The organism is Hyphomicrobium sp. 2TAF46, from assembly GCF_052114865.1.
GTDB lineage: Bacteria > Pseudomonadota > Alphaproteobacteria > Rhizobiales > Hyphomicrobiaceae > Hyphomicrobium_B.
The window spans coordinates 1-43,465 of record NZ_JBFRFO010000014.1 but is presented as its reverse complement, the minus strand read 5'-3'; the positions used below and the strand labels follow the sequence as shown (position 1 = coordinate 43,465).

The window sequence follows — 43,465 nt, the reverse complement described above, 5'->3', positions numbered from 1 at the left end:
CGCAGCACGTTCTGCGCCGCCCGCGCCGCCCGCGCCGCCTCCTGCTGACCGGACTGCGCCGCCGCAATCGCCGCCGCCGACGGCGTCGGCAGGTTGTTCCCGCTCGCCAGCGGATTGGCGGCAGCCCCCGGCGACGCCAGCGCCAGAGCCATCACGCTGACGGTCGCAAGCAAGACGGACCGCTGAATGAACCGCCTTGAGACGTGCGCACTAGCGGTGACGTTCGGGATGAGCATCGGGGTTTCCCTGCCAAGTAATCACAGATCCCATCGACCAGCGATGGCGACTTCGAATCTGTGACACCGGCCGGCGACCCAACCCTCAACGAAATTTTCTGACCGCGCTGTTGGGGCCCACGCCTCGTGGCGATAAAGCCTCACTCGGGTTTGCTTAACTCAGGAGAACCAAACCGCCGGGCAGGACACGGCTTTTGATGTCAAAGGCTTGCTCAAGTTGCAGAAGCGCTTCATCAGGCTTGTCTATCCGGAACTGTCCGTTGACGGGAGCACGCGCCTTCTCGCCGTTGAGCAATATGATGTGGCCGCTGCGGTAGCGGTTCAGCTCCTCGACAACCTCCGCCAGTGGCGTCATCTTGAAAATCATCATGCCCTTGCGCCAGGCAGTTGCAACGTCGGGGTCGACCGCGATGGCGGCGCTCAATCCATCCTCGCCATAATTGACGCGTTCTCCGGCCCGAAACGTTTTCTTCTGCCCTTGGTAAGCGACACTTACTTCGTTTTCCAAACAGGTGACGCAAGCACCCGACTGGAAACGGCGAAGGTCAAATCTCCCGTTCGTTGTCGCCACCCGTCCACCGGCAGCCACGACCTCGAGTGCGCCAGCGGAGCGATCCGACTTCCTGGAAAAGGATGCTTCCCCGGCAACCAACTCGATCACATCGTTAGCAAGAGATATGCTGGTGCGGCTGTTCATCTGAACCGAGACACCGTCGCCGAGCGCGACCTCGCGCTGCTCGCCAGCACCCGTTCGGTAGTCCGCACTCAACTCGGAAAAGGACGGCCACAAGCTAAAAGGCGGCCGGGCGATCATAATCCCAGCCGCGGAGGCAGCAAGAGCGCCACCAAGAACTGCCCGCCGACCCACGAGAATTCGCGACCTGCGGGCGCCGGTCACGCTCGCTACGCGGTCGTCATTGATAAGAGATTGCCCCGCCGGTCCCATCGCCTGCCAGAACTGACTCGCGGCAGCAAATGCGGCCGCATGCTCCGGACTGAGAGCGCACCAGCGTTTCAACGCCTCGGCATCTGCCGCAGTAGCCTCCCCCGACGCCAGCAAGCGGATCCAGGCGTGTGCCTTCTCATCGAGCGGCCCGAGTTTGTCATCGTCCCCTCCGCTCATTTTAGGTCTTATCCCCATAGCCAGCCGCCCTGCTGCCTTCCGCAACTCTGGTGCGCAGCGCCTCTATCCCAAGAAGAGAGACACCGCGCAGGCGGCTCGGCTGCGTCAGAATTATTTGTTTTTGACCGTTTTTCATGAGCGACGCCGGAAGCGGGCAACACATTTGATTTGCGCCGCCCGCAGCTCCTTTTCGATCATGCTAACGGAAATCCCGAAGCGTTCGGCTAATTCCTTTCTCGATAGCCCGTCGAGACGCGCCGCAAGCAGAATAGCTCGCTGGCGCGGCGGCAATTCGGCCATCACCTGCTTTAGCTTCGCCAAGTCGGCGCGGCTCTCAATGATCTTCAACGCGTCGGGTGCATCGTCGGCGATGTGGAGCAGGGCTTCGATCTCGGATGTCGTAAGGCGTCGCGCTTCGGCACGGCGCTGGTTTATGGCGATATTCAATGCCGCCTGGAACAGGTAAGCGACAGGGTTTCCCGGTTGCCCGTTTGGCTTTGCCGCTTGGAGACGAACGTAGGTGTCCTGCAGCGCATCCTCCGCGGAGTCGAGCGACCCGAGTCGGCGTGCAAGACGCGTCCTGAGATCGGCATACCGGGCAACGAGGACGACCCGCAGCTTTTCTGCCTCCGTCTGCTCCCTCAAGGTCACCGGGTCTGAGACCTGCGCCTCGAGAAGAGCAGGCGCTCTTACCCTCTTATTCACGTGCCCTCTTATTCACTTCTTTGACCGTCGTCGCTTGAGCGGCAGTCAACCGTGCCGCCTGAGGATTGCGGCAACACGACTGCGGTTAACGGCTGCGGCAAGCCCGCCGGCGGCGGCGCTCCGATCCGCGCGCGGCGCAAAGCGTCTGCCGCGGCCGCATCGCGCCTGTCATCACCAGTCGTGTCGAGCAGCTTCACATGCCTCAGTTCTCCCGCCTGACCGATCGAGAAGCTCACGGCAAGCCGGTAGCTGCCTGGCCGGGTCCATGCGCTGCCACAGAGAGCCTCGTTGAGGCTTTTCTGAATCAAGCCCGAATAGCGTTGGATAGGGCCCGGCTGCGCAGCGAGAAACGCCTGTGCGATGTATGCCGGGGCGACCGCCGCAGCAGGGCTCGTATCCGGAACGACTACAAAAGCGCCGTCGGTCGTGAACTGGGCCGTAAGCCCGCTGCCACTGAGCAATTGACGCAAGGCGCTTTGCGGGCTCAACCGCCCTCTAGCTCCGCCCGAGGTACGACCAACGGCAAGATTGCCGTTATAAGCTGCAACGATACCTGTCTTCGCGCTGTAGGCGTCCAATGCTGACGCCACTGGCTGAGCCGGAATGTCAAACGACATCTCTGCATTTGGCGGAGCGCTCGTCGGCGTCTGAGCCGACACCTCTCGCGGGGCCACTGCAGCCATTGCGAACGTCAGGAGGTGGCCGACGACCAGCATCCACGGACGCCCGATTAGGGACATGTTCCGATGTTCAAGCGGCACGCAGCCCGATGTCCCCCGGAGCAATCCAGAGCGGCGGAGTTCACCACTTAACTGTCTGGACCGCAAAAATTGCCCTCAGCCGACGCTTACTCGCCTTGCACGAAGAATTCATGACTTGCCAGCGACCCATGGCAGATGGCCGGACGTCCGGCAAGCAACCGCATCTGCGAACCGGCGAGTCGACTTCTCGGTACCTGGACACTGCTGCAAACGGCGCATACTCATCCCCATGAATGATATGTCCGCTCTTGAAGACATGACCGACACGCATAGGGACTGGTCCCCGCCCGATTACGCAGGTGTCTGCTTTCCCGGAAATGCGAACAAGGCCAATTGCGACTTCATAAGCTTCGAAATGTCTGCTTGGGGCCAGAACCGGACGCTCTTCAATTTCGCGGAACGACGCTCGCTCACAAACCGCAGTGGCTAAACCGCATCGCCTTCGTGTCGACAGTCATCTCAAATCAGTCAAATCGCCCAAACCATCGCGGGCAAATCGCCGTTGTTGCGGTGATGTCTGTACGCGACAATCCTGCTGGTGCGTTCTGCCGCTCATCAATTCGAGACCGCGCCAAATCGGAAATTACGGATTGATCTGGAGGAATTTCATGTCGAAATTCAACGACAGCAATATCGCATGGCGCACGCTGGACTGGCTGCCTAACGTTAGTTTTTTCGTATACGACGTGGATGAGAAGGCTGGCGTCGTCGATGTTATCTTCAAGTTCGCCGCCAACAAGCAAGTGATGCTGCATATCCATCATGCTCCCTACATCACCTTGGTGGTCCAAGGCGAATTACGATTCCAGAACCCCGACGGCTCTCCGAAGGAGATCCGACCATGCGGGAGCTATGTGAAGGGCGTGGTCAATGGCGTGGCGCACACAGAAGGAGGCGCTGGCGATGAGGATGCAATAGTCTTCTTCAGCAATCGCGCCGTCACCGGGAATCTCTACGAATTCATCGACGAGAACGGCAAGCAATTCAAGATGCTCGGCATCGCGGATTTCCGAGAGCAGCTTGAAGCGGAAATCGCCGCCGGGGAACTTAAGAGAGTCTCCGCGCGCGCCGCCTGAACTCCCACCAAACCGGGCCTCGCGCAAGTGGGGCTCTTGACCGCCTCTGCTCGAACATCTCGATCGTTCTGATTTAATCGATGTCCATTTTTTGACTGACGAGTGGGCACCGGCCATTCTCCATCCTTCGGATGCAGGGTGCGGGGCATTTGGGCCAGGAGCTTCTGGAGGTCATATCACCCCAGTGTGGTGCGGTGGCTGGTGCGCTCACAGCAGCTGTTTGCGATGTCAGCGCGCGCTACGAGCACACTTGTCGGACATTTCCGTGACTATCGACAAAGGAACGGTGCTTTCCCCCAAGACACTGATCGTCTTGGCAAAGTTCACTCTCGCCTCACCCATCTGAGCGGGTCCACAGGACTCTTCTAGTCATTTCTTGCATTACAGCCGGGTCGCCGATTTGCAACACTTAGATGATTTCCCGATGAATCCTGAGCATATGGAAACGTAAATCTTTGACTGTCGCTCGTCCCCGCCAATAGAACTTGTACGCACTATTCGGAGAATCTCTTCCGAATTCACAGGAGTGTCGATGATGCCCCAGGCTGAGAAATCTGAAGTACTTCCACTGCTGTTCAGAAAGCGTCGCCCAGTGGATAGCTCTATCGCCGTGCAGTATGTCGGAACCTCGACCGAGCTCGACATAAAATAAGCGACGTGAATCGGCGATCGATATTGATCGTTACGCACTCCGCTGATGATCATGTACCGCTTATCGAAATCGAACTGGCTCAACTGGGTACGCAATTCGTCCGTTTTGACACTGACACATTCGTCAGTGGCAGGGAGGCTGAATTCGCAATAGAGGCGAGCGAGCCGCAGGTCGGATTGTGCGTCGGTTCAAAAAAGCACTGTGGCGAAGAATTCGCCGCAGTGCTTTTTCGTCATATCAAGACCCCTCCGCCGACCCAACATGACGATCCCGACGCTGGCCGGCTAGTCGCATCCGAAATGGCGGCAGCCCTCGAAGGCAGCATATTGGCATTAGAACCGGCATTGTGGATCAACCATCCGCTGGCCAATAAAAACACGCGAAACAAGGTGTTGCAGCTTCGGGTCGCCGCTCGGCTCGGATTTGAGGTTCCAGACACCATCCTCACCTCGGATCCGGCACGCATCCGCCGTTGTTTCGAGCAGTGGGACGGAGAGATGGTAGCAAAGCTCGTTGGCGGGCAAATTGTGGGACGTTCAGTTGATAGTCAGTTCGTTATCCACACCACGCGTCTGGAGGCACAGGACCTGGACGACGAAGCGGCGCTGGCAGCGGCGCCCGCAATCTACCAGCGTCTCATTGCAAAAGCCTCGGATGTGCGTGTCACCGTGATCGGCGATACGATCTTCGCATGCCGAATTGCCTCTCAGGGGCACAGCGACGGAGTGGTCGATTGGCGCGCTGCGGGATTCCGAGCGCTCCAACATAGCGCCATTGAGTTGCCAGCTGAACTCCAAGCCCTCTGCCGCTCGATCGTGCGCCGGTTCGGACTTCACATGGCTGGCATCGACCTGATCGAGCGACCCGATGGTTCTTACGTTTTCCTCGAGATCAATGCCGCCGGCCAGTGGCGTTGGATCGAGGATATGACTGGCCTGCGCATCGCCGCCGAAATTGCCCGGCATCTCAACGCAGCAGCATTGGGGCGCGAGTTCGGCGAGCGCCCATATTGAAGCATCCGCTACCACGCCCGCCAGTTCTCGTCGCCGGTCTTGGACGGGCCGGTGAGGCGGCGCTTCAGGCTGTTTTCAAGGCCTGCGGACCGGAGGGGGTCTACGCTTGGGATGCAAACACCGCCTCGCCAATTCGACGTAAGGCTGCGGCTTGGCGGGCCAGGGGCGTCGAGGTCGCACTGGGCAGCGATGGCACTGAGTTCATCCCACGGCTAGAGCGGATCGGCACGATCATCAAGAGCCCGGGGATTGATCTCGACATTCCCCTTATATCGTTCGCCCAGGCCGCAGGTATTTCCTGCATCGATGAACTCGAATACGGCTGGCGCCGTGCCGATTGCCCGGTCGTTGGTGTCACCGGGACTAACGGTAAATCAACCACCTGCGCCCTTGTCGCAGCAGTGCTGAGAGCGGCGTCGCAGACCTGTCAGATCGTCGGCAATACCGAGTTTGGACCACCCTTATCAGCCTGCTCGGCCAGCAACGATGTTCTCGTCTGCGAGGTGTCGAGCTTTCAGCTGGAGGCAAGCCCGACGTTCCTGCCGGAGTTCGCGATATTCACGAACTTGACGCCTGAACACCTCACAAGGCACGTCACGATGGCCAACTACGGCGCCGTAAAGAGCCGAATGTTCGTCAACGACGGCAAAACATGTGGTGTTGGCATCGTCAACATTGACGACCCCTGCGGACGCAATCTGCTTACGAGCACCACAGCGGCCAGCGGCCGCGTGATATCCTATGGTTTCGACTCGCACGCCGATGTTCGGGTGATGTTGGCCGAGTGGGATGTTGCGGCGGCGCGGATCCGACTGCAATATCGCGGGCAAACGTATGAATTGACTACGCGGCTCCCCGGACGTCACAACGCACTGAATGTCGCCGCCGCATTTGCATTTGGTGCCGGTGCAGGCATTGATCTCGACACAATACGGGCTGGCCTCGAGCATGCTGACGCCCCTCCCGGTCGCTGGCAGATCATCACCAGCGGCGAACCCTTCGACGTAATCGTTGATTATGCGCATACCCCCGACGGCTTGAGACAGGTGCTCTCGACGGCGAAGGAAATCGTGCGGCGGCGGGGGGCGCGTTTGCACACCATATTCGGCCCGGTCGGCTTACCTGACCTGCCGAAGGCTGCTGGGTGCGCTTCCGCAATTGCTTCATTGAGTGATCATGTCGTACTGACTACTGGAAGCGCGCCGCGCAGCGCTCGGATACTCCGCATCAAGGAGTTGCTCGATATGATCAAGGGCCGCTGCGAAGTCGATATCTTGCTGTCGCGGCGCACGGCAATTGAAAGGGCCATCAACACCGCGCGGCCAGGGGATATAGTTGCGATCCTTGGCATTGGGGCCCTTACCAGGCTGATCATCGATGCCCGCGGCACGACGGAGCCATTCGATGATCGCGCATGCGCGCTGAGCATACTTAAAGGGATGCGACTGTGAGATTTGTGATCGCGACGCGTCGGTTGCGCTCGCCCGGGGGCGCGGAGACATTCGTCCTGACGCTCGGCGAAGCCCTGGCTCAGCTCGGTCATGAAATCGTTCTATTCTCAAACGAGCTCGGCCTGGTGGCCGAGGAAGCGAGCCGACGCGCGTTCATCGTATTATCGGATCTGCACCAACTGCCGCGCGAGATCGATGCAACGATCTCGCTCGATCGGGCCCACGCTATCGACCTTGCACGGATCTACCCAAAAGCCGTACGGCTCTATGCGATGCAAAACACTCTTGAGCAGGATCTGCCGCCCCCCGAGCCCGGTATCGTCACCGCAACGATCGCGCCTAACACCCGCTTCGAGATATTGGCGCGAGGATGTGTGGGCGCCGGCGATGTGCTTCGCATCCGGCAGCCGATCGACATCTTGCGCTACAGCCCGCGCGGCTTTGCCAAGCCAGTACCAACCGACGTCCTCTACGTCGGCAACTACAGCCTTGCCGAAGGGCAGCGCCTGACGCAACTACAGGAGGCTTGGGGCGATTTTGGTTTGAAGTGGCATTACCTTGGGCGTCCAACTCCTACGCTCGACGTGGCCAAGGCGATCGCCCAGGTTGATATCGTAGTCGGCTACGGACGCTCGATACTGGAGGCAATGTCCTGCGGGCGACCGGCCTATGTGCATGAGCACTCCGGCTCAGACGGCTGGGTGACAGCTGCGAACTACACTAAGCTCGAGGCCAACGGCTTTGCCGGCTCTGCACTTCGCGCGCACCCCGACATGGCGACGCTTCGAGCCGACTTTGCCAACTATAGCCCCGACTACGGCCGCATCGGCCAAGATCTCGTTCGCATGCACCACGATGCAAAGATGGTTGCAGCGGACCTCGTCCAGCGCATATCTGCGCTCGCGAGCCCGTCAGTCGTGTACGACGCGAGTGCCTTATACGGGCTCAGACGCTTGGTCGAGAGCCACGCACGCGCCGAGGAAAGGGCCGAAAAATATCGTACGGAAGCGAAGGCTGCGGTTGCACTGTGGAAGATTGTTAATCTGCCCGCGCGCCTGATGTACAAGGCCAAACGACGCGCCCACATGTTACGGCGGAGGCTCCTGGAAGCAACGAACAGATAACTATCGTGCAAACGACTGCGACGATCATCCTTTCGCCAGTTTGCCCCCATCACCAGAAAGGCGTGCCATCGGCTGCATTTCGCTGAGAGCCGCACAAGGAATCGGGAGCTGTATCTCGAGCGGCAGGCAGATCCGAGCGCCAAGAGCCAGATGAAGTTCCGGAAGGATGAGACTTCCAACTCCATCCAGATGATCAGTACAGCAAGACAATTGATGGCACATCCCGCTGGGAGCGACATCGAGGTGTGCCGTAAGGCTGCCAGTCGGACCTTACATTACCAAACGGGCCCGCAAGCGCCCGTATTCCTGATCTGAAACCGTTCCATCAGCTCTCAACCGGTTGAGCTTTTCAAGCTCATCGGCGACGCTAAAGCCTACGGTCCTTCGTAAATCATCTCGCACCTGCTGCGCGTGTTCCACGCGTCGTTCGTACATGCCGTTGGACTGCGTAAGGATGTAAGCGAAGACGCCGAGGTACGGAAATACAATGAGCACGATTGTCCATATCACTTTGGCGAAGCCGGAAATATCCCGACGGCTAAACAGATCAGCGAAGACGGTTATCAGCAGCCATATCAAGATAAAGAACATGAAGATCGTGAAAGCATCGACCAGAAAATTGCGGAATGTGAATCCTTCATTGAAAAGCATTGTCGGCCTCCAACACGCTTAGTTTTGATCGAGCGAAGCGGCGACGCAGGCGAGAATAGGTTTTCTCATAGCTTCTCCAAGCTCGCTTAAATTCGCGCGCTCACTGTGCGAAGCCAACTCATAAGGTTAGAAGCTCGGATCTGATAAGGACAGCCACTGACCCGAGAGCGATGAAGAATCGTAATATTGCGTAAGCAAAGCGTGAACCCACAGCGCAAAATAGGCGACAATCCCTATGCGTCCCTTCCGTACATCTCCGCAGCCGAAGAAACGGCATCGGGCGAGTGTCCGTCTTTCAACTTCTCAGTTGCCAATGATCCCGGGATCGGACGGACGGAGTGCCTTCTACATTGCTTAGTAACGTGCGAAGCGTGCAGCAACGGCCGCGCAACGATGAAACACTAATCGACGTTCACGGACGAAATATACGGCTCTGAACCGGCGAACCCGCTTGACGACGATTTGAATTGCTTTGCCTATGCGGTTTATTCCTTGGGGGCGCACGATGCGAACAGCCGCGATGACCTTCCGCTTGCTCCCTAGATCTGGGCGCTTCATTTATGTCAACTGACGCTGCCCTTCGTCTCGCTCAACTTGGTGTTCCCGCCGAATTCCACGCAGAGATCGGGGCTCGTCGCTCGCCGCGCTTTCACACCCTTACGCACCTCACGATCGTTCTTTTCTCTATTGCGCTGGCGACGGCTGCGATCGCGACTTGGTCCCGCTATGTCGACGTCGCTGGACGAGATGAAGCGAGATCGGCGAACGCCCTTCTTTACGACAACGATATTGGTGCGGAGTCATTGGGCCTTTTATTCGCGATGCTGTTTGCAGGCGGCTGGCTGTGCGGCTCGATCACTTGGCGGCGTGGAAGCGAAAACGCTCGCAACGGCTGGGCGGCCGACCTCATCCACGAACCGGCAAAAAACAAGGCCGTAACCGATTGGGTCTGGCGCGCGATGATCAATCGGCACACGCGTGGGGCCATTAGCGCTGACGGGTTTCTAGATCGGCTGGGCCCGGGGATCGTTCGAGATCTTCGGTTTGCTTTCTTCGCCATGCTCGGACTGACGGCCGCGCTCGGCTTGATGTTCCCGGCTCACATTTCTTTTGCAACGGATAGCGCGGTAACGGATCGCCCCATCCTGCCCTTCTCACGCGGTCTCGTAAAGCTCATTCCGAATGCGACGACTGTCATCACCGGTTGTCCGGTATTGCCGAAGGAGGGCAACACGCTCGTCTATCGGTTGCGCTTCGCGGACGGAACGGACGCGAATATTGGTGGCTGGCAACCGCTGTCCGGAAGCCGGATTGCCGCCCTTGCGATCATCTCGGCTCGATTGCCAGCGGGAATCGCCCGCGAGCGTTTCAGCAATCCGATTGGCAGCGAACCCTTGGCGACGGACTGCATCAAGGCCTACGGCGGGGACGAGAACGGCATTGCCAAGTTGTTGCAGTTATTGAGGCCGTCGGAATCCGAAAAGAAGGCCCTGGATGGAAGATCGTGACCAAATGAAACACGCCGCGCGGCAGCGGGCTCGCGACCGAACGCGCCCCCGGAGGGGACGGCTTTCCGCGAGGACAATCCCAATAGATGAGATCGCACCGCTAGGACACCAAGGGTTAGATGCCACCCGGAATTGCAAAAGCATAGCCGGAGCGCCACGTTTGAGTCATCCGGCCGCCTTTTGGTTAGTGGACCCGTGGCGCAGGCCAATCACCACAAGCGGAATAAAACTCAAGCGGCTTGAGTCATACATCTGTGCTGCCAGCAATCCCGTCGCCTCAACCCCCAGGGCGAAGCAGCGGCACCCGCCCGGTCGGTCATGCCACACTGGCCGATCGGGCACCCCGCAAGGGCCTCACGTTACGCAATTGCCCTACCCGATGGTTATGCTCAGCGCGCCGTGAGGGAAGCGCGGCGCCGACGTGCGCGTCCTCGTCCGCAATCCCGCGAAGGCCAACTTTCCGACTGACGTTGAGGTCGTGCAGGGTGACCTGCTTGATATCGACAAGCTCCGCTCCGCTTTCACCGGTGTCAAAACCCTGTTCCTGCTCAATGCGGTTGCGGGCGATGAATTTACTCAGGCGCTGATCGCACTGAATGTGGCCCGCGAGTCCGGCGTCGACCGGGTCGTCTACCTGTCGGTGATCCACGCTGACCGCTTCGTCAACGTGCCGCACTTCGCAGTGAAGTCCGGCAGCGAGCGGATGATCGAGCAGATGGGTTTGAGCGCCACGATCCTGCGTCCGGCGTACTTCATCGACAACGAGCACATGATCAAGGACGTGATCTTGAACTACGGCGTCTATCCGATGCCGATCGGCAGCAAGGGTATCGCCATGATTGACGCCCGCGACATTGCCGAGATCGCCGCGATCGAGCTGATCCGCCGCGACGAAGCCCCGGGCAAGCTGCCGATGCAAACCATCAACCTGGTTGGCCCTGACACGCTTACCGGTACGGACGTGGCGGAGATCTGGACCAAGGTCCTGGGGCGCGCGGTTGGTTACGGTGGCGACGACCCCACCGGGTTTGAGCAGAACCTGGCGAAGTTCATGCCGAAATGGATGGCTTACGAAATGCGCCTGATGGCCGAACGCTACGTCAGCGACGGCATGATCCCGGAAGTCGGCGACGTCGAGCGTCTGACCGGGATTCTGGGCCGCCCGCTGCACTCCTATCGCGACTTCGCGACCAAGATCGCGGCAGCCGCCAGTGAGTCGCCCTGATCGTCTAAAAGCAACACCCGCCAGAACTACGATCGTGATTTATTCGATTGCCACCGTCCCGGTGAATCCGAAAGACGAAATCAAGCTAGCCCGCGCACAAGCATGGGCTGGCTTGGAGCTCAAAGCCCGCGACGCCCGGTTGTTCCTGCCACCGGACCTCTGCTCCCCGCTGCGATGTCGTGGAAGAAAGCGAGAAGCGCACACGCGAACTGCTCGCGGAGGCAAAATCTGACTCGGACAATCAAAGGGCGTGGTTGCCTCCTATCAGTGGCTACGCCCACGCTCGCAAAGGCTCGCATTCGAGCGCTAGCCACCTCAAGACACCTCGGAGCTTAATTGCAACTTAATTCGCGAGGAGAACCGTCCACTGAAGAGCTATTGATTTAGATGTTCGAGATTGGCCCTTTTTTTATTGCCGAGTGAGCCTTGAGCGGCAGAAGGCATACGTCTGAAATCTTGGGGGTATGCGGAACTCAATTAGGACGCTCTACAGTGGAACTTCGACCGATGTCGGCAACTGGCCCAAGGTTGAAAAAGCAGCTTGGTCTGCCTACCGCAGAACTTCGGACACAGCGGCACGCGGGAAGAACGCGACGCGATCTTCGCTTATTGACACGCACTCGACGTCGATTCCGTAAAGTCTCCGCATGCTGGCGGCGTTCAAAACTTGTCTTGGTGGTCCTTCCTCCTCGACACGCCCCTCGATAATCAGCGCGATGCGATTTGATGCTTGATATGCGAACTGCGGATCGTGGCCCGTCATCAAAATCGAGTAACCGTCGTCGGCCAGCTGTTTCAAGTGCCGGGCGAGCACGCTTTGATAGCCGAAGTCCAGACTCGCCAGCGGCTCATCGAGAATTAGCGTTGAAGTCTCTTGGGCGAGCGAACGCGCTATGAGCACGAGCTGGCGTTCTCCTCCCGAGATCTCGCTATAAATGCGGTCGGCAAGATGCGGAATTTTAAGTTTCTCGAGCACGCGTCGAACGACATCGCGATCAAGCTCCGAAGGACTGCCCAATAAACCCATTCGCGTGAGCCGTCCCATGGTCACGACTTCGCGAACCGTATAGGGAAATGGCGTCATGTGAACTTGCGGCACGTAAGCAACCTGTGTCGCAATTTGCCGGTGAGAGAGCGAAGTCAGTGGGCTTCCCCCAATAAGGACCTCTCCCCGCGCAGGAGACGCTAGCCCCAACAGCAGCCGCAGCAGCGTGGTTTTGCCAGCCCCGTTGGCGCCGAGTAGAGACACGACTTCACCGGGTCTGAGAACGAGGCTTACGCCCTTAAGAATGTCGCACCGTGCAATTCGAAAATAAAGATCTCGCGCCTCAAGACGGGCGCCCAGCAGCTTTCCGGATCGCATCTCGTGCTGCGTTTCCATGCGCTTCTTCTTCCAGAGCCGTTATAGCCAAGCGCGGCGCGTTCGCCCCAGCACCAGAATGAACGCCGGGATGCCGAGCAACTCCGTCACGATGCCGATGGGAATTTCAGCAGGCGTCAGGGCGCGAGCAAGACAGTCGGCGCTGAGAAGAAACAACGCTCCCAGTATCGCGCTCAAGGGTAGCAACCGAGCATTGGCCGGACCAAAAAGCAATCGCGCGAAGTTCGGCACCATCAGCCCGACCCAACCGATGATTCCCGCGATCGATACCGACAGCGCTGAAATGAGCGTCGCCGCGAAAATCACGCCGTAACGAACTGCCGTAACCGGAACCCCGAGCGATCGCGCTTCATCGTCGCCCATCGACAGTGCGTCGAGCGCGCGGCCGCACAATGTCAAGCCCACGATACCGCCGAGGATCGGTACGACAACGATCGAAATTTGCTTCAGTTCGACCGACTGTAGACTTCCCATCAGCCAGTAAACGATGGCCGGCAATTGATCGTATGGGTCGGCGGTATATTTTATGATCGATAACAGCGCCGTGAACAAAGCGCCGCTGATGATCCCGCCGAGAATGAGCGTCACCATTGTACCGCGCCCGAAAAGATTGGCTATGAGAACGCCGAGCGCAACGGCGAGCAGCGCCATCACGAAGGCCAGCAGTTGCACCATGATCCAATGACCAGAGATCAATAAGCCGATCGCAGCTCCGAACCCTGCGCCTCCGAGCACCCCGAGGATACCAGGCGAAACGAGAGGGTTGCGAAATATCGCTTGAAACGCGGCGCCCGAAACCGCGAGCGCCGCCCCGATCAATGCTGCAGCCATGATGCGCGGAAGCCGGATCTCGACAATGATATTGTGCAAGAGCGCGAAGCGATCTGGCTCAATCTGACGAAGCCCAAGAGCAGCTTGGAAATACTCGCTGATGTCCACAATGCCGAGCGGGTATCGTCCGAGGGTCAGCGATAGCGACATCGCACCAAGCAAAACCAACCCGAGCAGAAACATCGGCGTAACTGCACTCTCACGGTTCATGTTGCGGTCCTGGCCGTAAGCGCCGTTTCCACGCGCGGCCGAACTTCGCGGCTGAGGAGAGTGAGTGAGCGATCGAGAAGCTCCAACGGCAAGAAACCAAAAAATGCGCTGAGGGCGTTGAGGTAGGTTATGCCGAGTTCTTCGTTAAGCTCTACGATTCGACGAGCACAGCTTTCCGGGCCCCCCGCGATCACCATCTCGCGGTAAAAAACCTCGGGATCAAGCTCGTCCTCCGATACGATCCCCCTACGATTAAAGAGACCGATTCCCTTAAGCCGCGCGGAGAGTTTGAGAACGGTTGGCCATAGCTCTTCTCGCGCGCTCGCGTCAGTCTCGCTGACATAGACAAATCGGCCAAAGGGTACTTGTTGGACATCGCCGCCGGCATCTTTGAAAGCGCGCATAAGGCGACGCTGGTTCGTCATGTTTGTGATGCCGTGACAGATGAGTGCATGGCCTTCTCGTGCCGCCCAAGCGGCGGTTTCGTCGGAATAGGTTCCGATGAAAATGGGGGGATGAGGCTTTTGGATAGGCTTTGGCTCGATGGAATAGCCATTTTCGCCGAATGGCATCTTTTGGTCCTGCCAAGCACCGAGCAAAAACTGCAATGTCGATTGAAATCGCTCGTTCACGGTCTCGGGTTCGATGCCGTAAACTTCGAGATACCTGGCATTGCCGCCGCGCGAGATGCCGAAATCAACGCGGCCGTCCGAGAGCACGTCAAGCGTCGCGATCTCTTCGGCAAGACGCACGGGATGGTGAAGCGCGAGCAATAGAACGGAGAAGCCTACTCGCAACCGGCGCGTACGCGCGAGAATTGCGGATGCGAGAATGAGCGGAGAATGACAGCGCCGGCCTTCAACCTCGACGATGCTGCCCTGAAAATGCTCCTCGTTGAGCCAGAGCCCGTCGAAACCAAGTGCCTCTGCCTTTTCGGCAAGAGCGAGCAACCCGGACGAAGAAATTGCCTCCAGACCTCCAGCACAACCGGAAAGCCCAATGCGAAACCGAGGCGTGGTCTGTCGGGGAATCTCAGATGAAGTTCGTTCGTCGCGATCGGAGTTGCGACTGATATTTCTGCCCTCGCCCATCGGCCCCTCAGTCCGTCGCACTACTGGCAAACGTCACTGACGTCCCGCCACGACGGCTTCATCTAGATGCACCTGCTCTGCCCGCGAGGATCGTACTCACATCTTCGCGACTGATGTCCGTTTTGAAAAACGTTGCGTAAAACGAACGAACTTCATCCTCGATCGCAATATCGGCAAAGAGCTCGGGTTGAAACACTTTCGCCGCCCAAAGGACGGTAAGCGGCTGTTCGACGGTGCGATTTCCCCACACGTGGACACCCATCGGAATCGCATAGACGCGCTTGTTCTTTATCGCTGAAACGTTGGCAAGCCTTGCATCGTTATAGGCGTCCGCAATCTCGGGCTCGGCAGTGACGACGATCACCTCCGGATCCCACGCGAGTACTTGCTCGATAGAGAAATTGAAGGCTTCCCCAATTCGGCCGTCGTCGGTAACGCTTCGCCCGCCCGCCTTTGCAATCCACCATTCAGCGATTTTGTGAGGCTGCGTCATACGCCTGAGGTCGGCGTAAAGAACTCGCGGCCGCTGATCGGCGCGCAGTGTGTCGACGCGAGCGCCGACTCTTTCGATGGTTCTATCGAAGTACCGGCTGTAAGCCTCGGCCGCCTCTTCCTTGTTATAGAGCTCACCGAGAAGGTGCATCACGGTTTTGACGTCACTTGGCTTTTGCCAGGACAGATACAGCGCCGGAATATGGGTGCGGGCAAGCAGATCGATTGTTGTTCGATCCATCGTCAGCACGACATCCGGAGAGGCCGTGATCACGCCCTCGATATTCGGGCCCTGGCCAGTTTGAATGACGGGTCCCTTTGCGAGGCTCGGTGCAACGACATACTGAAAACGCCAGCGGGAGCCCCCAAGATTGGGCGGTAGATTATTGACGATCGATCCCGCTTCGCCCAGTGCGAATACGAAGCTGTTCAGGACAGGCACCGGTCCAATCGTGCCAACGCGCGTGACTTTGTCCGGCACTTTAACAGTGCGCCCCGCCATATCTGTGACGACACGCTCTGCAAAAACCGGCGAACTGCCGACAATTGCCGCGAGACAAATCGCAAACCATAGCGACGCTAAATTCTGAATTCCTGTCCGTCGAGCGAGCATGAAGTACATCCGGATATCGGCAGAGGTTTGTCGCTCTCGTTGAGCGTGAAGAAACGGGGATGCCCGCAGGCATCCCCGACGCCGATCCTCAGAATTTTACCGCGACGGTCCCGATAAATGTCCGAGGTGCACCGACGTAATACTGTGCGTCCGAACTCAAGTCGGTATCGTTCGGCGATATTTGCGAAATGTATTGCTTATCGAACAAGTTCACGACACCGAATTTGAGCGTTGCTTCCTGCAAACCGAATTTCTCTCTGACGTTATAGGCGACTGTGAAATCAGAGACGGTGTAGCCAGAGACTTTGTTGAGGTTCTGGGCATCGCCGTATCGTTCGCCGATGAAACGAACGACAGGCGTGAACGCGAAGTCATTCCAAGTATAGGTCACGCCCGCCTTAAACATGGCTTGCGGCGTATTTGGAATTTGCTTGCCCTTCGTCGAAATCGGAACCCCGCCGCTCAGTGTCTGTGTGTCACCATCAAAGGTTTCGGACGAAAGTGTCGCCGACCCAAACGCGAAGAGTTGCGATCCGAAGTTATAAGATGCCTGCAGTTCTGCCCCGTACTCGGTGCTTGAGCCGGTTCCCACGTAATAGGCAAGATTGTTGATGGCAGGATCGTTGATCTTGACCTGTTTGTGATCGTGCAGTGCGTAGAAGACACCTGGAACGACCGTCAGCCCATTGCTGCTATACCTGAGCTGAGCCGAGAATTGATCGGCAATTTCTGGCCTGACGTTGTCGACGAGGTCCTGTAGATCGATACCCTTCGATTGAAATGTCGTGCGGTTGCTTATGTAGTTGCTTGCCTGCGGTCCCCAGTCCGGCCGCCCGAAGTTGCGTCCGTAGGCGAAATTCGCGCTCCATCCGCCGCCAAAATCCTTCGTGACACCGAAGTTCGGCAAGAACTCGTTGTAGTCCTGCGCGGCTACGAGCGCATCGCCGTATGCCTTCAGACCGGGATAGGCCAACGCTTCATCCAGCGTGCCATTGGGGACGCCCGCCGTCATGTAATAGCGCATCTCCGGTGCGCCGAGATTCATATAGCGCACGCCTCCCGTCACCGTGACGCTTCCGAGCGACTGTGTAACTTGAGCGTAGGGGCTGTTGATGACGAAGTTGTCGATCTTCGCGATCGTATTCCAGTTCGCGAACGTGAGCTCGCCCGCCGAAGTGATGTTGAAACGACGTTGATCGGTCGGCGGCGGCGGCGGCGCCAATGACTGCCACCAGTAACCTACCGCTACATCCGTCCCGGTAGCAAAATGTCCATTGTATTCCAGCACCCCACCGAGATTATCGTTCTCCTGTCTCCAGATCTGGGTCATCTTGCCGGCGGCAGACCATTGCTCGCCATCGTTGTTCCAGTAGTAGGGCTTGAAAACGAGGTGCTGACCTTCGGCAAGCCGGTAATCGACATTCGCGAAAACCGCGAAATCCTCTGAGCTCACGCGATTGAGCTTGTAGTAGTTTGCCGGATTGGTCATATCCAGCTTCTTATCGTAGTCCAGATCGTAGTTTTTCTTGAGATTCAAAGTCTGCTGATACGTCAGAGCCTTGTAGGGATTGCCGTCGAATTTGCTGTAGACCGCGCTTACATCGACCTTGAGGTCCTCATTGACCCTTTGGCTTATCCCAACGGCAAAGTTGTCACGCGATTCATCTCCCGCGCCCGACCATTTGTCGGCGCTGGCGGTCGAACCGGATATGAAGAATTGCGTTCCCGTACTGAGCAATCCTGTGTCGATGCGTGCGAATGTTTTATTGAAGTTCCACGACCCGAAGCTCTGTTCGGCGAAGGCGGAGGCCTTATCCTGAGGGCCGAGAATGATCTGATCGATTACACCCGAGGCATTTGAAACGCCTAGGCTCCTGTCGGCTGGAATCGGCCCTCTGTAAACATCGAGACGAGCGATGTTTTCGAGATCGTAGAGATCAGCGCCTCCGACGATCCCCATGATCGGGAGACCGTTGATGTTCCTCGAGAGATGAAAGTCGCCTTTGCCCGCGATATTGATATTGCGCGTATTGCTTAGACCAAAAGGATCAGGGCTTTCATAGTTGATCGACGGAATAACGTCTGCAGCCTGATAGAAGCTGGTTTGCGCTCCGCCACCGAGAATGTTGAGGCCCTCGCGGCTTACGCTGCTGACGCGACCGAGCGTCGGATCGCTGACGATCACGCCGCCAATGGTCTGCGCTGTCACGGATGGCGACATGACGCCCTGGCTATCTGGACCCGGTCCATTTGCGTCGCCGAGCGACAAATCTACGCCGCTGGATGCCTGATTTGATGTATCGGTCGCCTTGGCTTTCTTAGGGACATTCTTTTTCTTCGCGACCTTCGGCGTCGGCTCTGCATTTTTATCGGAGAGCACCGTGACGGGGGGAAGAGGTTTTGTAGCGTCACCCGAGTTCGCCTCTTGGGCGAGAGCCGCGATCGGCGCTAACAGTAACGTACTGCTCAGCGCAAGTTTCTTCTTTATCATTGTAAGCTCTCTCCATATTCGCACGGTCAAATCCGACGACGCCGCGCCGGAACCGCAGTGCTTTTTTCTTGATGGTTTCTCTGTCGCGCGCAGCCGCGGTGACTTCACTTAGAAGCCCGCAGCGCGGCCTTAAGTGTTGAAGATCAGCGGATCTGTTGTGCGTTCAGCAGGCGACGATCTTCGAAAAGATCGCGCTCATGACGGCAACGCGGCCACCAAGCAGCAGTGCTTTTGCTACCGTTCCTATGCTGATCTTGCGCAGGATAAGGGCGCACAGCCGCTTGAGCAGCGGCGGACAGGTACTCCGACACGACTTCCCCCAAAGACACTCGACGCCCCCCGGCGTCACAGTGATCGATATATTTGCACGACTATATCGATACCTCAAATAGAAATTACTTATGTGATTATTTGTGGGGCCGATCGTCGCCCTCCCGAGTGGCGCTTCTGTCCGACGCTCAGCTTGAGCGATTGGGATTGCAATTGAGCCGAAGCAGAACCTTATCAACCGGCTGATGGCTTACGATTGAAAACTGCAAGTTGTGCCTCGAAAGCGCGTTTGAAAGCGAGGCGCTTCGCCTCGAGAGACATAGCCGGAGAGGTTCGCGTATTCTTGTAGAAGGCCAGAGCTGCTCAATCTACGCAGCAACGTCACCATCATAATGTCAGCGGCACTGAATTCACCGGCCAGCCAGCTGGAATCACCGAGGTGACTAGAAAGTTCGCCGAGCCGTACGCGGATGCGCTCCTCAAGGACTGGAAGGCGCTGCGATTGCCAGGGTTTGTCGTTCTCCAGGAGCAAAGCCGCTTCGCGTTCAACGATCGGCGCCTTGACCGTGTCAACCGCAGCAAACATCCATGCAATGACCTGAGCCCTGGCATCCCCATTGGTTGGCAACAGGCCAGCGTAACGCTCCGCCCCGAAAAGCAGTCGCGTTTGACGATATGACGTCGAACGGCCATTGCCGGTCGAGAAGCGCCCGTTGATGATGCTCCTCGACCAAAGCAATGAAAGACCGAACGGTACGGAATCTATGATTTCACCGCCCGTAGCAAGCCAGTCTTCGGATGGCAGTTGATGTATTCGTAATATTGGTTGGCCGCATCGAAGACGGATACCTCATGATACAGCGTGAGATTTTGGAACTTCTTGGCGAGACGATTGAAGGTCACGAAAATCTGAAGGTGGGTATAGTGCGACGCTCCCCACGTCTCGAGAGCAGACAGTGATCGCCAAAGGCTATAGCCGAAACCTTTTTCTTGGACGTTTCCATTCTCATCCATGTGATGGAGGTATCGATTGCAATAGCAGCCGACCTCCAGTCCATCATCGCGCAGATAATTCATGCCTTCGTGTAGAACGGGCTCGATGTCGTTATACCAAGTGCGGCGTTCTTCGCCCTCGGTCGTGCTCCAGTCCTCGCCCGAACGGATGAGGGTGAGATTGTCGTGGCCATTGATAATCACGCGGCCTCCGAGAGCGGGGGACCCCACCTGCAAAGACAATTCTCCCTCCGCATCCATGACGCTGGTCTGGGATAGAGGAAGCCTATCGCGCATCGAACCCCAGTAGCCATGTTCAATGATCGGGCCGCTCATTTCGGGAAAGAGAATGCTGACGCCTTCGAATGGTCCGTGTTCGTGAGTGAAAATCGTTTCGAACTGCTCCATCCGAGGACGCAATATTTCGCGGAAGTACCCAACCCCTTCGTGCAAGCGGTCATCGGATGCCCACCACTCTTTGACGGCTCTGCTTTCGTGCCACTTCTCAAATTGCGCCGGATCTATCCAGTAGCCGACCGCGATAAGGTTTAGATAACCCTCGGCATCGACGAACTGCACGAGATCATGGCGAGCCGGTCCGTCGGGAAGTTTGAAGCTCTCTAGTATCTTCTGGAAAGCCGCGCAGGCGTGTCCTTTATTCTCGTCGCCCTTCGATTGGACACCGAAGTAAGACATGACGATACTTTCGATGGACGCCGCCGGCCGCGATGAATAGGCAGGCACTGGCGGATTCCACTTGTCGCTGACTTGCCGCGTCCTCGTTCTGGGGCAGCGCAAGTGGCTGGGGATCGATGAATCCAATGGCATGATGTTCCCTCCCGGCTTTCTGATTGGCTGCAGAGCAGCAATCGATCTATATATCCGATTGGCTATTCGGTTGAAGGGCAAGGAGCCCGAAGAATCCGACGTCTTGCCCCTCAACCTTGCGCGGGTGTGTCGAGAGCAGAAGCTTTTTCTCGAGAAACTGGCAGAGGCTTCCGGCGTCAGCAGAGCGATGCTGAATCAAATTGCAGCCGGCCGCAGTGTTCCGACGGTTGATCTGGCCGAACGCATTGCGATCGGGCTGATCGCTACACTCGAGCGGCTGAGCGCAAGCGCATGGCAGCGATCGGAAAGGGGAAGTTGCTCGAAGGGGTCAATACTGACAAGAGTGTCCCACTTTCATGCGCCGTTCTCGACGGTGGGACAAATCGGCGAAAAAACCTAACAAAATCAAATGGGGAAAAGTGACTGGCGCTCCCTACTCTAAACGGGGCGTCGGGAGAGAGACGAAGAGATCTTCGCGAGCCGCCGAAAAACATACAATCGCTTAGGTCCTCGCCTGCGGTCACGCAAAGGGCCCTACCGAACGCCCGGCCTTACAAATCGCTGCTCAAGAACTTTCTTCCCCCATTGAGTTCCGGGCCGTTCCTCCGCGCAAGCGAACCCATGCGTCTCATAAAGATGGCGCGCGGCCGACAGGCCGTTAAAGGTCCAAAGGTGCGTTTTCGAGAACCGGTGTGAATCCGCAAAAGCCAAGGCATTGGTCAAAAGCTTGCGACCGACGCCGCCTCCGCGCGCGGCATCATCGACGATAAACCATCGCAGATGGGCGATATTCTCGCCTAGATCTTCTCCGTCGATGGCGATGGAACCAACCACCTTGTCTCCCTGCTTCGCACTCCAAATCTCGTTACGTGGATTTTCAAGGCGGTCGCAAAAGGAGGCTAGGCCTCCTGCAATGACTGACTCGAACCGCTGCCCGAAGCCCGACGTACGCGAATAGTAACGCGTATGCATATCCGTAATCTTCGCGATGATGCCCGGCTGATATCCCTGCACGATCGCGGTCGCGGACGAGGCAAAAGGCTTCCCCTTCGGTGCCAAGGCCTCGGCATAAAGCCGAAGACCCTCGGCTACCTTATGATCCTCGCCCGGTGGCAGCTTTTTGATCGCATCTGCGACTTGTCGGTTCGCGAAGGCATGAATCTCCGCGACCAGCTTTTTGCCGGCGGCTGAGAGTTGTAGCTTCTTCGCGCGGCTGTCATCCTTGTCTTCGCGTTCGATGATGTAGCTAGAGTTCTTTAGCTTTTGAAGCATCCGGCTAACGCTGGACTTCTCAAGCCGAAGGACCTCGCCAAGCGCGCTTGCCGTCACCCCGGGAACGGCGTCAATCTCGATTAGCGCATGGACGGACGAAGGAGAGAGATCCGTTCCGGCAAAACTGCCGCCCATAAAACCGAGTTCGCGCACCAGTTGGCGCGACGCGGAACGGATCGTCGCGATTATGTCGGGTTGAACAGTCATCATCTTCTCATATAGTTGCATAATGCAACTATATGAGAAAGGTATAGTGGGTGTCCAGAGGTCCGACTAATTTAACGCGACAGGTGGCGTCGCAAGACCCTGCTTGAGGCAATAAAAAACAAGCTCGATGTCGTTACGAACACCAAGCTTCGACTTGATGGCGTAATGGTAGTTGGCAACGGTCTTCGGACTGAGGCTGAAGGCTTCCGCAATTTCCTCGGTCGTCTTCTCATCGAGGATCATGCGCAAAATCTCGAATTCGCGCGGCGAGAGCGATTCCAATGCCGACTCCTCATGGAACAATCTGTTGGCTGCGATGGCACTGTTGATCTCCGCGCAAAGGGCTGGCCGTCCCGAATACACCGTCTTGATCGCGCCGATGAGCTCCTCGGGCGGGCTGCTCTTGGTCACATATCCCTGCGCGCCGGCCTTGAAGGCCTGTTCGGCGTACGATGCGTTCGCGTGCATCGTGAACATCAGGATCCGTGCTTCAGGGTCATAGAGCCGTAATTGCCGTACAAGGTCTATCCCTCCCCTTCCCGGCATGGAGATATCGACAACGGTCACATCGGGCGTAAGATTTTTGTACGAATGATAGGCCGAACCGGCGTCGCTGGCCTCACCCACCACCTCGATTTCATCCTGACTTTCGATCAGCCTACGATATCCTTGCCGGACTACAGCGTGGTCGTCGACGAGAAGAACTCGGATTTTCTGCATCGTCACTGTCCGGGTTGAGCCGAAAATTCGATATGAAGACCAAAGCCACCTGCCGGATTGGGCCCGGCGGCAAATCGGCCGCTCAACGCGAGAACGCGCTCGCGCATGCCGATCATACCCCAGCCGCTCATCGCGCTTTTGTCTTGCGTTGTCATTCCGCAGCCATCGTCATCAACCGCGAGTTCGATTCTGTCAGCGCCTTTCTCTCGATATTTGTTGAGTTTAACTTCGACATTGTGAGCCTGGGCGTGTTTCGCGGCGTTGGTCAGCGCTTCCTGGACGATGCGATAGACATGGGCGCTGGCTTCCTTGCTCAAATCCGCCAGATCGCCACTCGTATCGAGCGAAAAGTGCGTGGCGCCATGCGCGAGAATGTTGTGCTTTTCCACTAAACTGCGAAGGCTTTGGATGAGGCCCAGGTCATCGATCTCCGAGGGGCGAAGGTAAGCAAGGGTCTTGCGGAGCGAGACTATCAGTTCCGAAGTCATGCCCTCGAGTTCGCTTGCGTCCTGAGCTGCCGTGACGTCGTTGCGATTGACCTTTCTGCGCACGCATGCGGCGACGGCGTTGATGCCGCTGAGCTGTTGAGCGACGTCATCGTGAAGTTCACGCGCGATGTGCAATCTTTCCTGTTCCTGCGCATCCACGAGCTTGCGTGCCAGTTCCGCACGATCTGCCGTTGCCTTGGAGAGATCACGAGAAAGTGCGTTGAACACTTCGCTGATACGATTGAGTTCGGCGAGATGGAAGGCCGGCAACCTGCACTCGAGGTCGCCTTGCGCCAATCGGTTTAACCCGGCGAGGATGTCTTTCGTGGGTGCCAGCGCGCGGTCTATTACCCAGTATGTCACCACGCAGAGCGTGGCGATGAGAAATGCGGATAACCCCAGCATCGGCGAAATCGTGGTCCAAGCCTGAGCCGCTGTAGCGACGGGGTCCGAACTCGCGACGACCATGCCGTGCGGCTCGCCCCGATACTGAAGAGGGCGAGAGGCCGAAGCTTCGGCATTCAAAAAATACTTGTAGGCCGCGATAAACCATTCGGGCGCGGATACTGCGGCGTTGTTGACACCTTCGCAACTGGATCTCAGCACCGCCCCCTTCGCGTCGAAGAGCTGAACGCATTGTCCGGGCTGGAGCGCATAAGTCGTCACTAGGTCCCAGTCAGGAAACCTCTTTGCAATGTCGAGCGCCGTTTGAATACGCACGAGCTGAAGATCAAGCTGGCGGCCAACGGATTCCGCGAGTTGATTGTTCTGTCGCTGCACGTCGATCGCGGTTCGATAAATCGAAAATGCCGAGCCGAACACGAAGCAAGCTATAGCGACCAGCACGATGCGGCGCACTAAGAGCCATTTGAGATCCATGCAGGCACGCTCCTTTCGCAAGGAAGACGGTTAAAACAACGTGGTCCAGCTGTGAAGAAGGCCCAACGAAGATCGTGTGAAATGCCCAGGGACCTCCGTGGGATCCGCCGTTGTTCCCTCCGGTAAATGTCATCAAATATCCGAGAGACATTTTGGCCCGAAACCAGCCGAAATCGAAAGGAAAAAGGTCGATCTCATGCGCAACGTCTCGATGCCAATTGTCGGCACATCGACTGTATGGATTAAGCATGCTGCACGAACTGCCACCGCTCTTGCTGCGTGTCTTTTCGCGGCTGCCTGGATGGTCACAGCTCCGGCCCATGCCGATCCGCAACGTATCGCCCTACTGGGCGTCCACCTGCAAAACGACAATGAAGGATACGAGCCGACCTCGGACGCGGAGAGGAACCGGATGAAGGCTGTTTCCGACGCCTTCAAAAAGCAGCTTGAAGCGTCCGGCAAGTATACGTTCGTGTCCGTTCCAGCCTCGGAGCAGCAGAAGATCGATGCGGGACAGCTCGTGGGCGCGTGCGGTGGGTGCGAATATGATTACGGCCGCGATCTCAACGTCGACCATGTCGCTTGGATCCGAGTGCAGAAGATCTCGAATCTGATCCTGAACATCAACGTCTATATGGCCGACGTTTCCAAACAGCGCGTCACTTTCATCCATAGCGTCGACCTCCGCAACAACACGGATGAGGCCTGGGTGCGAGGCATCAACTACCTCGTGCAAAATTACCTCCTGCCAGCCCCTCAAGGCTAAGCCTTGATTCCGCACCTTCCCTCAAACGCCCCCCAGCGCCTGCATGCACCGGCGCCGGGAACTGAATTTCAACTCGGCATGGAACGAATGAGAGCGATCGCGTTGATAATTGCGCTTTGGAGCGCGTGTGAACCAGCCCTTGCGGCTGATTATGCGACGCGAGACGTCGTGTCCCGCTTGTTCGCATCGACTATCCAGAAGCCTGTAGACTTTTCAGCCAAAGATCTGTCGAACCTTGACCTGGCGGGCGTCGATTTCAAACACGCAAAACTAAAGGGCGCTATACTTTTCGGAACCGATCTCTCCGGCGCGAATCTTGCCGGTTGCGATCTCGAAGGCGCTATTCTCGATCGCGCGACGCTCACCAAGACCGATTTCTCAAACGCAAATCTGCGGTCGGCTCGCATCCGCAGGCCCTCGATCTTCTCCGACATGTCGCCTGTCGCTGCCGAATCCCCGTCCTTCCGAGGCGCAAATCTTGAGAGCGCCTGGCTCGAGGGGATACTCGACTACACAGATTCCAGTGGCGCGCATCTTGTTGGCGCACGCTTCGGCGCCCTGAACCCGAGGGACAACCAGGGAATCATCACCGGACCAACGTTGCGCGGAGCAATTTTTGCGAATGCGGACTTAACGGCCGCTATCCTTGAGCGCGCCGATTTGAGCTTTGCCAACTTTTCAGACGCCAAACTGGATGGCGCGAATTTGCGAAGCGCCGACCTGTCAAAAGCGAGCTTCCGAGGTGCTAGCCTTCTCGGGACAGATTTATCATCGGCACTTCCCGACAACACGGACTGGACAAATGCCGTGTTGCCAACTCAAGACCTATATCGCTAAGCCCGCTTCGTCGAGTATGGCGCCTGGAGGCATAAGATGACTTTTCCGAAACGCATGATTGCCTGGCTTGGTGCTCTTGTCGGCGTCGTCGTCCTAACTGGAAATGGCTTCGCCGAGACGGTCACAGCCGCGCGCTTGCAAGCGGCGACTACTGACAATGAGAACTGGATCCTTCCTGGACGCGATTACGCAAACCAACGCTTTTCGCCGCTTGCCCAGATCACACCGGCCAACGTCAAAAAACTTGTTCCCAAATGGATCTATCAGACTGGGATTGCAGGCACCTTCCAGACTACGCCTCTCGTCGCCGACGGAGTGATGTATGTCACCACGCCATTTTCCAACGTGGCGGCATTGGACGCGCGAACCGGACGGGAGATATGGCGATACGACCACAAGCTTGCCCCCGGATACAAACTCTGTTGCGGTCCCGCCAATCGCGGCGCAGCGCTCGGTGACGGCGCCGTACTCGTTGCGACGGTCGATGCCCACCTCGTCGCGCTCGACGCTTCGTCTGGAAAGGTTCGATGGGATGTGGCCCTTGTCGATTCCGCTGCTCCGGACGCTGGAGGCAAGAGCGAGGACAAGACCTCATCGCTCGGAGCCGACGACGTGCGCCTGAAGGCGAACGTTCAAGGACAGACTGGAGTTGGGTCCGCCGCAGCGCCCCTCGTCGTCGGCGACCTCGTCATCGCCGGCATCAATGGCGTAGGCTACGGCCTACACCTCGACAGCAATCGGCCGGGATCTCCGCTCGGCACGGTCGTCGGCGTTTCTGGCCGCTTCGGCAGGCCAGGTTTCATTGCCGCCTTCGACATCAAGACCGGAAAGCGCGTCTGGCAATTCGATACCACGCAAGCCGGTTGGGAGGGTCAATACGCTTCGACCACGCCAGACGGCGTACCGCTTCATCGCGATATCGATGCCGAACGAGCAGCGGCGACTAAGTTCTCCGACGCCTGGCGCTATGGCGGCGGCAGCAGCTGGCCGACACCCGCTTATGATCCCGCCCTCGGCCTAATCTACATCGGAGTTGGCAATCCCTCGCCACAAGCAAGCGGTGAAACGCGCCCAGGCGATAATTTGTACACCGTATCTTTGGTCGCCCTCGATGTTCATACCGGCAAGCGGGTCTGGCATTACCAGCTCGTGCCGCACGATGTATGGGGTTATGACGTCGCGAGCCCGCCCGTTTTGTTTGATGCGACCGTCGACGGCAAATCCGTTCCCGCGATCGGACACGCAAGCAAGCTCGGATGGTATTATACCCTCGATCGCCGTGACGGACGGCTGCTGTTCAAGTCCGAGCCGTTCGTGCCGCAGCAGAACCTTTTTGCGCGAGCGACGGAGGATGGCTTGGTGGTCGCGCCGGGCGTTGGTGGTGGAGCGAATTGGTCGCCGACTTCCTTCGATGCAACGAACGGCATCGCATATGTCGCTGCTATGCACATGCCCTCACTGTATAAGATAGGCGTCATCCCTGCGACCGGCGAGAAAGCCGCCGTCGAGTTCGCGACTATCGAACCAGAAAAAGTACCGCAATGGGGGACTCTGACCGCGATCGATGTCGCGAAGACGGGAAAGATCGTCTGGCAACGAAAGACTGAGCAACCCCTGATCGGCGGAGTGCTCGCAACAGCAGGCGGATTGGTCTTCAGCGGGGAAGGAAATGGCGATTTCTCAGCCTACGATGCCAAATCCGGCGATCATCTTTGGAGCTTCAATTGCGGCGCCGGCGTCAATGCCCCGCCCATTGCATTCCAAATCGATGGTCGCGAGTACGTCGCTGTGGCCGCCGGGGGCAGTCAGATCTGGGGATTTCCGCAAGGCGATGCCGTGATTGTTTTTGGGCTGTCGGAATGAGTAGCGTGTGTGAACGCTACCTGCCGCACTTTCTCAACTGTCGTCCGATAATGTCCAGTGCGTATGTGGCTTGCACTCCCCTTTTCGGAGTGGGACAAAATGCATTAAATTTCCAAGTTATATTAGATGATTATAATTACTTTGGCGCTCCCTACGGGAGCAGGCGCGCGCTTAAAATTCAATGACTTACTTCCGAGTGGGACAGAAATATTCCCATAGAGTTCCAATACGTTATGTCCACGAGTGTCCCACCAAACGACGGCTTATGCCCCAGAGCAGACCTCCATTGGCTTCGATCGTAAGCGCTATTAGCACGTTCGACTGATCGAGCGCGCCATCAATGAGCACACCATTCGCTCCTGGCTAAGCAGCTTTCGCCATCTTGGCCCTCGAATTGACGCCTCCCGGCTGAGCCTAAGGGGTTAGCCAGAGGGCGTCGCATGTCGCGCGAGAGCAACATCCACAAGCCATCTTGACTGGTGATGCTTACAGCATGTGGCAGACCTCGGTTAGAGTCGAGCTGATGATCTGAAGCTTGTCGCTTCGACGCGCCGCCAATAGTGGGGCGTCATCAGCGCCAGCGCGAGATGTATAGAGACTCAACGGAACCCGCGATGCGCGATTTCAACTTCGTGATGGCATCGATATCGATACTGTCCGTAGTCCTCGTGAACGTTACGCCTGCCATGGCGCAGACGGAAACTACCTCGAGTGACTGTCTGGGCCTCTCGGTTGACACCGAAGATGCACCGCAACTCAACGCAGCGATCAGTGTCTGCACCCGTGCGCTCGGCCGCAACGATCTTAGTCCAACGACTCGGTCAGAGTTGCTCGCTCACCGAGGGGTCGCCTATCGCAACGTTAGAGACCTCGACGGATCTTTGGCCGATCTCCACGCAGCGCTAGACCTCACGCCGGGGACTCCGCGGGTGTCGCGTATGCTGGCGTGGACCTATCGCGAGATGGGGCGTTCGGCAGAGGCCGAGAAGGAGTACGGACATGCGCTAGAACTCGAGCCGCACCCGCAGGCTTTCCTATCGCGCTGTTTCGTGCGGTACGACATGAAAAAGCTCGACGACGCGCTTGACGACTGCGCGAGAGCGCACCGCCTCGACCCAAGCGAGGACAGCACCTACATGACCGCCCGGATCCATCGCATGCTGGGACGATCATCATCCGCGCAGTCGTTGCTCGAAGCCGCGATCGGTACTCCAATGGAATCGGGCCGAATCTACGGATTGCTGGCCGAGATCTACGGCTCCGACCGCCGACCTGATGACGCGCGCCGGATCAGACAGCAAGGGCAGCGCAAGTTCCCAAAGGATAAGGACCTGATGTCACCGCCCAAGAGGTAACCGGGCCTGTCACAGGGCGACGGCAAAAAAGGTCGGCTCATGCATCTGCGTCCACTCGTGACAGATCAACAGTATGCTCGGCTGACACTTGCGCAGCAAAGCCTCGCAAAACACTCCTGCAGTTGGTTCTCCTTATAGCGGCAGGTGCCTCAGCTCTGGCCCGCCACAAGCGTCAAAATGGCAACCTGGCGACGCATGCAGCGCCTCGTGCCAGGCCCGCTCTGTCTCGGCGGAGAACCCAGCGCCGAGACATAGGCGAAGCGTCCAGATCAGCGTTTCGCCGAGAGCCTCATAGTGATTGTCGATCAGCCGGCAGACTTTATGAGAACGCGCCAAACCCCTTACCGTCGGCAAAATCGCTCCGAAGCGTCTGAATTCGCCGAGCACGAGCCTGAGAGTGTGGACAAGCCTCGTCTCCTGCGGCTCGATGCCCGTCGCAAACACCCGATAGACGTCGGGGTGCCTGTTGAGCAAGCGGGCAGCGAACATGGCGTCCACCAGCTCGGTCGCCGGAAACAACTTTCCAAGACTGCGCAAGATGAGTGAACAGGAACGTTCATCCATTCACCTCACCTCAAAACTTGACGTCGAAGTTTGCCTTGACGGACTGATCGGAGAGACCGGATCCGAACTGGCCGCCAGAGGTGACGCCGAGCGTGGCGGCGCGTGACAGCGCGAGGTCGAGGCCGGCTTCGATCACTGCCGCATCGCGCGCAATCGGAACGCCAGCGATCGAGAAGGCATCGCTACCACCGGCAAAGCGCATGACGGAGAGCGGCGTCGCATCGCCGAAGGCATGGCGCCAGCCAAGCGTGCCCCTCGCCGTGGCCTCGATACCGCCCAGCGTGAATTTCGTCGAAGCATTGAAGCCGAGCATTGTGAAGGTTGCGTCCGTCGTCGAGCCCCGGCTGGCGAGCGCTGCCGCGCCGCCCTGCTCCGTGAAGCGGTCCGTATCGACGTTCACGTAGGCGAGGTTGGCAAAGGGTTCGAACCGCGCCGCGCCGGCATTGATGCCGTAGCCAAGTTCGCCGAAGACCTGCGCGGTGCCCGCGTCGTAGCTGCCCTTCAGGCTGTCGGCGAAGCCGGGGAACGCTACGTAGCGTGAGGTCGAGACGTCATGCCAAGTGTAGGCAGCGCCCGAGCGGAATGCGAGACTGCCCCAATGGGTGCCGCCATAGACGCCAAGATGATAGTTGTCGCTCGAGCCCGATGAGTGGCGATCCTTCACGTCGAAGCTCGTGCGGCTGTAACCCGCCACGGCGCCGAAGCGCCAGCTGTCGAACACCGGGGCATCCGCGCCGAGGAAGACGCCGCCGATTGTGCGGTTGAGACGGGCGGCATTGCCGTCGCCATCCGTGTCACCCCAGGCGCCGAAGCCTTGGCCCCACGCGGCCAGTCGATCCGTCGTCGCTGCGACCGCGACCGGCTTGCCATCGGCATAGGTGGCGACGCCGCCCTTCGCGGCGCCGGCGCTGTCGAAAGCCGCGCGCATACGGTCGTAGACGGCATTGCGCAGGAAGCGGCTGTCCTCGATCATCGCAGTCTTCGCCGAGGCGTGGATCTCGCCCGAGAGCTGGTCGAAGGCGTACTGCGCCTGCGGTGCCGACAGATTCAGAACGCCGTCGTAGACCGAGTTGCCGGAGCCGAGGCTCTCGACACCGCCGCCGCTAGCAATCTGGTTCGGCGTGATCCCGACGTTGCTGAAGCCAACGGCGTTGCGCGTCATCGTCAGATAGACGTTGCCGGTATCGTAGCTGAGCGAGGGATCGAGGAAGGCGAGGTTCGAGTTGACGCCTTCCGTGAAGGTGCCGGTGCGCCCGCCGTTGGCTGTGAGGATGGTATAGGTCGTGGCTGGCGCATAGTTGCCCATACCCGCCAGCACGTTCACCGAGCCGCCGTTGATCGTGGCCGCACCGATCGCGACGATCTTGTCGGACTGCCCCGCCGCGTTGACCTCGACTTCGTAGATCGAGCCGACATTGAATGTGATGTTGCCGGCGACGTTCAGCGTGCCGATCGAATTGCCGGGCGCAAGCGTGCCCGAGACGACGGTGTCGCCCACCGTGCCCGTGCCCTGCAGACGCCCTGGAAGCCAAACATCCACCATGCCGCCGAGCTTTCCGTTGACGCTCAGAATTCCGCCAAAAACCGTCGTAGTGCCGGTGAAGCTGCTGGAATCGGCCGTGAGGATCGTCGTCCCCGAGATGACATTGACCGAACCGGATCCCTCGATAACGGGCGCGAACGCGTAGTTCGCGCTGGTGTGAAAGAAGTTGAGGGCACCCCAGCTGCCGAGATCGATGGCCGCTGCATCGATGGTGCCCGGATCTTCAGGAAGAAGCACACCGGGCGGCGGATCGATCGGAATATTACCGCCGATATTTATAACACCGACAGAGTCCGCGACATTGGCCTCGGCGACGTGAATGGTGCCCGAGCCGCCATTCACCCTGACGACGCCGCCATTTTGAACCGTGAGCTCTCCGTGAGCGGCTGACGAGCCGACGCCACCGATATAGAGGTCTCCCGCCACCACATTGAGAAGGGAGTCCTTCCCGGTGACCATCACCATCCCCTCCGACCCCAGATTGTAGCCGATGAAAGCGTCAGACGTAGAGACCAGCACCCTGCCGCCATTCTCAATCTGCAGGCTGCCGAGGCCTTGGCCAACCAGACCGATGCCAACGCCCAGCCCAAAATCCGATGTGAGCGTCGAATTTTCTCCGCTGACGAGAACAGAGCCGATACCTGATCCATTTCCGACCATGACAATTCCGGCATAGACCGTGCCACCATCTTCAATGCTTACCGAGGCTCCGCCATCCACACCAACCGTCAGCGCATTGGTCACCGTCCAGTTCGAGCCTGGACCCATCACGTTTACGAAACCGCTAGCCCCCTGATTGAGGCCGAGATAAGCGTCACCGGCTGAAGTGAGGGCGGCACCTTGGTCAATCGTCAGAATGCCGAATCCACCATTGTAGGCTCCTACGTAAAGATCAGTCGTGTGCCAAACCGATCCCGCTCCCGAAACGAAAGCCGTTCCCGAGGCTTCAGAACCCACAATGCTAAGACCCGACGAAATCGCAACGGCACCGTCGGTGACGATGAGTTCCCCGCTCCCACGCCCACCGACTATTGTGTAATTCGTATCCATCCAGGAAGAATGATCTCCGGTGATCGTCAGTCTTCCGAGTGACCCCGACTCCAGGCCGATGTCCATGCCGGCGCTTTGAAGGTTCGACCCAGCTTCGATCCGGACTGAACCGACACCATATTCACCGATGATCAGTCCACCGCTATTCGTCCACTCCGACGAGTCCGACACGATGACGGTGCCGACGCCTGTCGTTCCTGAGCCAAGCGATGCTTGCACGCTCTGAAGCTCGCCATTCGAGAGCGTTAGCTTGCCAACGCCGTCGCTCCCGACCACCAGCGTGGAGCCCGCGTGCCAAATCGCCGGGTTCAGAAAATCCGAACCCGTGAGCTTAACGTCGCCCGAAGACCCAAAGCTGTTACCGATCATGGCGGAATCACTAATGACCGCGCCGTTTGGACCAATCAGCAGGCTGCCGGTCTGTGCATCCCCTACGGTGAGTTTGCCGCCGACATTCCAGGGAGACGCTTGCGTGCCTGGCACCGTTTCGCTCGCCCCGCCGTCGATAACCGCTTGCGCCAATGATGCTCTGGAAAAGCTCGCCAACGAACAGAGCGCTGTGGTCGCCAGCAAAGCGAAGCGGGTGAGACGAGCCGTGTTCCGCCTAGCCCCGGCTCGTTCGTCGTTGCGGTACATCAATCCTCCGAAAACTTTGATGATTTGGTTTCGGCGGATACGGTATGAAGTACGCCCCTCTACGTCTTGGGCCCGCTAGCGAAGCGTTTTGGGGCCCGCGGAACTGAAAATTGAAAGCGAAATAATTGTTGCGGGCCAACAACACAATTTGGATGAGATCTGCATAAGCGGAATGCAAACGTCGCGGCGCCCCGTCAGAAAACTCCTGACTGGTCTTCAGCCGAACGACAAATCGCAGAATCGATTGTGACCGCGCTCGAATTTCAAACTCGATAAGCTAGTTCGAGCGATCGAGATTCGCTCTTTGCCGGACATCCGACGGTGTTTCGCCGAACCTGCGCCGAAAACAATGATTGAAATAAGAGATGTCACCGAACCCGCATGCCAATGCGGTCTCGCCAATCGTACGATGGTAATTCTCGGCATCGCATAGCAGGCGATACGCGTGCCGCAATCGCTGCTCACGTACGAAATCGCCAAACGTCGTCTGATCGCCGTTGAACAAATCTCGAATATAACGCGGCGAAATTCCTTGCCGTGCGGCAACGCGTTCGATGCTCAAATCCGGATGGGTGAGGTTGGCGAGAATGTCAGCCTTCACAGCCTGAAGCCGTGCCGCACGTAATCCGCCGTTTCGTGCGCTCTCCGCCGCATCCCGCGTTGCCCCGAGAGCCAGAACCGCCAGATCGCTTACATGCACCGCGCTCAGGGCCAAAATCTCGGACGATGCCGGCGCATTCGCGTCCATCAAGATGTTGATATAGGAGTTCAGCAGTCGCAACGCTTCCGTCGAGGGAGGAATGGGACGCATAACAGCGTCCTCGACGTCCTTGACCGCCCCTTTCAGCATGGGGCGCGATAGAGCCACGGAAACAAAGTCGCAGGTTTCCAACTGACGAAGCGTCCCCTTCTCTGCATTCGACCAGAGAAAGGCGCCTTTCTGATCCGGAAAAACTTCGCGGTCTCCCTGCGCCACGGCCAATTGGCCCCGGCGAAGGATATTCAGAACGAAATTGTCGTCGCCGTCGGACACGTGGGTCGACGTCCTCGTGACCGTAACCACTCCCGACGTTAACGACGACCAAATCGTCATACCAGGGAGAGCACGAATACTCGATTCACAGTGAAGCGGACTCTCGCTGACCAGCTCGAGATCCACCTTAGCGATCGAGCGCCCAAAAACTTCCCGCCAGATAGGCACTCGGTCCCTTTCAGGAAGCTCCTCAGTCGAAAACGTCGAAATGCCGGACCCGCCGGGCATTGCAACCATACGTATTCCCCCTATGCGAAGGCCTTGAATCTACCGCACCGCCCGACAGACATCTTGGGCTAAGCGGTATTTCCTCTTGGGTTGCGCGGTAGAGTGATCATCGGCACCGAGCATACAAAGGGAAGCCTTTCGCGCAAGGCGTCCTTTTTAGTCGTCGCTCTATAGTCCCGGGCGATCAACTTGCCTCGCCCTTTGGTCAGAACTTCACATCGAAGTTTGGCCTTGACGCTGCTAGCTGCAGAGCACGCTCAAAGGAAGGGTGCGCTCGCGAGGGTCATATTCGTACTCAAAGCCCCTTTGGATGCGAAAGCTCTTCATCGTACCGCGCGCACCGATGGCGCGTTGGATGTCCGTTTGTGTATGGCAGCGACTGTTCCTACGGGCAAAATTTCCACGATTCCCGCTTCTGGCCCTGAGCATGCGCGGATGACCACTTCCTCTTGCGTCCGCTAATGCGAAGCGAGCAGACAGAAACTGCCATCGCGCGCATCCACATTTGAACGAGGAAGTCTTCGCTGAAGACCTGAGCGCGATCCGCGCTGGTTCGGGAAAGGAAATAAACGAATCTTTGCACGCTCCAATGCCCAGCTTGCACTCCCATTTTCGGGGCGGGACAAATCGGCGAAAAAACTTAACAAAATCAAATGGAAAAAAGTGACTGGCGCTCCCTACGGGAGTCGAACCCGTCTTTTCAGATTGAAAATCTGACGTCCTAACCGATAGACGAAGGGAGCGGCCGTCGGCAACAAGGGGCACCCTATAAGCGGCTTTGACCGCCTTTGGCAAGCCGAGTACGCGCTCATTTCCTGCGACAGGATGGGCCATAAACGGCGAGGCTCTTATTTTATTGGCGGCGCGGGTCGGCTGCGTCCTCGATTTGCAGTTCGATGCGCTCGCGGCCGCCCCAAGTGTCGCGCCGTAAATGGCCCGCGACGTGCAGCGGCATTCCGCCCGCCGACGTCAATAGATCACCCAGCGGCTGCCCTGCCGCCCGAAATGCGACGCCGTCGAGACGGGAACCGTCGCCGCCTTCCAGAATGACGCGGACGTGGGCTTCGCCGATCAGCTTCGCGAACTTGACGCGATGCGCCGGCAACGCGAAACGCGCTTCCGAGTTGCCCTGGCCGAATGGGCTGACCCGCTCGATAAGATCCATCAGCTCGCGCGTCGCGCCGGAGGCAACGATCGAGGCATCGATGTCGAGATGCGCCGTGTCGCCGACGCCTTGCGCCGCCGTGCCGAGTTGCGCGAGCATGAACGTCTCCAGCGCCGGAAGGCCGTCTCTGCTAACCGTCAGGCCGGCTGCCATGGCGTGGCCGCCGCCCTTCGCCAAGAGGCCTGCCGTGACAGCCGCACGTATGGTGGCTCCGAGATCGACACCGGGGACGGATCTCAGCGAGCCCGTACCCATTGCGCTTGCCTCCCAGGCGATGACGCATGCAGGCCGGCGGAAGCGTTCGACGAGGCGGCTGGCAACGAGGCCGACCACGCCCTTATGCCACGTCTCCGAAGCGACGATGAGAATTGCGCGCGATGGATCTTCGGCAACCTGGCGATCGGCGATCGCGAGCGCCTCCTCCAGCACCGCCGTCTCGATGTCCTTGCGTTCCTTGTTGAGGCGATTGAGCAGCTCGGCGATGCGTTGGGCTTCGACCGGGTCGGATGTCGAGAGCAGCGTTGCGCCAAGGGCGGCGTTGCCGATGCGGCCGCCTGCGTTGATGCGCGGCCCGAGTATGTAGCCCAAATGATAGGGCGTCGGCGGCACCGTCAGGCCTGCCACGTCGGCCAGAGCCGTCAGGCCGGCGTTTTCTCTCGCGCGCATCACGGCGAGGCCTTTTTTGACGTAGGCGCGGTTGAGGCCGACCAACGGCACGACGTCGGCGACGGTCGCGAGCGCCACGAGATCGAGCAGGGCCAACAGGTCGGGTTCGCGCGTGGATGCATAAAATCCGCGCCGCCGCAGTTCGCGGGCCGTCGCGACGAGCGCGAGGAATACGACGCCGGCCGCGCAGAGCATCCCCTGCCCTGAAATGTCGTCCTGACGGTTCGGATTGACGATCGCCTGGACGTCAGGCAGCCGCTCGTCCGCCTGGTGGTGGTCGATGATGACGACGTCAGCGCCAAGCTTACGCGCAACCGCGAGCGGTTCGTGGCTTGTCGTTCCGCAGTCGACCGTCACGATAAGCTTCGCGCCTTCTTTGACGAGCGACTCGATGGCGGCTGCGTTCGGGCCATAGCCTTCGAAAATGCGGTCCGGGATGTAGATGCGCGCGGGCGTGTCATGATGCTCGAGAAAGCGTTTCATGAGGGCCGAAGAACACGCACCATCGACGTCGTAATCGCCGAAGATCGCGACATTCTGCTTGGCCTCTACCGCGTCGGCGAGGCGTGCTGCCGCCTTCTCCATGTCGCGGAGCGAGCTCGGGTCCGGCATCAAGGCTTTGAGCGTCGGATCGAGAAAGGTTGCGACGTCATCGAGCAGAACACCGCGCGCAGCGAGCACGCGGCCCATCAGCTCGGGCAATCCGTGGCGCTGGCTGATTGCCGTTCCGAGGGGTCTTAGATGTTGCGGCAGACGCTCGCGCCAAGCGAACCCGCGCGCGCTTTTGTCAACGCCGAGAAAAGCACGCTCTGCGCCGCCGTCCAATTCCATCGTCGCGAGATTCGTGCGCAATCGATCACCCAAGAGTCTTTGTTGGCGCACGACGACTCCCCTGCGGGGAGCCGGCCGCCGTGCGCGTTTGATCAGGCTCAGGTTGTAGGTCGATTCGGTCTATCCGGCGGCGGCGGCTCGCGTTGTATCCACTGCGATGCGAGCCGCGCGCCCTGCCAGACCTTCCCTGCCCTCAGATGAAGCGCGATCCGACGTTGCGGACGGTTGACCTGATGCGGCGGACAGTGCCCGTCTTCGAGCGCATCACGACCGTTTCGGTTTCAGCGAAATCGCCGCTGATGCGGACGCCCTTCAGCAGCGAGCCATCCGTCACGCCGGTTGCCGAGAAGACGACGTCGGCGGATGCCATGTCCTCGAGTTTGAACTTCCGATTGATGTCGGAAATGCCCATCTTCTCGGCGCGCTGGCGTTCTTCATCCTTCATCGGCATGAGGCGGCCCTGGATCTGTCCGCCGATGCAGCGCAGTGCTGCGGCGGCGAGGACGCCTTCCGGTGCGCCGCCCGAACCCATGTAGATATCGATGCCCGTTTCCTTCGGATCGGTCGTCCAGATCACCCCGGCGATATCGCCATCTGGAATGAGCGATACGCCAGCGCCGGTTTCGCGCACGGCGCGGATCAATTCGGCGTGGCGCGGGCGGTCGAGGATGCAGGCCATGATCTCGGAGATCGGCACGCCCTTCGCCTTCGCGAGCGCTGCGAGATTTTCGGCTGGCGAAGCATCGAGATCGACGACGCCTTCGGGATAGCCGGGGCCGACCGCGATCTTGTTCATGTACATGTCGGGGGCGTGCAGCAATCCGCCCTTTTCAGAGATCGCCAGAACGGCCAGCGCGTTCGGCATCGATTTGGCGCAGATGGTCGTGCCCTCGAGCGGATCGACCGCGATATCGACTTCGGGACCTTCGCCCGTGCCGACCTTCTCGCCGATATAGAGCATCGGCGCCTCGTCCATCTCGCCTTCGCCGATGACGACGGTGCCCCTGATTTCGACGCGGCCAAGCTCGCGGCGCATCGCATCGACGGCGGCCTTATCAGCCGCCTTCTCGTTACCGCGGCCTCGCAGGTGTGCAGCCGCGATGGCGGCAGCTTCGGTCACTCGTGCGAGCTCGAGCACCAAAATCCGATCGAGACCCGGCCCGTGCGTGCCGTTCGATTGCTCAGCTCTGCTCATCTTGATGTCCTTCCACGCGGGGGTCTAAGGGAAAATCAAAGCTCTTCAATTCGGATCATCTGCGGGCGTTCGGTGACGTTGCCGTCTTTCTCGATCGTTTCGAGCGCCCTGCGCATTGCTTCTTCCGTCGTCTCATGGGTGATGATGATGACGGGCTGATCTGCCTTCTTCGGAACGCGCGAACCGACGCGCGGAGCGTGCAACGTCTGCGGGCGATGCTGCACGATGCTTTCAAGCGAGATGTTCTGGTCGCCCATGCTCTTGGCGATGTTCGCCATGGCGCCCGGCTTATCATACAGCGCCAGCCGGACGTAATACGAGCCGTAATGCTGATCGAGCTTGGCGCGCCTGTGGGCTTTCAGCTGCGCGACGGGCGTAACAAACGGCGGCACGACGAGCCCCCGCGCGATATCGAGGATATCGCCGGCGACGGCGGATGCGGTCGGCTTTGCGCCGGCGCCCGGCCCGACGAGCAGAATATTTCCGGAGAAATCGCCATCGATCGCGACGGCGTTTGTCACGCCGGAAACTTCGGCGATTGCGAAATCCTTGGCGATCAGAACCGGCGAGACGCGCGCTTCGATGCCGCTTTCAGTTTCCGTTGCAACGCCGAGCAGCTTGATGCGGTAGCCCAGACTGTCGGCTGCCTCGATATCCGCCTGTGTGATCGACTGAATGCCTTCGACATGAATTTGCTCAAAGGCGACCCTCGTTCCGAAGGCGAGGCTCGTCAAAAGTGCGAGCTTGTGCGCGGCGTCGAAGCCGCCGATGTCGAACGTCGGATCGGCTTCGGCATATCCCAGCGCCTGCGCTTCTTTCAAAACATCGGCAAAGGTGCGCTTTTCAGTCTGCATCTGCGAAAGGATGTAGTTGCAGGTGCCGTTCAAGATGCCGTAGACGCGCTTTACGCGATTGGCGCCCAGCGCTTCACGAAGTGTCTTGATGACCGGGATGCCGCCCGCCACGGCGGCCTCGAAATTCAAGGCGACGCCGTTTTTCTCCGCAAGGCGCGCGAGTTCAACGCCGTGCTTTGCAAGCAGCGCCTTGTTGGCGGTGACGACGTGCTTCTTGGCGTTCAAGGCCGCTTCGACCGCATCTTTCGCGACGCCATCCTCGCCGCCGATCAACTCGACGAAAACCGTGTTCGAGGGATCGCGTGCGAGTGCGACGGGATCGTGGAACCATTTGACGCCATCGACGGCGATGCCCCGCTCCTTGGCGTGGTTGCGGGCCGAGATTCCCGTGACGCGAATTTCGCGGCCGATGATGTTGGCGAGGTGAGGTCCGTTGGCTTGAAGCAATCCCAGCAGGCCACCGCCAACCGTGCCAAGTCCGGCAATACCAAGTGTGAGAGGTTCCATGGGTGATGATTATCGGCTAGCGGATTTTCTGGGACTGGAGACGGGATGGACGGGTTCGGCTGATTCCGAAAAGAGCTTCTTGATCGACCGCGCAGCCTGACGAATTCGCTGCTCGTTTTCAACGAGAGCGATACGAATGAAGCCCTCCCCGTATTCGCCGAAGCCGACGCCTGGAGAAACGGCGACATCAGCTTTCTCGATCAGCATTTTCGAAAATTCGACCGAGCCCATATCGCGATAGCGCTCGGGCACCGGCGCCCAGGCAAACATCGTTGCAGGCGGCGGCGGAATGGGGAAGCCGGCCTTGCCGAAGCTTTCGACGAGCACGTCGCGGCGGCTCTTGTACATCGCGCGAATTTCGTCGACGCAATCCTGCGGCCCATTGAGGGCAGCGGCAGCCGCGACCTGTATCGGCGTGAAGGCGCCGTAATCGAGATACGACTTCACGCGCGCCAGCGCTCCGATCAGGCGTTCGTTGCCCACGGCGAAGCCCATGCGCCAGCCGGGCATGTTGTAGGTTTTCGAGAGCGAGGTGAATTCGACGGTGATGTCCTTGGCGCCCGGAACCTGCAAAATCGAGGGCGGCGGTTCGTTGTCGTAATAGAGCTCGGCGTAGGCGATGTCGGATAGGATGATGACACCGAGCTTCTTCGCGAGCGCGACCGCTTCCTTGTAGAAGTCGAGCCCGACCACCATCGCCGTCGGATTGGATGGGAAGGATATCACCACCGCCAAGGGCTTCGGGATCGAGTGCTTGACCGCGTGCTCCATGGCGCGGAGGAAGTCGTCGCCGTTGCTCGCCGGTAGATGGCGCAACGAGGCGCCCGCGATGATGAAACCGAAGGCGTGGATCGGATAGGTCGGATTGGGCACCAGCACCACGTCGCCCGGCGCCGCGATCGCCTGCGCGATGTTGGCGAAACCTTCTTTCGATCCGAGCGTCGCCACGATCTCGGTTTCGGGATCAAGTTTCACGCCGAAGCGCCGCTCGTAGTATGCGGCCTGGGCTTTGCGCAATCCCGGGATGCCTTTGGATGCCGAGTAGCGATGCGTGCGCGGCTTGTTGATCGTTTCGATAAGCTTATCGACGATATGCTTCGGCGTCGGCATATCGGGGTTGCCCATGCCGAGGTCGACGATGTCCGCACCGCGCGCGCGGGCGGCCGCCTTCAAACGGTTCACTTCCGCAAAGACGTAAGGAGGCAGGCGCTTAATGCGGTGGAACTCTTCGTTCAAAGATCTTTACCCCTCGGCGCCGCAATAAAACGGCAGTTAGTGTCGGCTTCAGCGAAGGTCCAAAAGTATCACTTGGAGCCAAGCCCGCAGCCGGGTGCACCTTCGCGACCGTGCCCGGCGCTTGCCTCTTTACGCTTGCGCCCTACGTCCCGTCCAGTCCGGAGCGCGCCGCAGCAAAAAATGGCCTCAACGGCCGGCTTCCGGGCGATTTTTCGCAGCGCGGAAGCGAACGTGCCGCGGCCATGATGATGCCATCTCCGCCTACCTAATCCTGATCCCCGGCATGTCCGATTCGCCCTTGATTCAACCTCTGCCTTGACTGCACAGTCTTCTCAGAGTTTCGGCAGGAACGAGCCCACCCCCGCCGGCGGGACAAGAACAGAAAGCTTCTAAAGTCGCCATGCCGCAAGACAGCCACGAGTTGCCGCCGCTTTTTTCTGCGTACCACATTTCGGACCCGGAAACGTTTACCTCGAATCTCCTCAAGGCATTCGAACGCGGCAGCGTGGCGTTTGCTCAGCTTGCCGAGCGTCCGGATGCGAAAATAGGCCCGTATACGCCGGCGAGCGAGTTTTCGGCTGCAACCGAGACGATTTCGGCGCTCGTGAGAAAATGGCTTTCCGATCCGGTCAAGCTTTCGGAGGCGCAGGCTGAATTCGTCGGCCAATTCGCGGCGCTTTGGAACAACGTGTTCCTCCGCATGATGGGTCTCCCCGTTCCGCCGCTCATTCAGCCCGCACCCAACGACAATCGCTTCAAAGATCCGGACTGGGACAACAACCCGTTCTTCGACTTCTGCAAGCAGGCCTATCTTCTCGCCTGCAGGTGGGCGGAGGACCAGCTGGCGTCGACGCCGGACCTCGAACCGCACGAGCGCCATCGCGCCGAGTTCTATCTGCGGCAGCTGACGAGCGCCTATTCGCCGTCGAACTTCCCCGCGACGAATCCTGAGGTGCTGCGGGAGACGATCGCCACCAACGCGGAGAACCTTCTCAAGGGCGCGGACCTGCTGGCGGAAGACCTGAAGCGTTCGGGTGACCTGATGAAGATCAGCCAGACCGATCCGAACGCGTTCGAACTCGGCCGAAACCTCGCGACGACACCGGGCAAGATCGTCTTTCAGAACGAGCTTCTGCAGCTCATCCAATATGCGCCGACGACCGAGCGGGTTCGCTCGCGGCCTTTGATCATGGTGCCGCCGTGGATCAATAAATATTACATCCTCGATCTGACGGCGTCGAAGAGCCTCATCAAGTACGTCGTCGACCAGGGGTTCACGGTTTTCGTCGTGTCGTGGGTCAATCCGGACGAGCGGCTCGCGGAGAAGACCTTCGAGGATTACGTGCTCGAAGGCATTCTCGAAGCGGTGCGCGCCGTTCAAGAAGAGACGGGCGTCGAGCAGATCAACGCGCTCGGCTACTGCGTCGGCGGCACGGCGCTGGCGACCGGCCTCGCCTATCTTGCCCAGCGCGGCGAAGAGCCTTTCAAATGCTGCTCGCTGCTGACGACGCAGGTCGATTTCTCGCTGGCCGGCGATCTTCTGCTGTTCACCGACGACATGCAGCTTGCGGGCTTGGACGCGCTCATGAACGAGCGCGGCTTCCTTGACGGCTCGCGCATGGCGAATGTCTTCAACATGATGCGGCCGCGCGACCTCATCTGGCCTTACGTGGTCAACAACTACCTGCTCGGCAAGAAGCCGTTTCCGTTCGACCTCCTGTACTGGAATCAGGATTCGACGCGGATGGCTGCGGCCAATCACAAATACTATCTGCGCGAGTTCTATAACGAGAACCGGCTTGCGAAAGGCGAGATGTCGCTTGGCGGCATCAAGCTCGATCTGAAGCAGGTGAAGCTGCCGATCTTCTCGGTCGCGACGCGCGAGGATCACATTGCGCCGGCGGCTTCCGTCTTCCGCGGAATTCAAATGTTCGGTGGCCCGGTGGAATTCGTCCTCGCCGGGTCCGGCCATATCGCGGGCGTCGTCAATCCGCCGGAGAAGGTCAAGTACCAGTACTGGACCGGGGGCAAGGCGATGACGAGCGTCGCCAAGTGGGAAGCTTCCGCCGCCGAGCATCCGGGATCATGGTGGCCGTACTGGATCGATTGGCTGTCGCAACAGTCCGGCGGCTGGGTCCCAGCGCGCGTGCCTGGAGCGAAGCTCGGCGCCATCGAGGACGCGCCCGGTTCCTACGTCAAGGCGCGCTAGCGGCCGATTATATGCGATTGGAAAGCGTTCACCGGAACGCGGCCGTACGGATTGGCCGGAGGCCCTCCGTCAGGCCAATTCGAATTCGCCTTCGTAGTCGACGGGCCAGAGCACAGTGAACTCTTCCGCGTCGAGATTGCGAAACGCGACGGCATTGATATCGAGTTCGTCGGATGCCCCCTCGACGATCGGCTCGATCTTCTCCCAGACTTTCGCGGCGTTCTTGGCCAGCAGAATGAGGTTGATCACGCCGTCGCCGGGCTCATGGCCGTCAACTTCCGCGGCGGTCGAGCTGCCCAGAACTTCGATCAGACGATCCTCGAGTGCGATGACCCTCTCAAGGGTGTCGTCGTCGTCGCCCTGAAACTGGAGGACAAGCTGATGGTTCATAATCCCTTCCCGATCGCAAACTCAAACGGGCTTAAACCAGCTGCTTGCTGGATGCCTCTTTGCCGTCGTCACGTGAGCCGAAGCCGCCCCGGCTAGAGGTAATGTCTCAGTTTGAAATTCTAGCCTGTGTGGTCTTTGCGGCATCCTTCATCGGCACAATTGCCGAAGGGCATTTGGGCGTAGCCGAACGTCAAACTGGCTGGGTTCGCGCCGGGAACGAATGCGAACGGATCACCGGCTATAAAG

Annotated in this window: 33 protein-coding genes, 1 tRNA gene and 3 pseudogenes; 13 read left to right on the top strand and 24 right to left on the bottom strand. The window is 58.8% G+C overall.

Translation table 11 applies throughout. The annotated features are described in order from the left end of the window. The 5 genes and pseudogenes from AB4Z24_RS21675 to AB4Z24_RS21655 all read right to left on the bottom strand — a co-directional run. A partial coding sequence (locus AB4Z24_RS21675) for a hypothetical protein (RefSeq protein WP_441711585.1) occupies positions 1-236 on the bottom strand: 236 nt, incomplete at its 3' end. 154 nt (positions 237-390) lie between these two features. Continuing rightward, positions 391-1,050: a FecR family protein gene (locus AB4Z24_RS21670; protein ID WP_441711591.1), complete on the bottom strand. Its 660-nt coding sequence runs from the start codon at positions 1,048-1,050 to the stop codon at positions 391-393. A 156-nt stretch (positions 1,051-1,206) separates the two neighbouring features. Continuing rightward, positions 1,207-1,359, bottom strand: a pseudogene (locus tag AB4Z24_RS21665) (FecR/PupR family sigma factor regulator); the annotation flags it as partial. Between the two features lie 132 nt (positions 1,360-1,491). Beyond that, positions 1,492-2,064, bottom strand: a complete 573-nt coding sequence (locus AB4Z24_RS21660; RefSeq protein ID WP_441711583.1) for an RNA polymerase sigma factor — start codon at positions 2,062-2,064, stop codon at positions 1,492-1,494. An 8-nt stretch (positions 2,065-2,072) separates the two neighbouring features. Then, positions 2,073-2,804, bottom strand: coding sequence for an STN domain-containing protein (locus AB4Z24_RS21655; protein WP_441711581.1), 732 nt, complete (start codon positions 2,802-2,804; stop codon positions 2,073-2,075). Between the two features lie 629 nt (positions 2,805-3,433). Here AB4Z24_RS21655 and AB4Z24_RS21650 point away from each other — a divergent pair. From AB4Z24_RS21650 to AB4Z24_RS21635, 4 genes are all read left to right on the top strand, one after another. Continuing rightward, positions 3,434-3,901, top strand: coding sequence for a regulator (locus AB4Z24_RS21650; RefSeq protein ID WP_441711579.1), 468 nt, complete (start codon positions 3,434-3,436; stop codon positions 3,899-3,901). A gap of 675 nt (positions 3,902-4,576) precedes the next feature. Further along, the gene (locus AB4Z24_RS21645) at positions 4,577-5,566 is read left to right on the top strand and encodes an MvdC/MvdD family ATP grasp protein (protein WP_441711577.1); all 990 of its coding nucleotides are present in this window, start codon (positions 4,577-4,579) and stop codon (positions 5,564-5,566) included. Further along, the gene (locus tag AB4Z24_RS21640) at positions 5,563-7,017 is read left to right on the top strand and encodes a Mur ligase family protein (RefSeq protein ID WP_441711575.1); all 1,455 of its coding nucleotides are present in this window, start codon (positions 5,563-5,565) and stop codon (positions 7,015-7,017) included. The genes AB4Z24_RS21645 and AB4Z24_RS21640 overlap by 4 nt, the downstream gene beginning before the upstream one ends. Next, positions 7,014-8,141, top strand: a complete 1,128-nt coding sequence (locus AB4Z24_RS21635; protein WP_441711573.1) for a hypothetical protein — start codon at positions 7,014-7,016, stop codon at positions 8,139-8,141. The genes AB4Z24_RS21640 and AB4Z24_RS21635 overlap by 4 nt, the downstream gene beginning before the upstream one ends. A 270-nt stretch (positions 8,142-8,411) precedes the next feature. Here the strand turns inward: AB4Z24_RS21635 and AB4Z24_RS21630 are convergent, their stop codons facing one another. Next, positions 8,412-8,792 (bottom strand): PLDc N-terminal domain-containing protein, encoded by a 381-nt coding sequence (locus tag AB4Z24_RS21630; RefSeq protein WP_441711572.1) that lies wholly within the window; start codon positions 8,790-8,792, stop codon positions 8,412-8,414. Positions 8,793-9,352: 560 nt separating this feature from the next. Between AB4Z24_RS21630 and AB4Z24_RS21625 the strand changes: the two genes are divergently transcribed. From AB4Z24_RS21625 to AB4Z24_RS21615, 3 genes and pseudogenes are all read left to right on the top strand, one after another. Continuing rightward, positions 9,353-10,300: a hypothetical protein gene (locus AB4Z24_RS21625; protein WP_441711570.1), complete on the top strand. Its 948-nt coding sequence runs from the start codon at positions 9,353-9,355 to the stop codon at positions 10,298-10,300. A gap of 406 nt (positions 10,301-10,706) precedes the next feature. Continuing rightward, positions 10,707-11,525 (top strand): annotated as a pseudogene (locus tag AB4Z24_RS21620) (SDR family oxidoreductase); the annotation flags it as partial. Positions 11,526-11,559: 34 nt separating this feature from the next. After that, positions 11,560-11,716: pseudogene (locus tag AB4Z24_RS21615) on the top strand (AtaL-like protein); the annotation flags it as partial. A 359-nt stretch (positions 11,717-12,075) separates the two neighbouring features. Here the strand turns inward: AB4Z24_RS21615 and AB4Z24_RS21610 are convergent. The 6 genes from AB4Z24_RS21610 to AB4Z24_RS21585 all read right to left on the bottom strand — a co-directional run bounded on the left by AB4Z24_RS21610 (position 12,076) and on the right by AB4Z24_RS21585 (position 20,593). Continuing rightward, the gene (locus AB4Z24_RS21610) at positions 12,076-12,906 is read right to left on the bottom strand and encodes an ABC transporter ATP-binding protein (RefSeq protein WP_441711568.1); all 831 of its coding nucleotides are present in this window, start codon (positions 12,904-12,906) and stop codon (positions 12,076-12,078) included. 21 nt (positions 12,907-12,927) lie between these two features. Beyond that, positions 12,928-13,947: a FecCD family ABC transporter permease gene (locus AB4Z24_RS21605; RefSeq protein ID WP_441711566.1), complete on the bottom strand. Its 1,020-nt coding sequence runs from the start codon at positions 13,945-13,947 to the stop codon at positions 12,928-12,930. Then, complete coding sequence (locus tag AB4Z24_RS21600; RefSeq protein WP_441711564.1) at positions 13,944-15,038, bottom strand: LLM class flavin-dependent oxidoreductase; 1,095 nt, start codon at positions 15,036-15,038, stop codon at positions 13,944-13,946. The genes AB4Z24_RS21605 and AB4Z24_RS21600 overlap by 4 nt, the downstream gene beginning before the upstream one ends. 58 nt (positions 15,039-15,096) lie before the next feature. Beyond that, positions 15,097-16,143: an ABC transporter substrate-binding protein gene (locus AB4Z24_RS21595; RefSeq protein WP_441711562.1), complete on the bottom strand. Its 1,047-nt coding sequence runs from the start codon at positions 16,141-16,143 to the stop codon at positions 15,097-15,099. A gap of 88 nt (positions 16,144-16,231) precedes the next feature. Continuing rightward, complete coding sequence (locus AB4Z24_RS21590; RefSeq protein ID WP_441711561.1) at positions 16,232-18,634, bottom strand: TonB-dependent receptor; 2,403 nt, start codon at positions 18,632-18,634, stop codon at positions 16,232-16,234. A gap of 1,032 nt (positions 18,635-19,666) precedes the next feature. Continuing rightward, positions 19,667-20,593: a phenylacetaldoxime dehydratase family protein gene (locus tag AB4Z24_RS21585; protein ID WP_441711560.1), complete on the bottom strand. Its 927-nt coding sequence runs from the start codon at positions 20,591-20,593 to the stop codon at positions 19,667-19,669. Between the two features lie 202 nt (positions 20,594-20,795). Between AB4Z24_RS21585 and AB4Z24_RS21580 the strand changes: the two genes are divergently transcribed. Next, on the top strand, positions 20,796-21,125 hold the full coding sequence (locus tag AB4Z24_RS21580) for a helix-turn-helix domain-containing protein (RefSeq protein ID WP_441711558.1): 330 nt from the start codon (positions 20,796-20,798) through the stop codon (positions 21,123-21,125). A gap of 134 nt (positions 21,126-21,259) precedes the next feature. Here AB4Z24_RS21580 and AB4Z24_RS21575 read toward each other — a convergent pair whose 3' ends face one another. The 3 genes from AB4Z24_RS21575 to AB4Z24_RS21565 all read right to left on the bottom strand — a co-directional run bounded on the left by AB4Z24_RS21575 (position 21,260) and on the right by AB4Z24_RS21565 (position 24,291). Further along, complete coding sequence (locus AB4Z24_RS21575) at positions 21,260-22,204, bottom strand: bifunctional helix-turn-helix transcriptional regulator/GNAT family N-acetyltransferase (protein ID WP_441711556.1); 945 nt, start codon at positions 22,202-22,204, stop codon at positions 21,260-21,262. A gap of 66 nt (positions 22,205-22,270) precedes the next feature. Beyond that, on the bottom strand, positions 22,271-22,924 hold the full coding sequence (locus AB4Z24_RS21570; protein ID WP_441711554.1) for a response regulator: 654 nt from the start codon (positions 22,922-22,924) through the stop codon (positions 22,271-22,273). A gap of 2 nt (positions 22,925-22,926) precedes the next feature. Next, entirely contained in the window at positions 22,927-24,291 is a 1,365-nt protein-coding gene (locus AB4Z24_RS21565; protein ID WP_441711552.1) for a histidine kinase, read from the bottom strand. A 196-nt stretch (positions 24,292-24,487) separates the two neighbouring features. Here AB4Z24_RS21565 and AB4Z24_RS21560 point away from each other — a divergent pair, with 196 nt between their 5' ends. The 4 genes from AB4Z24_RS21560 to AB4Z24_RS21545 all read left to right on the top strand — a co-directional run bounded on the left by AB4Z24_RS21560 (position 24,488) and on the right by AB4Z24_RS21545 (position 29,112). Next, a complete protein-coding gene (locus AB4Z24_RS21560) occupies positions 24,488-25,057 on the top strand; it encodes a DUF3280 domain-containing protein (RefSeq protein WP_441711550.1) in 570 nt (189 codons plus the stop codon). Between the two features lie 168 nt (positions 25,058-25,225). After that, positions 25,226-25,894: a pentapeptide repeat-containing protein gene (locus AB4Z24_RS21555; RefSeq protein WP_441711548.1), complete on the top strand. Its 669-nt coding sequence runs from the start codon at positions 25,226-25,228 to the stop codon at positions 25,892-25,894. A gap of 36 nt (positions 25,895-25,930) precedes the next feature. Then, on the top strand, positions 25,931-27,757 hold the full coding sequence (locus AB4Z24_RS21550) for a pyrroloquinoline quinone-dependent dehydrogenase (protein ID WP_441711546.1): 1,827 nt from the start codon (positions 25,931-25,933) through the stop codon (positions 27,755-27,757). Between the two features lie 614 nt (positions 27,758-28,371). Beyond that, a complete protein-coding gene (locus AB4Z24_RS21545) occupies positions 28,372-29,112 on the top strand; it encodes a tetratricopeptide repeat protein (RefSeq protein WP_441711544.1) in 741 nt (246 codons plus the stop codon). A 132-nt stretch (positions 29,113-29,244) separates the two neighbouring features. Here AB4Z24_RS21545 and AB4Z24_RS21540 read toward each other — a convergent pair whose 3' ends face one another. The 8 genes from AB4Z24_RS21540 to AB4Z24_RS21505 all read right to left on the bottom strand — a co-directional run bounded on the left by AB4Z24_RS21540 (position 29,245) and on the right by AB4Z24_RS21505 (position 40,620). Further along, positions 29,245-29,676: a hypothetical protein gene (locus AB4Z24_RS21540; protein WP_441711542.1), complete on the bottom strand. Its 432-nt coding sequence runs from the start codon at positions 29,674-29,676 to the stop codon at positions 29,245-29,247. A gap of 10 nt (positions 29,677-29,686) precedes the next feature. Then, a complete protein-coding gene (locus AB4Z24_RS21535; protein WP_441711541.1) occupies positions 29,687-32,905 on the bottom strand; it encodes an autotransporter domain-containing protein in 3,219 nt (1,072 codons plus the stop codon). Between the two features lie 277 nt (positions 32,906-33,182). Next, a complete protein-coding gene (locus tag AB4Z24_RS21530) occupies positions 33,183-34,166 on the bottom strand; it encodes an AraC family transcriptional regulator (RefSeq protein ID WP_441711589.1) in 984 nt (327 codons plus the stop codon). Between the two features lie 668 nt (positions 34,167-34,834). Next, positions 34,835-34,909, bottom strand: a tRNA-Glu gene (locus AB4Z24_RS21525). Between the two features lie 110 nt (positions 34,910-35,019). Then, on the bottom strand, positions 35,020-36,828 hold the full coding sequence (recJ, locus tag AB4Z24_RS21520; RefSeq protein WP_441711587.1) for a single-stranded-DNA-specific exonuclease RecJ: 1,809 nt from the start codon (positions 36,826-36,828) through the stop codon (positions 35,020-35,022). A 193-nt stretch (positions 36,829-37,021) separates the two neighbouring features. Then, positions 37,022-38,023, bottom strand: a complete 1,002-nt coding sequence (glpX, locus tag AB4Z24_RS21515) for a class II fructose-bisphosphatase (protein ID WP_441711539.1) — start codon at positions 38,021-38,023, stop codon at positions 37,022-37,024. A 35-nt stretch (positions 38,024-38,058) separates the two neighbouring features. Beyond that, positions 38,059-39,384, bottom strand: a complete 1,326-nt coding sequence (locus AB4Z24_RS21510; protein WP_441711537.1) for a homoserine dehydrogenase — start codon at positions 39,382-39,384, stop codon at positions 38,059-38,061. Positions 39,385-39,393: 9 nt separating this feature from the next. After that, positions 39,394-40,620: an LL-diaminopimelate aminotransferase gene (locus AB4Z24_RS21505; RefSeq protein WP_441711536.1), complete on the bottom strand. Its 1,227-nt coding sequence runs from the start codon at positions 40,618-40,620 to the stop codon at positions 39,394-39,396. Between the two features lie 400 nt (positions 40,621-41,020). On the opposite strand from AB4Z24_RS21505, the gene AB4Z24_RS21500 reads away from it, so the two are divergent. After that, positions 41,021-42,829, top strand: a complete 1,809-nt coding sequence (locus AB4Z24_RS21500) for a PHA/PHB synthase family protein (protein WP_441711534.1) — start codon at positions 41,021-41,023, stop codon at positions 42,827-42,829. A gap of 69 nt (positions 42,830-42,898) precedes the next feature. Here AB4Z24_RS21500 and AB4Z24_RS21495 read toward each other — a convergent pair whose 3' ends face one another. Further along, on the bottom strand, positions 42,899-43,219 hold the full coding sequence (locus AB4Z24_RS21495) for a hypothetical protein (RefSeq protein WP_441711532.1): 321 nt from the start codon (positions 43,217-43,219) through the stop codon (positions 42,899-42,901). Positions 43,220-43,465 lie beyond the last annotated feature (246 nt).

Coding starts and splice junctions, on each gene's coding strand:
- AB4Z24_RS21535 (WP_441711541.1), bottom strand. CDS start 32,905: ATGTACCGCAACGACGAACGAGCCGGGGCTAGGCGGAACACGGCTCGT.
- AB4Z24_RS21625 (WP_441711570.1), top strand. CDS start 9,353: ATGTCAACTGACGCTGCCCTTCGTCTCGCTCAACTTGGTGTTCCCGCC.
- AB4Z24_RS21575 (WP_441711556.1), bottom strand. CDS start 22,204: ATGACTGTTCAACCCGACATAATCGCGACGATCCGTTCCGCGTCGCGC.
- AB4Z24_RS21510 (WP_441711537.1), bottom strand. CDS start 39,384: ATGGAACCTCTCACACTTGGTATTGCCGGACTTGGCACGGTTGGCGGT.
- AB4Z24_RS21600 (WP_441711564.1), bottom strand. CDS start 15,038: ATGGGCGAGGGCAGAAATATCAGTCGCAACTCCGATCGCGACGAACGA.
- AB4Z24_RS21650 (WP_441711579.1), top strand. CDS start 3,434: ATGTCGAAATTCAACGACAGCAATATCGCATGGCGCACGCTGGACTGG.
- AB4Z24_RS21560 (WP_441711550.1), top strand. CDS start 24,488: ATGCGCAACGTCTCGATGCCAATTGTCGGCACATCGACTGTATGGATT.
- AB4Z24_RS21540 (WP_441711542.1), bottom strand. CDS start 29,676: ATGGATGAACGTTCCTGTTCACTCATCTTGCGCAGTCTTGGAAAGTTG.
- AB4Z24_RS21670 (WP_441711591.1), bottom strand. CDS start 1,050: ATGATCGCCCGGCCGCCTTTTAGCTTGTGGCCGTCCTTTTCCGAGTTG.
- AB4Z24_RS21595 (WP_441711562.1), bottom strand. CDS start 16,143: ATGCTCGCTCGACGGACAGGAATTCAGAATTTAGCGTCGCTATGGTTT.
- AB4Z24_RS21605 (WP_441711566.1), bottom strand. CDS start 13,947: ATGAACCGTGAGAGTGCAGTTACGCCGATGTTTCTGCTCGGGTTGGTT.
- AB4Z24_RS21585 (WP_441711560.1), bottom strand. CDS start 20,593: ATGTCTTACTTCGGTGTCCAATCGAAGGGCGACGAGAATAAAGGACAC.
- AB4Z24_RS21655 (WP_441711581.1), bottom strand. CDS start 2,804: ATGTCCCTAATCGGGCGTCCGTGGATGCTGGTCGTCGGCCACCTCCTG.
- AB4Z24_RS21610 (WP_441711568.1), bottom strand. CDS start 12,906: ATGGAAACGCAGCACGAGATGCGATCCGGAAAGCTGCTGGGCGCCCGT.
- AB4Z24_RS21570 (WP_441711554.1), bottom strand. CDS start 22,924: ATGCAGAAAATCCGAGTTCTTCTCGTCGACGACCACGCTGTAGTCCGG.
- glpX (WP_441711539.1), bottom strand. CDS start 38,023: ATGAGCAGAGCTGAGCAATCGAACGGCACGCACGGGCCGGGTCTCGAT.
- AB4Z24_RS21495 (WP_441711532.1), bottom strand. CDS start 43,219: ATGAACCATCAGCTTGTCCTCCAGTTTCAGGGCGACGACGACGACACC.
- AB4Z24_RS21500 (WP_441711534.1), top strand. CDS start 41,021: ATGCCGCAAGACAGCCACGAGTTGCCGCCGCTTTTTTCTGCGTACCAC.
- AB4Z24_RS21590 (WP_441711561.1), bottom strand. CDS start 18,634: ATGATAAAGAAGAAACTTGCGCTGAGCAGTACGTTACTGTTAGCGCCG.
- AB4Z24_RS21550 (WP_441711546.1), top strand. CDS start 25,931: ATGACTTTTCCGAAACGCATGATTGCCTGGCTTGGTGCTCTTGTCGGC.
- AB4Z24_RS21530 (WP_441711589.1), bottom strand. CDS start 34,166: ATGCCCGGCGGGTCCGGCATTTCGACGTTTTCGACTGAGGAGCTTCCT.
- AB4Z24_RS21630 (WP_441711572.1), bottom strand. CDS start 8,792: ATGCTTTTCAATGAAGGATTCACATTCCGCAATTTTCTGGTCGATGCT.
- AB4Z24_RS21545 (WP_441711544.1), top strand. CDS start 28,372: ATGCGCGATTTCAACTTCGTGATGGCATCGATATCGATACTGTCCGTA.
- AB4Z24_RS21565 (WP_441711552.1), bottom strand. CDS start 24,291: ATGGATCTCAAATGGCTCTTAGTGCGCCGCATCGTGCTGGTCGCTATA.
- recJ (WP_441711587.1), bottom strand. CDS start 36,828: ATGGAATTGGACGGCGGCGCAGAGCGTGCTTTTCTCGGCGTTGACAAA.